We start from the raw sequence: 56,789 nt of genomic DNA, 5'->3' as shown, positions 1-56,789 counted from the left end.
CCGGATCGCTGCACCGGAGCCTGTTCGACGCGGCGGGCGGGCTGGACGCGGAGCTCGTCCTCGGCGGCGACACCGAGTTCGCCTACCGGGTGGCCCAGCGCGGCGCGGTGTTCGTCCCGGACCTGGACACCAGCAGCTGGCACCTGGGCCGCTCGCAGATGCAGACCCGGCGCGACGCGGGCACCCGCTACCGGATGCCCTACGTGGCCAACCGGGTCCCCGACTTCCACCTGCGCCGCAAGCAGCCCGAGCGCCAGTGGGAGGTCCCGCTGGTCGACGTCGTGCTCGACGCCGGGGGCCACACCCTGGAGGAGGTCGACGCCACCGTCTCCGCGCTGCTGTCCGGAACCACCCCGGACCTGCGCCTGTGGCTGGTCGGGGCCTGGGAGTCGCTGGACGGGGGCCGCCGCTCGCCCCTCGACGAGGACGCCCTGGACCTGCGCCTGGTCCGGGAGACCTTCCGGGGCGACCCGCGCGTGCGGTTGGTCGAGAGCGTCCCCGACCGCGATCCGTGCGTTCCCTTCCGCCTCACCGTGGGAGCCGGAGCCGTCCCGGCCGCCGACGCCCTGCGCGAACTGGTCAGGGAGATCGACCGGGAGGGTGCCGGACTGCTCTGCGCGCCCCTGCCCGGCGCCACGCGGGGCGACGGCGTCCTGCGGCTCGAACGGACCTCCGCCTACGCCCGCGCCCTGCACCTGGAGCCCCGGGCGACCGGCACGGACCTGGACCGGGTGGTGGAGCGCACCCACGGGACGCACTGGATCCCGGCGGAGGGGTTCGTGGTCGACCCCGAGTCGGCCGGGGCCGAGCCCACGGACAGCCCCGAGGTGATCCAGAAGCGGCTGGACCGCGCCCTGGCCGAGGCCGACCGCCTCCGTGCCCGGGCCGAGCGCGCCGAACGCAAGCTGCGCTGGTTCACCCCCGGGCTGACCAGGAGAGTGCTGCGCAAGCTGGCCCGCTAGGGAGTGGCGCGTGGACGCCTTCGCCGGTGTCGGCGGAGGAGTCCACGGATCGATTGGCCGTCACCCCGCCGCGTGCCGCCTCGTCGGGTCCGTGGCGTCGCGCGGCGGGCCCGGACCTCGCTCGCGGGCGTGGGTCGGGGGACGCCCCCGGGGTGGATCTGTCCAGGTGAGGGACACGCCGTGACGGTAAGTCACCATCTGTGACCGGAGTGGCTAGGGTGGGCGGCGTGACCGGTGAGGGCCGGTTCGTGCCTTCACTCACTCCGAACCCCGGGGTCGCCCGATGATCCACTCAGTCCTACGCCAGGCGTTGCGCACACGCGGTGACGAACCAGCGGTCCTCTGCCACACCGGGGACCACGAGTCGACCCTCAAGGCACTCTCCGGGTTGCGGCTGCGACCCGACGACCTCGTGGTCGACCTCGACGCCCACCCGCTCGGTGAACCGTTCGAGGTCGCCCGGGTGGGCGGGGAGGACGAGCCCGAGGCGGTCGGACTCGTCGCGGTGGTGGCCGCCAGCCTCACCGACCTGCGTCGCGTCCTCATCACCGTCAACGCCCTGCCCGCCACCGTCCACCTGGTCGTCGTGGTCGCCGACACCCCCGGGCACCACGGCCCGCTCGTCCCGTGCCCGCCGGGCATCGACGAGTGGAACGACCTCCTGGAGATGCGCGTCCGCCGCCTGGGCAAACGCGGCTGGATCTGCGAGCTGTACTTCCCGAACACCGTCGAGACCGGCCCGGCGCTCGACTGCGTCCTGCACGGGACCACCGGCGGGCGGCGCGGCCTCCGGCCCACACCCCTGGCGGGGGTGCACGGCGGGGGCGGGGCGCGCTGGCGGCCGGGCGACGTCGCCGCCACCGGGGTGAGCGCGACCGGCCCCGTACCGCTGCGCAGGGTCTCGCCCGTGGCCGACCTCGTGGTCCGCACCTCGGACCGGGAGCTCCCGCTGTGGGAGGACGCCGTCGTCCCGCACCTGGACCTCCCGCGCTCCGGGGCCGGAGTCGACGAACCCGACCCCGTCACCGCGCTGGCACCGGTCGACGAGCAGAGCGTGAACCCCATCGGCTTCACCAAGAAGGCCGGCGGTCCCCTGGGCGACCTGTCGGTCCGGGGCGGACGCACCGTCGTCCGCGAGGGGGAGAAGGTGCTGTTCGCCGTCCCCGGGGACGGCACGCTCACCGACCTGGACATCGGCCGCGCCCGCTACCTGCGCGGAGTACGCGTGGACTGGTCCGGGCACGCGAAGCCGGTCACCGTCGTCCGAGCGGTCGTCGCGCTGGCCGCCGGCGGGATACCCGTGGTCAGCGGGCCGGTCCCGGACTGGGCCGCGGGGCTCGGACCGGAACTCACCGCCGTGCTCACCAGCAGGGAGGCCACAGAGCTGGCCGATCCCCTGAGCAGGGAGGAGCACAGCGTTCGGCTGCGCCGCGCCGCTCTGGGCACCCACGGCCAGCTGGCCCGCTGGCGCACCCTGGCCGCTCGGGTGGGGGTCCCGGTGCCGCCGGAACCCCTGGTGTCGGTGATGCTGTGCACCCGGCGGCCCGAGCTCGTGGGGTTCGCGCTGGCCCAGGTGGCCCGGCAGCGCGGGGTGCGGTTCGAGCTGGTCCTGGCCCTGCACGGGTTCTCCGCCGATGTGCCCGAGGTCGGGTCGGCCGTCGCGGAGTTCGCCGCGACGGGTATCCCGGTCACGGTGTACGAGGCTCCGGCGGACCAGGTGTTCGGCTCGGTGCTCAACGACGCGGTGGACCGCACGTCCGGCAGCGTGATCGCCAAGTGGGACGACGACGACTGGTACGGCCCAGACCACCTCGCGGACATGCTCATGGCGCGCACCTACGCCTGCGCCGACCTGGTCGGCGTCACCCAGGACCTGGTGTACCTGGAAGAACTCGACCTCACCGTGTGGCGGAGCTACCAGACGGAGAAGCCCTCCCCGGACGTGGTGGGGAGCACTATCGTGGTCGACCGCTCCGTGCTGCGCGACGTCGGCGGGTTCCGGCCCCTGCCCAGGGCGATCGACAGCCAGCTGCTGCTGGCGGTCCGCCGGAACAGCGGGCGGATCTACCGGACCCACGGCCTCGGCTACCTGCTCCGGCGGGCCGGTCAGGGGCACACCTGGGGCGCCGACATGGGCTACTTCCTTCGCAGGAGCACCCGGCAGTGGTCCGGCTGGCGGCCGAGCGCCCTGCTGGAGGGCGCGCCCGCCCCGCTGGGCCAGCCGGTCCCGGGCCCCGCGCGGACCCTGCTCCGGACCACCGAGTACACGGGAGGACAGTCGTGACCAGTGCGGACAACGTCTCGGAACGTCAGGCGGGGGAACGTCCCGACACGCGGGTGCGGGTCGGGATCCCGGAACAGAGTCAGCCCCGGGGAGGGGAGCGCGAGGTGCCTCCGACAGTGACGCGGAGCCAGCCCCAGGTGTTCCGCAACGACTACGCACGGCTGGACCCGCCGTCGGTGGGCGAGTGGACGCCGACGCTGTCGGTGAGCGTGGTGATCCCGGCGCACGGTCAGCCCGAGAAGCTGGCACTGGTGCTGGCCTCGCTGGCGGGCCAGAGCTATCCGGCCGACCTCATGGAGGTGGTCGTGGTGGACGACGGGACGCCCGAGCCCCTCGTGCTGCCGCCCGTCCGCCCGGAGAACACCCGGCTGATCACCTCCGATCCCGGCGGTTGGGGTTCGGCGCACGCCGTCAACACGGGGGTCGCGGCTTCGACCGGCCAGGTGATCCTGCGTCTGGACGCCGACATGCTCGTCTACCGCGAGCACGTGGAGTCCCAGATGCGCTGGCACCACGTGGTGGACTACGCCGTGGTCATGGGCCACAAGATGTTCGTGGACTTCGACCCGGCGGCGATGACCCCGGAGCACGTCCGGGACGAGGTCGCCGCCGGACGCGCCGGGGAGCTCTTCGACCGGGACAGCGCGGACCCGCACTGGGTCGAGCGGTTCATCGACCGGCACGACGGGCTGCGCTCGGCCCACCACGAGGCCTTCAAGGTGTACGTGGGGGCGACGGGCTCGCTGCACCGGAGCCTGTTCGACGCGGCGGGCGGTCTGGACCCGGCCATGATCCTGGGCGGGGACAGCGAGTTCGGCCACCGGGTGGCCCAGCGCGGCGCGGTGTTCGTCCCGGACCTGGACACCAGCAGCTGGCACCTGGGGCGCTCCCAGATGCAGGAGAAGCGGAACGCGGGGACCCGCTATCGGATGCCGTACGTGGCCAACCGGGTCCCCGACTTCCACCTGCGCCGCAAGCAGCCCGAGCGGCAGTGGGAGGTCCCGCTGGTCGACGTCGTGCTGAACGCCGGGGGCCACACCCTGGAGGAGATCGACACCACCGCCAGGGCGCTGCTGGCCGGCTCCACCCCGGACCTGCGTCTGTGGATGGTGGGCCCGTGGAGCGAACTGCACGAGGAGCGTCGCTCTCCGCTGGAGGAGGACGCCCTCGACCTACGGCTGGCCCACGAGAGCTTCCGGGGCGACCCGCGCGTGCGGTTCGTCGAGAGCCAGCCGGGCACGGACCCGCGCGTGCCCTTCCGGCTGTACCTGGAGGCGGGGACGGAACCGTTCCCCAAGGCCCTGGCGGAGATGGTGCGGGCCTGCGACACCCACGCGGTTGGGCTGCTCTGCGCGCCCATGCCGGGCGCGCTCACGGCGGAGGAGGGGATGCTGCGCCTGGAGCGGACCGCCGCCTTCGCCCGCGCCCGCCACCTCGACCCCGAGGCGACCGGCCGGGACCTGGACCGCCTGGTGGAGGAGGTCCACGGCATCCACTGGATGCCCGCGACGGACCTGGTCCACGCCACGGATGAGGAGGAGGCCCGGCTGGAGGCCCCGTCGGCCGTGCGGCCGGAGGAGGACACCGAGCAGGACGTGGCCCGGCTCCTCGCCGAGCTGGAGCAGGCCAGGGCCCGGAGCGACCGCATGCGCCGGAGGGCGGAGCGGGCCGAACGCAAGCTGCGCTGGTTCACGCCCGGGCTGGTCCGCCGCGCCCTGCGACGCGTGGCCCGCTAGGTCGCCGTTGGAGGAGGCCTCGTCCGCTGGTCGGCACCGGACGGGGCCTCCTCCCGTGCCCTGACCCCTGGCTAGGGAACCCAGAGGCCCAGGGCCTCCGCGACCAGGGCCGGGCGCTCCTGCCCCTCGATCTCCACGGTGTGCCCGGTCGAGACCAGGTAGCCCTTCGGAGTCCGCCGCACCTCTCCGAGCGTCACCGCGTCCCGCACCCGCGAGCCCACCGTCACGGGTTGGAGGAAGCGCACCTTGTTGAGGCCGTAGTTGATGGACATCCGCGGCTTCTCGATGAGGGAGAGGATGCTCTGGGAGAAGTGCGCCAGCAGTGACAGCGACAGGTAGCCGTGCGCGATGGTGGCTCCGAAGGGGCCCTCGGCGGCGCGCTCGGCGTCCTGGTGGATCCACTGGTGGTCGTCGGTCGCGTCGGCGAAGAGGTCGACACGGTCCTGGGTGATGGTCAGCCAGTCGGTACGGCCCAGGTGCTCGCCCTGGGCGGCGGCGACCTCATGGACGTCGGCGAATACGCGCACCACGCCTCCACGTGCGTCGTGGTCCGGTGTCGGGGGCCGGACACGGAAGCGCCAGGATACCTAACGGCGTTCGGTTATGGGGTGGTGCCCGGCGTCCGATCCGAACGCGCGTCCAGCACCAGCGTCCTCGCCGTGTACCCGGCCAGTGCCACCCGGTCCACGTCGTGCCCCAGCCCGCTCTCCGTGAGCGGCACCGGCACCACGCCGTCGTGCGCGCGCACGGGGGGAACCACCAGGTCACGACCGCGCGGACCGGAACCGGGCATCTCCACCGGCAGGGTCGACCCGGACAGCGAACCCAGCGCGACCGTCGCCGCGCGGCCCACCCCGGTCACCGCCGAGGAACCGCACCACACCGCCCAGCCCGCGTCCACCGCCCGGTCCACGGCGCGGCGCGCCGCCGTCAACCCGCCCAGCCGGGCCGGGTCCACGTTCACCGCGCGCCCCGCCTCGGCCAGGACCGCCTCGCCCAGGTCCTCCACCGAGGACAGCGACCGGTACAGGGCCACGGGGGTGCGCAGCTCGGCCGACAGGCGGGCGTGCGCGCCGAGGTCCCCGGGGGCGAACGGATCCTCGATCGCCAGCAGCCCGAGGGTGTCCAACGACCGCAGCGCGTCCAGGTCGGCGGGGGACTCCGTGTAGCGTCCCCCCGCGTCCACCTGGAGGACCAGGAACGGGAAACTCGTCTGCACGGCCCGGATCACGTCGGTGTCCCAACCCGGTTCGACCTCCAGCCGGATCCGGCGGAACCCCGCCCCGACGCGCCGGTTCACCTCCGTGACCACCGACTCCAGGGTCGCCTGCCGGGGCAGGGTCGCCCCCGCCGTGAGGGCCGTACGCTCCCCGCCCAGGGCGTGCGCCAGCGGGGTGGAGCGCTGACGGCTCCACAGGTCCCAGCAGGCGGTGTCCAGGGCCCCGGTCAGCGCCGGGTCCCAGGGCAGGTCCGCGAAGGCGTCGGCCACCTCGGTCGGGCGCCGCCAGGGATGTTCGAGGAGAGCGGGCGCGAAGTCGCGCGCGAGCGCCTCCCACTGTTCCGGGGTGGCACGGGACACCTCGCCCCAGCCGCTCACCCGACCGTCCGACACCCGGACCAACACCGGAACGGAGCCGTCGGAGCCTCGCCCGGCCAGCGACGGCCGCAGCCGCACCAGTTCGAGCTCGACGATCCGGGTCACCGTTACCGCTCCGGTGTGTGTCACTGCAGTCCCACCTCATGTGTTCGGGCCCCGGTCACGGGCCCCGCCGTCGGAGGGGCCACCCCTCGACGGTACCCCCGCCCGACCGGCCCGACCACCCCGTTCGCGGGCGCGGGTTCGACCGTGGACCCAGGTCGCACGGGTGCGTCCAGCCCGGACACCGCTCCGACACCGAGGAGGGGGCCGCCCGTACGGACGACCCCCTCCCCACACGCGTGCCTAGGAGGCGAGCACCTCGGAGAGCTCGCGGTACTTCATCTCGTGCGCCTCGGCCACCGGGGCGTAGACCAGGTCGCCCTCGAAGGTGTTGAGGCCCTCGGCCAGGGCCGGGTCGTCGCGCAGGGCCTGCTTCCACCCCTTCTCCGCCAGGGCCACCGTGTACTTCAGGGTGTCCTTGGTCAGGGCGTGGGTCGAGGTGTTCGGCACCGCGCCCGGCATGTTGGCCACGCAGTAGAACACGGTGTCGTGCACGGCGAAGGTCGGGTCGTCGTGCGTGGTGGGCCGGGAGTCCTCGAAGCAGCCGCCCTGGTCGATGGCGATGTCGACCAGCACCGCGCCGGGACGCATCCGGGAGACGAGCTCGTTGGTGATGAGCTTGGGGGCCTTGGCGCCGGGCACCAGGACCGCGCCGATCACCATGTCGGACTCCAGGACGGACAGCTCCAGCTCGAAGGCGTTGGAGACCACCGTCTTGACCTGCCCCCGGTACAGCGAGTCCACGTGGCGCAGCTTGTCGACGTTCAGGTCCAGCACGGTCACGTTCGCGCCCATGCCGACCGCGATCTGGGTGGCGTTGAGCCCGGACACCCCGGCGCCGATCACGGTGACGTTGGCCGGGCGCACCCCCGGGACTCCGCCCATCAGCACGCCCCGGCCGCCGTTGGGCCGCTGGAGCGTCACCGAACCCACCTGCGAGGCGAGCCTTCCGGCCACCTCGGACATCGGGGCCAGCAGCGGAAGCGAACCGTCGGGCAGCTGCACCGTCTCGTAGGCGATACCGGTGACCCCGCGGTCCAGCAGCGCGTCCGTGCACTCACGGGAGGCGGCCAGGTGCAGGTACGTGAACAGGGTCTGGCCCGGGCGCATGCGGTGGTACTCGGCCGGGACGGGTTCCTTGACCTTGAGGATCAGGTCGCCCGCGGCCCACACCTCGTCGGCGGTGGGCAGGATGCTGGCGCCCGCCGCGAGGTACTCCTCGTTCGTGATGGAGGAACCGAACCCGGCGTCGTGTTCGACGAAGACCTCATGACCCCGACGGGTCAGCTCGTGGACACCCGCAGGGGTGATCGCCACCCGGTACTCGTGGTTCTTGATCTCGCGGGGCACGCCGATGCGCACGATTCCTCCAACTGGTATCGCCATTGATACCTCCCACTGTGACCTGCGAAGGCGCGTCCACGCTATCGCCAATGTGCATAGCCCTCCGTTGCCATGTTGACAGGCTGTAAGCCGGATGTGTGTGGTGTGACACGGGTCTAGCGCTGATGTACTTCGGAGCGGGTCGGGCGCCCCGCGACCCACGTGCGCCGCACTCTCCCGGTGAGGCGCATCCCGGCGTAGGGGCTCGGGTCGCTCCCCGGCACCGCGAGGGTCGTCTGGTCGTCGAAGGCCACCAGGTCGGCGTCGTACCCCTCCTGGACACGGCCCCGAGTGCCCAGCCCCAGCAGCTCCGCGGGAGCCGACGCGGTCCACCGCGCGAGGTCCGGCAGTGAGCGACCGCGTCGGCGCGCCGCCGTCCAGAGCGCGGACAGGCTCCACTCCAGGGTGAACAGCCCGATGGCGGGCAGGTGGCCCGAGCCGACGGTGCGGATCGGGGAGTCGGGCTCCAGCAGGGAGCTCCACAGCGCCTTGCGGTTGGCGTCCGAGCGCAACGGGGGACGGCAGGCGTGCGCGGGGGACTCCGGGCCGGGGAACTCCGAGGGCAGGCACAGGTAGTGCGGGCAGGTGTGCGCGGTCAGGCCGACCCCCACCGCGCCCGCGGCCGCCAGCAGGGCCGCGCACTCGGCGGCGGTGAAGGGGGCCACGTGCGTGCGCGCGCCCACCACGCGCGCCGCCGCGATCACCCGCTCCAGGCCCCGCCGCTCGGCCCGGGGAGGACGCTGTTCCGCCGACACCGGCGGGCTCCCGAGCTCGCGGGCGTCCTCGGCGTGCATGATCAGCAGACCGTTGAGGGTGGCGATCTCCGCCATGGCCTTGCGCAGCTGGGCGTCGCCCAGGGCGGCCATGTCCGGTGCGCCGCCGTCCGACAGCGACCCCTGGAAGGCCACCACCCCGCCGGCGTGCAGGTCCGCCAGGTCCAGTGGGCCGGTGCCCTGGGTGACCCCGCCCAGGAAGAGCACCGAGACGTCGGCCCCGGCCGCCGCCCGCTGGTGGACCTGGAGGGAGTCGGCGCAGGTGATCGCCGGGCGGGCCGGAGCGGGGGAGACCACCACACAGGTCACGCCGCCGCGCAGGGCGGCGTCGCTGACCCGCCGGTAGGAGTCCGGTAGCTCCTCGCCGGGGGCGTGCACACCGGTGCCGAGGTCGACGGCGCCGGGCAGCAGGGCGGTGTGGCCGAGCTCGACCACCTCGCGCGCCGACATCCTGGCCGTGTAGGGGCGGATCGCCTCGATACGGCCGTCCCGAACCCCCACACTGGCTGACCTGATCCCGCCGGGGACCACCGTCCGCATGGAACGGATGACACTGTCGAACTCGGGCATCGCCCTCCCCCTTCGTACGCTTCTCGGCGTTCGTGGAACTGGTGGCCGTGGAGGGGGCACGGCGGCGAGGGGCGACGGGCACGAGGGGGCGGTCCGCGACCTCCTGTAGGAGAACGAGCGTATCGCGAAGGCCCTCCGAGGAAGGGGGAAACGTCACTTCTGGTCCGGGCGCGCATGCGCGGCGAAAGGGATTTCCGGCGCAAGGGGGGTGGGCGAGCGGACCCAAGTCCGACACTGTGTAGTAAACGGACTAACCTGGGTCGAGGTGTCCCCTCCGCGCCAGGTCCCCGCCGGAGTCCGACGGACGGCGGTGCGGAGGCCATCGCGGCTGAGGGCGCTGACCTGCAAGTTGACCAACTCGACGACGGAGTGGCGCGTGGCTCCTCCCGCCCAGAACGACACATCCCCCAAGGATCTCCAGGACCAGGCCCCCGGCACCGAGAACGCCCCCGTCTACGCCCTGGCGGCCGTGCTCGTGTGCACGGTGGCGCTGGGCGCCACCCTCATCCTGGGCGGCGCGGTCTTCGCGCAGATCATCCCCGGCATGGAGAGGTTCGACTCCGGCGAGGTGGTCCGCTGGGGCATGCCCATCGCCAAGACGGTCATGGACACCGCCGCCGTCCTGACCATCGGCCTCATGCTCATGGCGGTCGTCCTCCTCGGGTCGGAGAAGGGCCAGCTCTCCCAGCAGGCCGTCGGCTACGTGCGTGCCGGAACCTGGACCGCCCTGGCGTGGGTCCTCGGTGCCGTGGGCACGCTGTACTTCCAGGCCGCCGAGTTCCTCGGCAGGCGCGCGGGCCAGGTGACCATCGACGAGGTCACCGCCTTCGCCGGGTCGGTCGGCTCGGGCGTCGCCCTCATGTTCGTGATCCTCATCGTCACCGGCATCGCGCTGTTCGGCCGCACCGTCACCACGGCCACCGGCGGCCTGTGGCTGCTGGTCGCGTCGCTGGCGGCGGTCACCCCGCCCGCGCTCACCGGCCACGCCGCCTCCTCCGGCGCCCACGAGCTCGCCGTCACCGGGCTGGCGCTGCATCTGATCTCCATCTGCGCGTGGGTCGGTGGGCTGGCCGTGGTCACGTACCACGCCATGCGCAAGGACGCCCAGGAACCGGCCGTCGCCGCGCACCGGTTCAGCCGGATGGCCCTGTGGGCCTACGTCGGCGTGGCGGTCAGCGGTGCCGCCAGCGCCATGGCCCGCCTGTACTCCCTGGACGACCTGTTCGGTACCGACTACGGCCGGATCATCCTCGTCAAGATCGTGCTGTTCGTCGTGCTGGGCTTCCTCGGCAACGCCCACCGCACCCGGGTGCTGACCCGGATCGACGCCGCCCCCGGTGGGAAGGCGGGCTACTCCTTCCGCCGCCGGAGCTTCCTGCGCCTGGCCGGGGCGGAGGTCATGATCATGGCCGCCGTCATCGGCGTGTCCGTGGGCCTGGGGCGCACGCCGCCGCCGTCACCGCCGATCGAGACCACCGTCGACCCGGCCGCCGCGATCCTGGGCTTCGCCATCCCGCCCGCGATGAGCCTGGAGAACGTCCTCACCCTCTGGCGGCCGGACCTGTTCTTCATCATGTTCGTCGTGGTCGCCGCGGTCCTGTACCTCGGGGGTGTGCGGCGCCTGGTCAAGCGCGGGGACAAGTGGCCGATCGGGCGCACCGCCGCCTTCCTCCTGGGGCTGCTGACCATCGTCGCGGTGCAGCTCAGCGGGTTCGCGACCTACGCGATGATCATGTTCTCCATGCACATGATCCAGCACATGGTGCTGGCCATGGTCACGCCGATCCTCCTGGTGCTGGGTGCGCCGGTCACCCTGGCGCTGCGCGCCCTCCGGCCCGTCGAGAAGCGTGGCGACCGGGGGCCGCGCGAGTGGCTCAACGCGTTCCTGAACAGCCGCTTCTCCAAGGCGGTGACCCATCCGGCCGTGGCCGCGCCGATCTTCGTGTTCAGCCCGTACGCGCTGTACTTCACGCCGCTGTTCCCGACCCTGATGAACGACCACCTGGGTCACCTGTTCATGGGTGTGCACTTCCTGGTGTCGGGCTTCCTGTTCTACTGGGTGATCGTCGGCATCGACCCGGCGCCCCGGAAGGTCCCGTTCCTGCTGCGGATCCTGCTCCTGCTCGTGGCGATGGGCTTCCACGCCTTCTTCGGCATCGCGATCATGGAGCAGGCCACGCCGATGGCCATGCAGTACTACGGGCAGTTCGACATCCCGTGGATGACCGACCAGGCCGCCGACCAGTACGCGGGTGGGGGCATCGCCTGGGCGCTGGGCGAGATTCCCACGGTCATGGTGATGCTGGCGCTGGTGGTGCAGTGGTCGCGTGACGACGAGCGCCAGGAGCGCCGCCGTGAGCGGCACAGCCGCCGTGGTGGTTCCGACGATGCTGACATGGACGACTACAACGCCTACCTGGCCGAGCTCGACCGCCGTTCGCGAGCGGCTGCGGGCGGGGGTTCGGCTGGTGGGGGCGGTACGGAGGAGGCCCCCGCTGGTGAGGCCCCGGAGAGTACCGCCAAGGACTGATCGGTAGCAGGTGGGGGAGAAGGTGGGAGGGGCGTGCCCGACTGGGTACGCCCCCTCCGTTCGGTCAATGGTGCTTGGTCCAGTTGGTCATTCGATGCGGAGACACATGGTTCCCTGCGCCGCTTGTGAAGGTGCTGACTGCGGAGCGGAGTAGTCGTGAGTGCCGGGTGGGCGGTAGAAAGAGCGGGAGAGGTCGCCACGAGAATGGGTGAAATGTCTGTTTCTCAACAACTTGCAGATTTGGCGACTTTCCGCTGACAAACGCGCAGGTCAAAGAGACTGCTCCCCGCGCACGCGGGGATGGACCCATGCGAGTGGTCAGGAGGGAGGCGATCAGCCGCTGCTCCCCGCGCACGCAGGGATGGACCCCTGACCGTGGAAGCCGGGGGCTACGCCGCTGACTGCTCCCCGCGCACGCGGGGATGGACCCAAGAAGGTCCCCCTGGAGGGCGAGCGCCTGGTCTGCTCCCCGCGCACGCGGGGATGGACCCCCGGACCAGTGCGCCACGCCAGCGTTCATCACCTGCTCCCCGCGCACGCGGGGATGGACCCACGCCAGAGGGGTATTGGATCGCAGGATCGAACTGCTCCCCGCGCACGCGGGGATGGACCCGCGGGACATGCATCGGGTATGCATGACGAAGACTGCTCCCCGCGCACGCGGGGATGGACCCCACAGAGGCATCGCGCGCCGATTCCGGCGGGCCTGCTCCCCGCGCACGCGGGGATGGACCCAGCGTGGGCACCACCGAGACGTCGTACCGACGGGCTGCTCCCCGCGCACGCGGGGATGGACCCCACTCGTCCGTGGCCTTGATGAACTCGGCCTCCTGCTCCCCGTGCACGCGGGGATGGACCCATTCCGGTCACCTGGACTTCCCACTTGGGGATCTGCTCCCCGCGCACGCGGGGATGGACCCGCCATCAAGCCTGCGGTCAACGGGATCGCAGGCTGCCTCCCGCGCACGCGGGGAGGGGCCAGGCGACGGCTTCGTCGCCCGACCCCGTCTTCTCACCGGTCAGGCCAGGATGCCGATGGCGTGGGTCAGGTTCCGACCCACGGTCTCTAGGGTGGTGAGTCCCAGGAAGAGGGTGGAGCTGATGGCGGTGGCGGGCCATCCCCACCACCGGCAGGGTGCGCGGTGGCGGCCCCTGGGAGGAACGGGTTCTGGTTCGGCTCGAGCGGAGGCATCGGCTTCCCGGGCCTCCCTCGCCCTCTGTTCACGCTGTTGGCGAGCCACGAGCATCCAGTGCGGCACCGGACCGTGTTCGAGCATGTGGGTCACCCGGGGGTTGCCCTGCATTTGGCGCAGCAGGCGTGCGTACCGGTCCTGGGGGGCTTCGACTCGGAGCGGCGGGGGCGCAGGTGACTCCGGTGACGCGGGTGGCCACGGGACGCCCCGCAGTGGATGCGCGGCGGTGCGGGGGAAGCGGTGGCCTCGCGCGGTCAGGACCGAGCGCACGCTGGGGTCGAGTTCGTGACCGGTCACAGGGCACCCCCACCAGCGGAGTCCCCGCCGCAGTTCAGCACGGGAAGGGTGAACTCGGCCCAGATGACGGTGCCCAGCCCCGCGCAGAACGGGAAGTCCAGCACCGGCCGGAATCCCCATCGGGTGGCGAGGTGGCCGAGCAGTAGCAGGCCCCGGCCGCGTTCGGCCTGATCCCACTCCTTCCGGGTACGCCTGTGCGGGACCTTCGGGGAGGAGTCCGAGGAGGCATCGGTGCGGGTGCCGTCGTCGATGACCGAGATCCGGACCGTCCTCGGGCGAGGCGTGTCCAGGGTGCGGACCACCCTCCCCTCGGGGTCCTGTCCGGAACGGGAGTGGTCGCAGGCGTTGGCGAACATCTCGCTCACGCACAACACCATGCTCTCCCTCGCTTCGACCGGCAGGGTGAGCAGACTGGCGAGGTCGGTGTGCAGGTCGGTGCGGACCTGACGGGCTTCGGAGAGCTGACCGGGGTAGACGCGACTCTGCCACCGGTGCTCGTTGTCGGGCCGGTTGATCGTGTGGTCCGGGGCGTGGGTGTGCGGCACAATGGCCATGTCGGCAATCTCTTTCTCTTCAAGGGGTTGAGCTGTCGGCCTGCTCTGGGGGTGTTGCTGCACCCGCCAGAGCTTTTTCGTGGAACGGCTTCGGGGCTCAGGCAGCGGGCGGAGGTTCCGGATCGCCCCTGTGGACTCCGAGGTGGCGGTGGGCGAGCAGCCGCAGGAGTTCGGTGCGGTTGGGTGCGGTGATGCGCTCGTAGGGGTCGCCGTCACCGGTCCAGCCCAGGGGTCGGCGGGCCACGAAGGTTTCGTTGGGAGCCTGGCCTTCGACGGTCATGTTCCAGTGCTTGTGCAGCAGAGCGCAGAGCACGTGTTCGGGGACCGGGAGCCCGGGATTGGAGTCCTTGTCTTTCGGAACCTTCCCTGCCACGGGCCTGTTGCCGGGTACCCGTGTGGGTGCGGGGTGGTCGTGGATGGCCTGGACGATCAACCGGACCGCTAGTTCCCCATCGCTGTCCTCCCGCGCGATCCGTAGGGCCTCCAGGATCACCGGGATGCGGTTGCGCAGGGTGTGGTTGTGCCACACATCCACCTGAGCGGGAGTCAGATGAGCGGGGGCGGCCAACGCGTCCTCGGCGGTTGCGAGCAGGTCCCGGGTGTCGATGTCCAACATCAGCACTCCACCTTGTCCTCTGCGGTGTTGGATTGCGTCCACGGGTTGTGGGTGAGGTCGTAGGAGAGGTGGAACCAGACCTGTCGGAACTTCGGGTTGCCGTTGTCGCCCCACCGGTCCGCCAACGCGTTGACCAGCCCCAGACCCCGGCCGCTGCCGGGACCCGCATCGGGGTCGAGAGTGTCCAGGTCAGCCGCGGTGAACGGCCCAGGCTCCATGGGGTACCGGGCGCCCTGATCCTGGCAGATCAACGTCATCCCGGTCGCACCTCGATCGACGATGAGCGTGAAGGTACTGCCGTGCTCACTCGACAGAGAGTGCGCGATGGAGTTGTTCGCCAACTCCGACCCCAGCAGCGTGAACACGAACCGGAAGTCGAGGGAGCGTTCAGCGGCACTGGTGTCCAGGAACGCCCGCACCAGGGGCATCAGGCTGGGGAGCCCGGCGAAGGAGTACCGGCGTTTGCGGAAGGGTGGGCCCTCGGCGCGGGAGAAGTAGTGAGCGTGGAACGGCTTGATGAAGCTCGCCAACGGGACCATGGCCTCGCGGTGGGCGAGTTCGGGGGAGAAAACGCCGCTCACGTGGCCACCGCCAACCGTCGCAGCCCGGCCAGGACGAACCCCAGGACCTGCATGGGGATGGAGTCGATCGGCCGCCGGGGCGAGGGGACCACCGGTTCCTGAGATGACTGAGGGGTGCTGCATCGGGCAGGGCTGTGAGTGTTCGTGGTGAAGGCGTGCACCTGGGTGCACGGATTTGCGGACGCTCGGGTGCGCCGCTCTGGTCGGGGCGACAAGTGGTCAGCGTTCATGTTCGACCGGCTCTCCTGAAGGTTGTCGTGGGTTGATGGCGTGAGCTGAGGGCACGGGCTTCGCGCAGGGTGCTCGGCCTTCGGTTCTGTTTCTGGGGGTGCTTCGAGCCAGAGGTGACTCGTGTGTCAGCTGAGGTCGAGGACGACCTCGACGGTGGTCTGCTGGATGCGGTGGCCGTCCCAGGTCCAAGAGGGGGTCCAGGAGAGGGCGAGGTGGTTGAGGACCGCCAGCCCGGACGTGCTTGCGCCGGGGTTCAACTGCGGGTACTCGGGCGAGGTCGCTTTTCGCGGTCCCTGGTCGGTGACGTACAGGCGGGGGAGCGGGAGGAGCGTCTGGTCCAGGATCACGCGGACGGTTCCACCAGGCAGCCCCGACCGGGAGTGCTGGTGGGCGTTGGAGACGAGGATGCGTGCGATCCGTGCCAGCCGGGTGCCCTGAACGGGAAGCATGTTCCGGCACCAGGAGGACAGGGGCCGGTACTCGCGGGTGGGTCCGAGCAGGATGCCGTGGCGGGCGGGTTCGGAGAACAGGAGCGCACGGGGATATCGCCCGAAATGGACGATTGGCGCCCTGGGATAATTATGGATAGATCGCATATGTCTCACCTCGGGGGCTTCGGGGTGGGCTCTAACTCCGGGTGGCCACTTTTGGCTTGGGCCGCCGGGGGTTTTGGGATTTCCGGACACCGATTGGCGTCTCGAACCCACCATGAAAGATCGAACACGCTCTGCGCTAGGGACATCACTGAGCGGTCACGATTACGTGAAGTGAGTGGACCTTGGTGAAGACTTCACGCAGAATTGGTGTACCGGGTAGACATCACGGTGAATCAGGAGTCCAATGTCTCGCTCCCTCAAGCCCGAACTGGTAGAGCTTGGAAGTGTGCTAAGGAAGGTCCGCGCTAATGCCGACGTCAAGCAGAAGGACCTGGCCAGCGCCCTGAACGTCGTCCCCTCCACACTCTCCTCGTGGGAGAAGGGGACGCGGGCAATGTCCGAATCGATGGCTCGAAATATAGACCAAGCCCTTGAGAGTCCGGGTGTAGTCCACCGCGCGTGGAAGGGGGCGCACGAAGCAGCAGCCGTTCCCTCGTGGTATCCAGAGGTAGAGCAGCTGGAACGGATGATGACCGAGCTTCGGGAATATCAGAGCCAGGTGGTGCCCGGCCTGATCCAGACCGAGGATTACGCGCGCGCTGCGAACCGTGACACGTCTCCTGGAGTCAGCGCAGCGGAGCTGGCGGAGATGGTCAAGGCTCGGATGAGGCGGCAGGTGATTCTGGAGAGCAACCCACCCTTGATCTACATGGTCTTGGAAGCGACTGCCGTTACGCGCGTGATCGGCAGCCGCAGGATCCTGTCCACACAGCTCGCTCGTGTGCTGATGCTCATGGAGAAGCGGGTAGTACGACTACAGGTGGTGCCACCCAATCCGGGGTCTCATCCGGGTGCTTCTGGCTCGTTCCGCGTATATTCCTTCGCGGATAAGCCGATGGTGGCGTCGGCTGAGCATCAGCAAGGTGAGCTTCTGATGGACGACAGTCGCAAGGTACAGGCCTGTCTGGCAGTGTTCAGCGCTGTCCAGGCTGAGGCCCTGTCGCCGGGGCAGTCCGCAGAGTTCATCAGGAAGGTCAAGGAAGAGCTTGATGAGTAGTTCAGAGCAACAGCAGCGTGCGTGGCACAAGAGCAGTTTCAGCACAGCCAACGGGAGTTGTGTTGAGGTGGCTGAGGGGAGAACCGTTCTCGTGCGAGACACGGAGAACCGCTCCCTGGGGCACCTCGACACTCCATCAGCAGAGTGGACGGCCTTCCTGAGGGCTGCGATCTCCTAGCTGGGCACATAGGCCGGACTTCGCCAGGGTCCGCCATTCCGGTGTCAGCGTCAGGACCATGGATGGAAGAGATTCGAGGCAGCTTCACATGATGACTGAAGAGTGGGCCAAGTCCTCCTACAGCAACGGCAGCGGTGGCCACTGCGTGGAGGCTCGTGCCAGCGAGCAGGGCGCTGCGGTGCGCGACACCCAGAACTGCAACCTGGGTCACCTGGAGGCGCCTGCTCCTGAGTGGAAGGCGTTCGTGGAGGCTGTGCGCCTCTGAGGCGAAGTGAACCGGACCTAGCCAGGGATATTGGCGAGGTCCGGTTCGTGTTGTGCCTGTTCAGGCTACCTGTAGAGAAAGTGCAACTCCAGGACCAAAGGGCCTGAAAGTATCGTGCACAACAATCACCCCATCTGCCTCATCGCCACGGTGCTCAATGGCCTCAGAACTCGCTCTTCCCCAAGTACCTGAGAGGGTGAGATCGTGGTCAAGGCGATCGAGAAGTCGCTGCTGGTCTACTGGGATCCAGGGAGCTCGCTCCCTGGATGCAACGCTGAACTTGATGGGACGAAAGCGGAGGAATTCCGATGACGGGCTGGCGCAAGTCGACTTACAGCTCAGGTTCCCAGAACTGCGTAGAAGCCCGGGAGTATCAGAGCGGAGCTGCCGTGCGTGACACACAGAATAGGGAACTCGGCCACCTCACCTTTGGTGCTGATGAGTGGTCCGCGCTCCTCGACACGGTGAGCGCCAACTAGAGCCCGCTCTCCGGGCCTGCTGAGGAAGAAGGAGGAGGAATTCCGATGGTCGAGTGGCAAAAGTCGAGCTACAGCGCCAACGGTGCCAACTGCGTGGAGGCCCGTGCCACCGAGGAGGGTGCAGCGGTGCGCGACACACAGAACCGCAACCTGTGTCATCTCGAAGTGTCCGCTGCTGAGTGGAAGGCGTTCGTGGCGGCCGTACGTCCCTGAACGAAGTGGCCTGGCCCAACACAGTGAGCAGTCGGGGCGGTGCCGAGCTTGCTGGACACAGGCATCACACTGTGGCGTCAGTGATCGTAGGTACGTGGCGTCACCGTTCCACTGCTACCGGGCGGGCGGAGGACGGCGACCTGAGCCGAAGCGCGAGGTCACTCCGCACCTGCTCCGGGCGCCCGTGAACGGGCCCGTTCGCTGGTGCGATCGTGGCCCCGATCTACTGCCCGGTCGGTGTCTGGCCCACGGCGGTCGACGGTGCGTGGCCCTCTCCCTCGAACGCTGCCAGCGAGGTGATGAAGCGTTCGGCCGCGGCGTCGACCTCGGAGGTCGGGCTCAGCAGCCTTTGCAGCAGCAGCCCTCGCAGGCACGCGGTCGCGATGATGCTCTGCTGTCTGGCATCGGTCTCCGTGGCTCCGTCGCGCAGCGCCGCCGCTTCGAGAAGACGCTCCAGGTGGTCGATGTCGACGACGAGCTCCTGGAACGCCTCCCGCTCGTAGACCGCGAGCCCCACCAGGTGGAAGAAGGCATGCGTGCGGTCCTCGTGCGCCGGGTCCGAGTAGAAGCTCCACACGGCCCTGCACAGGGCCACGAACCCGAGTTCGTCACCGGTCGCGGCGATGACCAGGTTGTCGCGGCGGCGCGCCTCCAGTAGCACGGCACGCAGCAGACCCGGCCGCGATCCGAAGTGGTACGTCAGCAACGTGTGGTGCACGCCGAGTCGCTCCGCCACCTGCCGCATCGACAGGTTCGGGCTGGGGCCGTTCTGGCCGAACTCCTCGAACAGCGCCTCCAGGAGACGCTGCTTCCCTTCCCCCACCGGCGCTCTCACGTTGCCTCCTTTGACAGTTTCACCACTGTTGAGTACGTTATCGCACATCCAATTCACCACTGTTGAGTTCGACGGTGCGGGTGTCCGCGACGGGACGTCCGGAGGCCGCCACGGGCGTCGTTCACCAGCGGCGACGCCGACATCCTCGGTCCGGGCGGGAGGGTCCGGGTCGGGGCCGCCCGACCGACGACGGGACTCGCTCCACGGCCCCGGGGTGTTCGCTGATCCAGACCTGGCCGACCTCGTCTTCGGGGCGGCCGCACGACGAAGGGAAGACCCGATGAGCGGGTTGCTGCACGGCTGTTTGCAGGACACGGAGTACCTGGAGGTGACCGCGAAGTCGGGACGCCACTACGCCGTCTGGGTGACCACACCCCCCGGCTACGCGGACTCCACGGAACCCCTGCCGCTCCTCTACGTGCTGGACGGCAACTGGACCGTCGGGTTCACCGCGCCGATCATCGCCGCCCAGGCGGACCCCTACCTGACGATCGCCCCGTACATCCAGGTGACCATCGGGTACGCGGGCGAGGAGGCCGAGAACTGGGCGCAGATCCGCAACCGCGACCTCGTGCCGCCCGGGGAACCCTCCGGGGACGCCATGCTGGCCACCCTTGAGTCGGCTCGTGAGTCGGGTGCGATGACCCAGGAGCAGGTGGACGCCTACCTCGCGGAGCTCGCGGAGTGCCGCGCCGACCTCTTCCTCGACTTCCTGACCGACGAACTCCACCCCCACCTGCGGTCGAGACTGCGGGTCAGCGACTCCGGGCACGGCCTCTTCGGTTACTCCTATGGGGGCCTCTTCGCGCTCTACGCATGGCTGCGGGACACGGGACTCTTCGCGAGCATCGGCGCGGGCAGCCCCGGTGTGGCCAGCACGGACAGCCAGATCCTCACCCTCCTCGACGCCCTGCCGGAGCCCACCGAGGAGGAAGCCGCGCCCCGGCTGCACATCACGCTGAACGAGGCCGAGCTCCTGGGCGAGATCCCGTTCTACCGAGGGATGGCCCGCAACGTCCTCGCGGTCGTGGAACAGCTGCACGCCAAGGGCCGGTCGGAGCAGGTCACCCATGCCCTGTTCCAGGAGACGCACGTCACCGGAGTGCAGGCGTCGTTCCTCAGCTACCTGAAGACCGCCCACGGTCGCTGATCGTTCGTGTCGGTCTCGCGCGGCCATGCGGAACGCGGTTCTCCACGGCGTTGTGCCGCACGGCGGGAGGTGAGACTCTGGCGCTCCGTGCCAGAAAGTCGCACCCCCGCCTGGCCGCACGAAGGAAGCCGCAACCGTGAACGATCAAGAGGCCGGCACCGACGGCGACGAGACCCCCGCACCGGCGACACCGGCCACGGAGAAGCGCGGCCTCGCGGGGTACGTGAGCGTTCTGCGCACACCCGGTCTGACCGTGTGGGCCGTGGTCCTGGTCCTCCAGCGTGTGCCCGTGGCCATGGCACCGCTCGCCCTGGTCTACCTCGGATACGCGGTGACCGGTTCCTTCCTGGTCGGCGGGCTCCTGGTCAGCGCGCACGCCCTGGCCGAGGCGGCCGCCGCCGGTTGGATGGGACGCAGGTTCGACCGTCGGCCGCCCCGTGGCGAGACGGCGCTCGTCCTGGGAGCCGAAGGCGTGTTCTTCCTGCTCCTGTTCGTCTTCGCCCACCAGCTCTCCGTAGCCCTGCTGGTTCTGCTGGCCGCCCTGGGCGGCGCCGTGTCCGCTGGCACCTACGGCGGGTTGCGTAGCCTCCTGCAACGCATGGTCCCCGCGCACACCCGACCTGCGGCACTGGGCCTGGAGGAAACGGTGAGCGCGACGATCTGGGCGGCGTCCCCCGCGCTGGTCGGGGTGCTCGTCGCCGCCGGGGCGGGCACCTGGCCGGTCGGTGCGATGGCCGTGGCCTCGTTCCTGGGAGGACTGGCCGCCCTGGGCCTGCCGCGTCAGTCCCTCTTCCTGGCCTCTGATCAGGCGGGGGGAGCCCCGAAGGAGCGGAGCGGCGGTCGCCTGTGGCAGTTCTGGCCCTCCCTGGCCCAGGACGGCGCCGCGATGTTCACCCTGGGAGCCGCCTCGGTCGCGCTACCGGCCCTGCTCATGGCGATGGGGTCCGGCGCGGCGCTGCCCGGCCTCATCCTGGGCGCGGCGTCGGCCGTCGGGGTCCTCGGCGGTCTCGTCTACGGTTCGCGCCGGTGGCCTCGCCAGCGGGCGCACGCCACCGGGCTGCTCCTGGTCTACTGCGTCCTCGTGGGTGGCGTGGGCCTCGTGAGCTTCCTGAACGAGGCGTACCTGGTGGGTGCGTTCTTCGTCGCCGCGGGCAGCATCCAGGTGCCCGTGCTCATGTCGCGCGCGCTCGTGGTCCAGGAGCAGGTGCCCCCGCAGGACTGGAGCTTCGCCTTCTCGTCGCTGTATGCCGCCAAGGGCATCGGCTACGGCGCCGCGGGGCTGGTCGCCGGAGCCGCGATCTCCGCCGTCGGCCCCACCTGGGCGATCATCGCGTGTGCGGCGGTCGCGCTTGTGGTCGCCCTCGTCGCCGGAGTGTGCGACCTCCTCCGGAGCCGCACACGTTCCCACCCCGCCCAGCCCCGGAATCCCTGAGTGAAACTCGTCCCGCCAGTGGTCCCTCTGGTCCGCTAGTGGTTGGTTCCCACCCGTGCACGGTCATTCCGAGCCGGTCACGCCCCTGGTCATGCACTCTTGAGGTGCTCGTACCAGTCCCTCGCTGCGTCCAGCATCGCCACCAACCACTCCTCGTCAGGCCGCAGCCGCGTGTAGTGCCGGTGCATGCGCACTTGGGCGCGTGCGAACACCACCAGCGCGTCCCGGTCCACGTGTGCCCAGGTGTCCGAGGAGGCGAACAGCTTCTCCACATCGGCGGGGTCCTGCCCCGCTGACACCAGTTGCACCGCCAACCCCGAAGGTGTCACGACCGCGGAAGCCCGCGTCGGCCACGCCCAGTCGACCACCACAACCTGTCGTCGGCGTCGATGAGGACGTTGTGAGGGTGCAGGTCCGCGTGGGTGAGGTGATCACCTCGGACTACGTTGACCTCCTCACCTGCCAGGGCCCTGTCCCACCGGTCTTCCACCCACGGCCGTGCCACGTCAGGGAGAGGGAGACCTACGATCCGGTCCATCGCCTCCACGAGTCGCGGAAGGTCCGGAGAACCAGGCGCGTAGTTGGTGGGACGCGCGTCGATGACCTCGAACCCGACCACGAACCACCCCGCGCCCCGAACCTGCCACAGCAGTCGGGGAGCCAGTCCGCCCAGATGGGAGTTGATCGCGCCCTCGCGCTCGACTTCTCCAAGGAGCCCTCCCGGCCGATCCGGGACAGCCTTCACGAAGAACCTGCCGTGCTCACCGGTGACCACGGCCGTGGTGGAGGCGCTGAACCCCCCGGTCGGCACCACCTCACGGATCCGCCCGGTGTGGGGGGGCGATGAGCTGTCGAACCTGCTCGTGCATCGAACGGCTCCGTCAGTTACGGGGAGGGCACTTGGACGGCGACACACCAGGTGAGCAGCCGTTGTCGTCCGGCGAGCACGGGACGAAGACGTGTCCGTCGTCCTCGTCGTCCTTCCTGCCAGCCGTGATCCTTGCTCCTGCCTGGGCGGTCTACGAGGAGTTCCCGGACAGCCCACGCGGCGACGGTCTCCGCTCGTCGTCTGGCGGGCACGGGGCCGTCCGTCCGGGCGGTAGGTGAGATCAGGGGGAGGGGCGCACGAGGATGTCGTAGGTGTCGGTGGTGCGCTCCAGATCCACGCCGAGATTGCGGGCCCAGGCATCGAGGTCGTCCTGGGCGGCCCGGCCGTCCCGGTCGTCATCGACCAGGATCTCCAGTTCCAGGAAGACCCCGGCCCCCTCCACCTCGTCCACACAGACGGAGACCTCCCCCGCTCTTCCGCCCCGGCGGGTCTTGGCGATGCGCACGTTGGGCACGTAGCCCAGGCTCGTGAGCACGCCGTGCATCGCCTCTCGGTCAGCGACTGTCGTCTCGTGCTCGACGCACTCCATCGCGGTGGCCGTGGGCGTCTTCGTGGTGACGACGTGTTCGCCGTCCTGGGTGCGCAGCCGGGCGAACGTGAATCCCAGCTTGCCCTGTGAGGGGTCCCAGCCCCGGGGAGCGTACGCCAGGTCATCCTGGTGAACGGGGTCGCTCACCTTCACACCGGCCTCCTTGAGCGCCACCAGCAGCGCCTCCAGGTCCCGCACCCGGTACTTCGTCTCGATCTCGCGCATCGGTGGGCCCCCGGATTCACACTGGTGTCACTGCTCACGAAAGACTATCGACAGCCCGAGTGCAATGGGGCGCATTCACGAATTCCAAGTACTCAAGGGGCGGCCCCGGCTCACTTCGCCGGACTAAAGCACGGGACGGTAGGATTCCAGAATCGCCGGTCCATTCCCGCGTGCGCTCGGCCTACTGCGCGCGCGGGGTCAGCCGGGAGTTCGATGACTTCCCCTGACCCTTGGCCAACGCGGCGCCGAGACAGGCCACCGGATGGGCGCCGCCCGTGGGGGCCGGGTGCCTCGGACTCCTCGAACACCGCGTTCCGCAGGGGTGGAAGCGATGGGTCACCGCCGCGCGCGGCGTCGCCGAGGTTGTGCCCAGATCATCATATTCGCCGCCTATTCACGCAAACCTCATATTCCCCCCGATATCAATCGTCTGTGTTTGTGTCCCGGTGAGGCGCGGGTATTTCCCTCAATGCCAGAATGGCGACCGAGCGAACAGGATGGCAATAATGGGTATCCGAACCTGGGACTCAGTCGGCGGCGGCCCCCACAACCGCCTGACGGACCTGGAGGAGCAGGAACTCCAGCAGGTCGAACAGACCCAGTCGACTCAGGAAACCGACGCGCAAGACTAGTCCACGTCCGGGGCGGCACCTTCCTTCGAGGGAACGCCCCGGACCCCGGTGCCCGACCCGACCTGAAAGGCACTGCCCCCATCGGGCCGCGCGATGACCACCACCTCCACCCCGGCACACCGCACCCCTCAGGCCGGAGAGCGCACCTTCTCCCTGGACCGGGCCCTTGAGCTCGCCGAGCAGACCCTGGCCCAGACCGGACTGCACGCCCGCTTGCGCGACCTGGACGGCGCCTGGCGCTGCCACCTGCACCGCAGCGACGACACCCTCGCCCCGGCCGGTGTCGGGGCGGGCAAGGGCGAGAGCGAGCAAGCCCGCGTGGGCGCGCTCTTCGAAGCCCTGGAACACCACCACAGCGACGCCCACGCCATCACCGCCGAACACCTGGTGCTGCGTTCCTCCGAGGAGCTCGCGTCCGAGGAACTGGCCACCGACCCCGCGATACGCCCCCTGGCCCTGGCTCCGCCCACACCCCTGGCCTGCCGCACCCACACCGCGCTGGACGGCTCCGGCGCCAGCGTGGACGTGCCGGTGTACCTGCACACCCCCTCCTACCTCTCCGCGACCCCCCACCAGCGCCGTGCCCTGGGCGACGCTTTCGACTACTCGACCGTGGCGCGCTACAGCACCAACAACGGGACCGCCATCGGTGCCACGGACACCGAGGCCTTCGTGCATGCCCTGGCCGAGACCGTCGAACGTGACGCCCTCTCGATGCTGCTCTCCTCCACCTTCCTGGACCCACATCCGGAGCCCCTGCGCGTGGTGGACCCGACGAGCCTGCCCGAGGGCCTGCGCCAGCTCCACACCCGAGCCCAGGACCGCTCCGGCACCCGGGTGTGGCTCTTGGAGATGACCACCGACCTCGGCATGCCGGCGTTCCACGCCTACGCTCCCGCCCGCCACGGCCACCCCATGGCCGGGTACGGCGCCTCCCTGTGCGCCGCGCACGCCGCCCGTCGTGCGTTGGAGGAGTTCGTGCAGGTCCTCGCGATCTTTGAAAACGAGGAGCACCCTCCCACCGACTTCGCCGCGCTGTCCCACCACCCTGCGCTCCTGCGCGCTGGCCGGGCCGATTTCACCCCCCACCTCGGCTCCGCGAGGGTGCTCGCCTTCACCGCCACCAACGCGCCCAAGACCCCCGCCGGGCACCTGGCCGAGTTGGTGCGCGTGCTCACCGCCCACGGGCACCGCCCCTACGGGCGGGTCCTCCACGAGGCGGCCAACGGCGTGAGCACGGTCTCGGTGTGCGTACCCGGCCTGGAACGCTTCTTCGCCGTCACCAGCGGCCAGTGTGTGGTTCCTGGTCCCCGTGCCCGCGCGCACATGACCCGGGCAGCGAACTGAGGCTCGCGTACCCGGGACCCCGACGACATCGTCGCGATCCGCCCCACCCCCACGACGTTCACCGGGGCAACCCCGCCAGCTCCAACAGCCACCTCGCACGCCTTGTCCGCGCTGGCCTGCAAGTAGAACGAGTGCTCATCGGAGATGGACACGGTCAGGTTGCACGAGTCGGGGAAGTCCATGGTCACGCCCGGGTACCCCTCGACACTGACGAACTCCTGGTCGTCGGCGCCGGAGAAGGCATCGACGACGGTCGTCTCGACGGCGTCCTTCTCCTCGTGGACTTCCACACGCAGGTCCACGCAGGCGTCAACCCGGTTCGTGCAGAAGCAGTGGCGTCGAACTGGGGCTGCCCTCGTTGTCCTGCTCAGGATGCCCAGGTCAACGGCGGTGGCGCGGGCACCAGGCCACAGGGCGCGTAGAATCACGCCAAGAGCACCAACTACGCCATGTTGGCGTCATAGGGCATGATGGGATGCATGAGTACCGACACCAGTGATGCGCACGAGCTGTCCGTGACCCAGGCCCGCGACCACTTCTCCGAGCGAGTCAACCGCGCGGTCTACGGGGGCGAGATCACCTTCGTCACCCGGGGCCGTCGCCACCAGCGGGCCGCGGCGATCGTGCCGGCCGAGATGGTCGAGCACTACGAGGAGCTGTTGGACGAACGAGACGCTCGGATCGCTGCCGAACGGCTGGCCGATATCGAGGCAGGGCGGTCCACGACCGTGCCCTTCGACGAGGTCATGCGCCGGATCGGTCTGAGCGCGGAAGAGCTGGGGCAGTGAGCGGGATCTACACGGTTTCCTTCGCTGAACAGGCGTACAAACAGCTCGACAAGCTTGACAAGCCGGTGCGGTTGCGGATCGCTCGCAAGGTGCAGGAGCTGACGGTTGATCCCCGCCCCGCTGGGAGTATCCCGCTCAAAGGCGAGCCCGATCTCTGGCGGGTCCGAGTGGGCGACTATCGGATCGTGTACGCGATCCGTGATGGGGAGCTGCTCGTGCTCGTGTTGAGCGTGGCGCACCGTCGTGAGGTCTACCGCGACCTGTGACGGTGTCTGCCTCGAAGTTCTCCCTGGCCAGAGAACACGTCATGGCCGTGGACACCACGGAGCCACGGGTGTCGCCCCACAGACCGTGGGCCCGTCGTCCCCCTCGCGTGCTTCGGTAACTCATGCTGGGACGGCCGCGCTGGCCGACATGATGAAGGGTCCATCCCCGCGTGTGCGGGGCCTACTCCCACTGCGGGACACCGATGGACTGGGACGTCGGTCCATCCCCGCGTGCGCGGGGCCTACCGCCCGTACCCTGTCCAGTCGTCCACCCACACCGGTCCATCCCCGCGTGTGCGGGGCTTACGGTTCACGACCTGCGAAAACGTGGTCCGTTGTCTCCGCTTGACCTTTGGGTCGATCCACTCCTGGGCACAGGATGACAGATACCGGGGCGCGACATCACGTCTCCCGGGCATTGTCGATCGCGGTACGTGCCACCCCAACAGCCAGCTCGCACGCCTCATCAGCACTGACCTGCACGTAGAACGAGTGCTCATCGGAGACAGCCACGGTGAGGTCGCAGGAGTCCGGGAACTCCAGGGTCACGCCCGGGTACCCCTCCACGCTGACGAACTCCTCGTCCTCGGGGCCAGAGAAAGCAGTGGCGACGGTCGACTCGACGGCGTCCCTCTCCTCGTGGACCTCCACGCGGAGGTCCACGCTGGCGTCGACCCGGTTCGTGTAGAAGCAGTTCGCGTCGGACTGGGGGCTGCCCTCACCCTCCTCGTCCAGGATGCCCAGATCGACGGCGGCGGGATCGGGGAGCAGATCACACGGATGCGCGGAGGTGGGATCCAGCGCGCTGACCTCGAACTGCCGGATGGAGTCGCGCTCCTCCAGCTCCACAGCGCACCCGGTGAGCAGGAACGCCGCCACCACGGCGGTCCGTGCACGCATACGCCGCTCCGTTCGCAGGGTGCCGGGACCCGGAAGGGCCCCGGCACGAAGCTACAGAGCGGCGTCTCGGAAGTGGCGCGCGTGGCCGGAAACGGTCAGACGACGAAGGCGGTCACGCCCGTGACGAGCAGACCCACACCCAGGCAGATCACCAGTCCACCGAGCAGCACCGAGGCCGACGGGCGCAGCTCGCCCAGCCCGGTGCGCCCGCTGACCATGGCCTGACGGCGCGCCAGAACGGGCAGGAGGGCGACGTTGACCGCGTACATCACGGCGGCCACGACGCTCGCGGAGGCGAAACCAACCCAGAACCCACCGCCGCCGGACATCACGTTGAACGCGGCCAGCGACGGAAGCATCACCAGGAGCAGCACCGACGCCGCACCGAAGGCGGTGAGCAACCGGGGCGAGGACCCGCGCGCGCTCCCTGAGACAACTAGGAGAAGACCGATCAGGGCCGCCACCATGATGGCGCCCCCGATTCCGAACACGGCGATGTTGACCAGCGAATTCACGCTGGTCATTGTCGCACCGCCCGGCACCGTCCCCAACCCGGGGTGCGCTCAGCCGTGGTGCTCCAGCCTGGAGCCACCGGCGGCCTTCACCACACGGAGACGGGTCGTGACGCGTTGGCGGAGGTCCGCGACGTGGCTCACCACCCCGACGGCACGGCCGCCGTCGCGGAGCCGGTCCAGCACGTCCAGGACCTCCTCCAGGGTGTCCTCGTCCAGCGTCCCGAAACCCTCGTCCACGAACAGGGTGTCGATCTCCGTGCCGCCCGCCTCGGCGGTGGCGACGTCACCCAGCCCCAGCGCCAGGGCCAGGGAGCTGAAGAAGGTCTCCCCGCCGGAGAGCGTCGCCGGGTCGCGTTCCACCCCCGTCCAGGCGTCGACCACGCGCATGCCCAGGCCCCCGGCGGAGCGGGCTCTGCCGTCGCCCGCCGCCTTGTCCACCGTGTACCGCAGCTCGTACCTGCCGTCCGACATGGTCAGCAGCCGGTGGTTGGCCGCCTCCACCACCTGTTCCAGACGGGCCGCCAGCACGTAGGCGGACAGCCGGACGCTGTCGGTGTTGTCCGGTGAGGTCCCCGCCGCGAGGGTGCTCAGCCCCTGGGCCACCGCGTAGCGGCGCAGGACGGGTTCCGATCCGGACAGCTGCCCGTCGAGCTCCACGCGCAGATCCGCCAGACGCCGGGCCCGGTCGGTGAGCATCCCCTGCCACGCCACCGCCTGGTCGGCCGCGCGGTCGGCGGTCCGGGCGGACTCCTCCAGGGCCACGGGATCCGGTGCGGGGGCGAGTTCGGCGGCGGTCAGGTCCGGGTCCGCCAGACGGGCTTCGACCGCCGCCCACTGGTCGTCGAAGTCGCGGGCCCGGGCCCTGAGATCGGCGCGGCCGCGCTCGTCCAGGGCGGCCGCCACCACCTCGGCCTCGTCTTCGAAGCGCGCCTCGGTCAGGGAGCGTGCGGCTTCGGTGACGGCGGTGCGCAGCTCCTCGGCGGCCCGGCCGCGCAGCTCGACGGCGTCCGCCGCGTCGCGCAGCACCTCGGCCTCGCCGCGCAGTCGGGCGATCCGCTCGGCCAGCCCGGCGTCCTCGCCGCGCGCCCGGTCCAGCAGCGCGGTCAGCCGCTCGTGCTCCCTCGCCCCCTCCTCGCGGCGGGCGGTCAGTTCGCTCTCCTCACGGACCAGCTCGCCCTCGCGTTGGCGGGCCCGCTCCAGGTCCGCCGTGGCCTGGGCCAGCTCCTCCTCCAGGCGGTGCAGCTCGCGGGCGGCGGCGCGGGCCTCGGTGAGCTCCTGCTCGCGGGCGGCCACCTCCTCGGCGGCGGCCTCCACGGTGCGGCCCTCGGCCCGCTCGGCGGCGGCCGTGTGCCGTTCCCGGAGCGCCACCAGGGTGTTCTCCGCCTCGGTGCGCCGGGCGGCGGCGGTGTCCGCCGCCTGCTGGGCGGCCCGCTCCTCCTCGGCCGAGACCAGCCCCCTCGCGCTCGGTGCGGCGGGGGAGGGGTGCTCGGTGGACCCGCACACCGCGCAGGGCGCGCCGTCGGCCAGGTCGGCGGCGAGTTCGGCGGCCATGTGCGCGATCCGCCGCTCGCGCAGGTCCTGGGACCGGTCGCGGGCGGTCTGGGCGGTGTCGACCGCGCGCCGCCGCTCCTCCTCGGCCCGCTCGACCTCCCCACCCAGGCGCCGGTGCTCCTGCGCGGCCGAGCGGCGCCGTTCGGCCAGGTCGAGGGCGGCCTTCGCGGGGTCGGTGAGTCCGGACTGCTCCTGGGCCCGGCGCAGCTCCTCGGTGATCGTCCCGACCCGGGCGGGCAGCGCCGTCACCCGTTCACGGGCCCGGTCCGCCTCGGTGCGCACGGCCGCGATCCGCCGGTCGAGCGCGGCGAGGTCGCGGTGGAGGGAACGACGGCGTTCGGCGTCCCCGCGCAGGTGGTCCAGGCGGGCGAGCTCGTCGTGGCGCGACCTCTCGGCGGAGCGCAGCGTCGCGGGGAGGTCGGGGTGGTCCCCCTGCTCCGTGAGTCCGGCGGCGTCCACGTTCGCGAGTCCGGTGGCGTCGACGTGCGTCAGCCCGGCGGCGTCCACGTCCGCGAGGCCGCTGGCCAGGGCCAGACGGTCGGTGACGGCGAGCTCGGCCTTGTCCAGTTCGGCGCGGCGGTGGTCGCGGGCGCGCAGGGACGGCAGCACCGTGTCGGCCCGCTCGGCGGCGGCCAGACGGGTGTCGATCCCGGTCCGCCACGCGCGCCGCTCGGCCAGCTGGGCGCGGCGCTCCCGGGCGGCGGCCAGCCGTTCCCTGCGGGAGAGCAGTTCACGCCCCGTGGCCAGCGCCTCCCTGGCCCGGTCCCGGGCCCGCGTGAACTCGGCGGTGACCTCCTCGGCGTCGCGGGCGGTGGCGGCCTGCACCGAGGCCAGTTCGGCGGCCCAGGCCGTGAGCTCCTCCGGGGCCTGCGGGGCCGTGGACCCGCCGACCTCCGCGATCCTTCCGGAGACCGCCCGCACGCGTTCGTCGGCGGCGCGTACCTCGCGCTCCAGCTTCCGGGCGTGCCCGCCGAACCACTCCTCCACGTCCCGGAACACCCGGGTGTTGAAGATGCGCTCCAGGGACTTGCGCCGGTCGTCGGACTTGGCCCGCAGGAACCGGGCGAAGTCGCCCTGGGGCAGCATGACGATCTGGCAGAACTGGGTGATGGTGAGCCCGACCAGGTCGCCCACGAACTGCCCGGCCTCGTCCGGGCGGGTCGTCACGCCCTCCCAGCGGTCGCCCCGCCAGTCGAACACGCGGACCTTCTGGTTCTCCGTGAGGGTGCCGCTTCCGCGCTTCTTGGGCCGCTCCCACCGCGGGTTGCGCTCGATCCGCACGCGGCGTCCCCGGACGGTGAACTCCAGGCTGACCTCGGGCCGGACGCCGGGTGCGGCGTGGTCGCTCCTGGGGGAGCGGTCCTTGCCGCGCGCACCGGGGACGTCGCCGTAGAGGGCGAAGCAGACCGCGTCCAGAACAGAGGTCTTGCCCGCGCCCGTGGGCCCGTGGATGAGGAACAGCCCGCCCCCGCCGAGCCGGTCGAAGTCGACCGTCTCGGTTCCGGCGAAGGGCCCGAAGGCGGTCATCGTGAGGGTGTGCAGCCGCATCTAGCGAGTCCCTTCCTGGACGCGGACCTCTTCGACGGCGCGGTCCACCAGCGCGCGTTCCTCCGGGGTCGCGGCGCTGCCCCGGGCCCACGCGACGAAGTCCGCGACCACCTCGCGTTCGGGCCGGTCCGCGACGGCCACGGTGACGGGCCGCCGCTCCACGTCGCCGTCGTCGGGGTCGAACTCCAGCATGAGGGTGTGCGGGAAGCGCTCGCGGAGGCGGTCCATGGGCTGGGCGGGACGCCGGGGGTCGGTGAGGGTGACGTGGAGCCAGTGCCCGGTGTGGGGCTCCCACCGGTCCTCGGTGAGCAGGTCGTCGAGGCGGCCCCGGACGCGGGAGAGCGGCCGGGGCACCGGGGCGTCGGCGAACTCCGCTCCGGCGAATCCGTCCGCGTCCAGGTCCACCAGCCAGAACCCCTTGCGGTGGTGCTCCTCGGAGAAGGAGTAGGCGAGCGGGCTGCCCGGGTAGCGCACCGACGGCGTGATGGTCTGGCGGCCGTGCAGGTGGCCCAGGGCCACGTAGTCCACGCCGTCGTAGACCGAGGCGGGCACGTGCGAGGCCCCGCCCACGGAGATGTCGCGCTCGCTGTCGGAGGGCTCCCCGCCGGTGACGAACGCGTGGGAGAGCACCACCGAGCGGGTGCCCGGCCGCTGGGCGAGGTCGGCCCGGACCAGGTCCATCGCGTGGCCGATCGCCGCCGGGTGGCCGCGTTCGGGCAGGTCCCAGTGGTGGCGGGCGATCTCCGGTTCCAGGTAGGGGATGCCGTAGAAGGCCACCGGGCCGTGCTCGTCCTCCATCAGCACGGGGGTGCCGATCCCCTCCAGGGAACTGCGCAGGTGCACCCCGGAGGCGTCGATCAGGCCGGTGGCGAAGGACATCCGGGCCATGGAGTCGTGGTTGCCGCTGATCAGCACCGACCTGGCCCCGGTCTCCCGGATGCGGCCGAGGGCGCGGTCGAACAGGCGCACGGCGTCGACCGGCGGCAGGGCGCGGTCGTAGAGGTCACCGGCGACCACCACGACGTCGATCCGCTCCGCGTGGATGGTGTCGACGAGGTGGTCGAGGAAGGCGGCCTGGGCCTCGATGAGGTTCTCCCGGTGGAAGGAGCGACCCAGGTGCCAGTCCGAAGTGTGCAGCAGGCGCATGGAACTGGACATTACCCAAGATCACCCCGTCCCCGCCGGGAGAACCGTCCGGCCTGTGGACAACCCGGGCGGACGGAGCCGGAGGGCTCAGAGCCTGCGGGCCAGCGTGAGGCCGTCTCCGATGGGGAGCAGGACCTGTTCGACGCGGTCGTCGGCGACGAGCCTGTCGTTGAAGTCACGGATGCCCTGGACGTGCGGCGCGGTCTGCTCGGGGTCCACCACCCGCCCGTGGGACAGCGTGTTGTCGGCCAACAGCAGCCCGCCGGGGCGCGTGCGGGGGACCAGTTCCTCCCAGTAGTCCACGTAGCCGGTCTTGTCCGCGTCCAGGAAGGCCAGGTCGAACTGGGGTTCCCTCGGCAGGGCGCGCAGCGAGTCCAGCGCCGGGCCGATCCGCAGGGTGATCTTCTGTGAGACCCCGGCCCGCTCCCAGTACCTCCGGGCCACCGACGTCCACTCCTCGCTGATGTCCAGCGCGAGCAGGGTGCCGTCCGCGGGCAGGCCGCGGGCGAAGCAGATCGAGGAGTATCCGGTGAAGGTGCCGATCTCCACGGCGTTCCGCGCCCCCGACAGCTGGGTGAGGAGCGTGGAGAAGGCGCCCTGTTCGGGACCGATCTGCATCCCCTGGGACTCGGGGAACAGTCGGGCGGTCTCCTCGGCCAGGTCCGACAGGACCGGGTCCACCGGCTGGCTGTGGGCGACGACGTAGGCGTGCAGTTCGGGGCTGATGCCCTCTGTGGTTCGAGTCACGCCGCCAGCCTAGGAGGCCCCACCGCTCCGGCCAAGCGTCCCGCGCTCGGAGCGGCCGGTGCGGACGGGCGCGCGTCCGTCCCTAGTGGTCGGGGAGCAGGGTGGGCCAGTCGAACAGGTACACGGAGCCGATGATGACGCCGATGGTGAGCAGCGGGGTGACCACCTTCTGCTCCACCGGGCCGTTGGTGACGAAGCCCTTGCCCTGGCCGATGCGCTTCTTCCAGAACGGCCAGAAGATCGGCACGCCCATCTTGGTGATCATGTCCCCGAAGAAGTGCAGGACGATGCCGAAGGCCACCGCCAGGCCCAGCCACGTGTAGTTCACGCCCACCGAGAACAGGGTGAGGGTGATCGCCGCCGTTCCCAGCGCGTTGATGATCCCCGAGGCCGTCCGGTTCTTGTCCATGCCGAAACCCAGCCCCTGGAGAGCGATTCCGACCAGCAGGAACACGAAGATCTGCACGGCCAGTTCCGACCACAGGGCCAGGGCCTGCACCAGCACGCCCATGAGGATCGCGAAGAAGAACGAGTGGGTCCCCATCCGGTGCCCCCCGAAGGCCCAGTTGAGAATGTCGCTCAGGATCTCGGTGGCCTTGCCGTAGGTCTTGGTCACCGTCGCGCTCTTGTGGTCCACGTCCGGCAGCAGGGCCGCGCCCGCGCACACCAGGGAACCGGCGATGATCTCACCGGGGCCCAGGTCGAAGCTGAGTCCAAGGAATTCCGTGCCCTGGACCAGCGGTACGACCGCCATCCAGCCGACCACGCCACTGAGTGCGTGCGAGTGCCCCATCATGGCGGGAACCGTAGCGGAGTCTGCCAATCGTCGCGAATCAGAGACCGGTTTCGGACAGGGAACAAAAGCCACTTCATCCTCAGGAAACACGAACGCTCCTGACACAGGAGTCGAATGTGTTGCGATATCCCGCCTCACCTCGAAGATCGTTGACGCTCGTCGTGACGAGTTGGTAGACAACCAACAACCCCCAGGTGGCAATGCCACCAACCCCACGAAACCTGACAGGGGCCGTTATGAAAACCCACCATCCTCCCTCCGGCACCCTTCTCCGGCGGACGGCGGCGTCCGGCAGCGCGCTCCTTCTCCTCGGAGGACTCACGGTGGCCCCCGCGGCCGCCGACGAGGCGAGCGGCACCACCCTCACCGTCGCCATCGCCCAGCAGGTGGACTCCTTCAACCCCTTCACCGCGCAGCTCGCGGTCACCACGAACATCCTCCGGCACGTCTACGACAGCCTCACCACCGTGGACCCGGAGACCGGAGAGCCCGCCCCCTCCCTCGCGGAGACATGGGAGACCTCCGACGACGGCCTCACCTGGACCTTCAACCTCCGTGACGACGCCCTCTTCAGCGACGGCGAGCAGCTCACCGCCGACGACGTGGCGTGGACGTTCACCACGATGATGGAGAACGAGGCCGCCGCCGTCGCCAACGGCAACTACGTCTCCGGGTTCGACACCGTCACCGCCGAGGACGACACGACCGTCGTCATCGAGCTGGACGAACCGCAGGCGACCATGGAGTCCCTGCGCGTGCCGATCGTCCCCAGACACGTCTGGGAACCGATCATCGAGGAACAGGGCGAGGCCTTCGCCGACTACACCGGCGACGACCTCCCCACGGTCGGCACCGGCCCCTTCGTCCTCACCGAGCACGCGCGCGGCGAACACATCCGTCTGGAGGCCAACCCCGACCACTGGCGGGGCGCACCCGGCTTCGACGAGCTCTACTTCCGCTACTACTCGGAGAAGGACGCCGCCGTCGAGGCGCTGCGCAGCGGCGAGGTCTCCTTCGTCTACGAGCTCACCGACGCCCAGATCACCTCCCTGGAGACCCTGGACAACGTCGCCGTCAACATCGCGGACGGCAAGCGGTTCCAGGCCTTCACCATCAACCCCGGCGCCGTCACGCAGGACGGCGAGGAGTTCGGTGACGGGCACCCGGCGCTGGCCGACCGCACCCTGCGCCAGGCCATCGTCATGGGCATCGACAACGAGGAGATCGTCCAACAGGGCGCCAACGGCCAGGCCGTCGCGGCGGGCGGCTACGTCCCGCCCCGCTACACCGACTTCCACTGGGCGCCCGAGGGAGACGAGGCCATCCTCGACTTCGACCCCGACGCCGCCAACGCGATGCTCGACGAGGCCGGGTACGAGAGGGGCGAGGACGGCGTGCGCGTCTCGCCCGACGGCGACCGGCTCGAACTGCGCATGCACGTCCACGCCGACCGGCCGGACAACGTCCAGGCCGGACAGGTCATCGACGAGCGCCTCGCGGACCTCGGCATCGAGATCGACAACCAGACCGTCGACCCGGGCATCCTGAGCGACGCCCTCTACGACGCCGAGTACGACCTCATCTTCACCGGGTGGACGGTCAACCCCGACCCGGACTACGTGTTCAGCATCCACACCTGTGACGCGCTGCCCACCGAACCCGGCACCATGCAGGGCGACGCCTACTTCTGTGACGAGGAGTACGACGAGCTCTACGCCGCGCAGCTGGCGGAGTACGACCGCGCGGCCCGCGCCGAGATCATCCACCAGCTCCAGGAGGTCCTGTACCGGGAGGCCGTGGTCAACGTCCTGACCTACCCGAACATCATGGAGGCCTACCGGACCGACCACGTCGCCAGCCTCCAGCTGGAGCCCGCCGAGGGCGGGAACATCTGGGGGCAGGACGGCTACTGGGCCTGGTGGTCGGCCGAGCCCGCCGAGGGCGCCGGCAGCGGCGGCTCGGGTGTGTCCACCGGGGCGCTCATCGGCATCGGCGCCGGCGTGCTGGTGCTGGTGGTCGCGGGTGCCTTCGTCTTCTTCCGTCGACGCTCCACCGTGGAGGACCGCGAGTGACCATGACGCCCACCGAGGCGGACGAACCGACCGGGGCGGGGACCACCGACGTCCCCGCCCCGGCGGGCCCCACGGGGCTCGGCCGCGTGGCCCCCGTGGCCACCTACGTGCTCGGCCGCCTGACCACCGCCGTGGTCTCCCTGTTCGCCGTGATCGTCGCCGGGTTCTTCCTCTTCAGGATCCTGCCCGGCGACCCCGTCCGCGCCATGACCGAGGGCCGAGAGGTCTCCGCCGAACAGCGCGAGGAACTGCGCCGCCAGTTCGGCCTCGACCAGCCCCTCTGGCAGCAGTTCCTCGACTACGCCGCCGGACTGCTCCGGCTGGACCTGGGGATCTCCTTCCAGTACCGGGAACCCGTGGTCGACCTCATCCTCGAACGCCTGGGCCCGACGATCCTGCTCGCCGGGACCGGCACGGTCATCGCCGCGCTGCTCGGGCTGTTCCTCGGCGCCCGCGCCGGGTGGCGGCCGGGCGGGCGCGGGGACCGGATCAACACGGCGGTGGCACTGTTCTTCTGGTCGGTGCCCACGTTCTGGCTCGGCCTGCTGCTGATCGTGCTGCTCGCCTCGGGGCGCGGGTTCATGCCCGGTCTGTTCCCGACCGGCGGCATGGTCTCGCCCAGCGCCACCGGACCGCTGGAGACCGCGCTGAGCACCGCCCGGCACATGGTGCTGCCGGTCGTGACCATGGTCGCGGTGATCTACGCGCAGTACCTCATGATCATGCGCTCCTCGCTGATGGACGAGAAGGGCGCCGACTACCTGGTCACCGCCCGCGCCAAGGGGCTGCGCGACGCGCTGGTGCGCCGCAGGCACGCCGTGCCCAACGCGCTGCTGCCCACAGTGACGCTCATCTTCCTCAACCTCGGGCAGGTCGTCTCCGGGGTCATCCTCGTGGAGACGGTCTTCTCCTGGCCCGGCCTCGGCCAGCTCTTCTACTCCGGCCTGCGCGTACCCGACCTCGGCCTCGTCCAGGGGCTGTTCGTGGTGTTCGCGGCCTCGGTGATCCTCATGAACCTCCTGGCCGACCTGGTGTATCCGCTGCTCGACCCGAGGGTGCGCCCATGAACACACCCACCGGACCCGCCACGGCCGGACCCTCGGCGGACGGCACGCCGCCGGTCCCGACGCTCTCCGCGAGTGCCCTGGCCCGCAGGCGCCGCCGCGAGGCCCTGGTCGGCTTCGCCCGCGAGTACGCGCGCAACCGGGCCGGGCTCCTCGGCCTGGGTCTGCTCCTCACCATCGGCGTGCTCGCCGTGACGGCCCCGCTGTTCATCGACCAGACCCACCTGACCATCACCGGAGCGCCCGGCGCCTCCCACGAACCGCCGAGCTGGCGGTTCCCCCTGGGAACCGACAACTTCGGCCGCTCCATCCTCGACCTCGTGATCTGGGGCGCGCGGGTCTCGCTGACGGTCGGCCTGCTGGCCACGTTCGTCTCGGTCACCCTCGGCACCCTCGTGGGCGTCACCGCCGGGCACTTCGGCTCGTCCGGCGGCGTCGGCGGCCGGATCGTGTCCACGGTGCTCATGCGCGTCACCGACTGGTTCCTGGTCCTGCCCACCCTGGTCCTCGCCGTGGCGCTGGCCGCCGTCCTGCCGCGCGGCACCGGCACCATCATCATCGCGATCGGCCTCACCGTCTGGCCGCCCACCGCACGCCTGGTGCGCGCGCAGACCCTGGCCGTGGAGGCCCGACCGTTCGTGGAGCGCGCCCGCGCCCTCGGCGGCGGCCACGCGCACGTGATGGGCTGGCACGTGCTGCCCAACGTCATGCCGGTGGTGCTCGCCCAGACCACGCTGCTGGTCGCCACCTCCATCATCGCGGAGTCCACCCTGGCCTTCCTCGGAATGGGCGACCCCACCACCATCTCCTGGGGCGGGATCCTGGAGGCGGCCCGCACCGCCGGGGCGATCAGCGCCGGGATCTGGTGGTACATCGTCCCGCCCGGCCTGGCCATCGCCGTGGTCGCGCTCTCCTTCACCCTGTGCGGGCGCGCGGTCGAGTCCGTCATCAACCCACGGCTCCGGGGGCAGAGTTGACCAGCCTTCTCGACGTCAGCGACCTGCGCGTCACCTACTCCGGCAGCGGCGGGGACGTCCCCGCCGTACGCGGCGTGAGCCTCTCCCTGAACCCCGGCGACACCCTCGGGGTGGCGGGGGAGTCCGGCAGCGGGAAGTCCACGGTCGCCCTGGCTCTGCTGCGGCTGCTGCCCGCGAGCGCGAAGGTCACCGGAAGCATCCTGCTGGAGGGCGAGGACGTCCTCCAGATGAAGTGGGGCCGTCTGCGCGCCGTGCGCTGGGTGGGCGCCTCGGTGGTCTTCCAGGGCGCCATGCACTCGCTCAACCCGGTGAAGCGGATCGGTGAGCAGATCGCGGAGCCGCTGCTCATCCACGAACTGGTCCGACCGGCCCGGGTGGACGCGCGGGTGTCCGAGCTCCTCGAACAGGTGGGGCTGCCCGCCTCCCGCCGACGCGACTACCCCCACCAGCTGTCCGGCGGCCAGCGCCAGCGGGTCATGATCGCGATGGCGCTGGCCTGCGAACCGCGCCTGATCATCGCGGACGAGGCGACCACCGCCCTGGACGTGATGATCCAGGCGCAGATCCTCGGCCTGCTGGAACGGCTCGTGGACGAGACCGGGATCGGCATGCTGATGATCAGCCACGACCTCTCCGTCCTCGCGGCCACCTGCGACCGGGTCGCGGTGATGTACGCGGGGCGGATCGTCGAGCAGGGGCCCGCGCGCGAGGTCGTGCACGCCCCTGCGCACCCCTACGCGAGCGCGCTCAGCGCGGCCTTCCCGAAGATCGGTGACCCGGCCTCGCGCCTGGCCCCCCGGGGGCTGCCGGGCGACCCGCCCGATCCCTCGGACCCGCCCTCGGGCTGTGTGTTCCGGCCGCGCTGTGCCGTCGCGGAGACGGTGTGCGCCACCGTCGACCCGCCGCTGTGGCCGGTCCGCCCCGACCGCGACGGCCACGCCGACCGGCACGCGGCCTGCGTGCACGTGGGGCACGGGCCGGGCCTGCCGGACCGGAGCGGGGCCCCGGGGGACGGCGGCGCACGCGGTTCTCACGACACGAGCGGTTCCCACGACACCGAGGAGACGAGCCGTTGAGCGCCGACACCGACTCACGACAGCCCTCCTCCCTCTCCGTTCCGAGGGAGGACACCGGACCGATCCTGCGCGCCGACGACGTGCGGGTGGCCTTCGCCGCAGGGGCCGCCCCGGGCGGTGGCCGGGGGACCGCCCGTGCGGTCGACGGCGTCAACCTCGACGTGGCGGCGGGGGAGATCGTCGCCCTGGTGGGGGAGTCCGGCTGCGGCAAGACCACCCTGGCCCGGGCCCTGCTCGGGCTGGAGCGTCCCACCGGCGGCCGCGTCCTGTTCGAGGGCGCCCCGCTGGGCTACCGCTCGCGCGACCTGCGTGCCTACCGGCGCCGCGTTCAGCTCGTGCAGCAGGACCCGATGGGCTCGCTCAACCCCCGCCGCACCGTCTACGAGTCCGTCGTGGAGGGCCTGCGCATCCACGAGGGCACGACCGCGGACGAGACCGAACGGGTCTCCCGGGCCCTGTCCCAGGCCGGGCTGCGCCCGCCCGAGCGGTTCTTCACCCGTTACCCCCACGAGCTCTCCGGCGGCCAGCGGCAGCGCGTGGTGATTGCCGGGGCGCTGGTCCTGGACCCCGAGGTGCTGGTGGCTGACGAACCGGTGGCGTCCCTGGACGCGTCGGTGCGCGGCGAGATCCTGCGGCTGCTGCTGGAGCTGCGCGACGAACTGGGCCTGTCCGCACTGGTGGCCACGCACGACCTCGGGCTGGCGTGGAACATCGCGGACCGGGTCGCCGTGATGTACCTGGGGCGCGTGGTGGAGCTCGGCACCGTGGAGGAGGTCCTGTCCGCGCCCGCCCACCCGTACACGCGGGCGCTGCTGTCGGTCCTGCCCGACGCCGGGGCGGAGGAGGAACCGGTGGTGCTCTCCGGAGAGCCGCCGGACCCCAAGCAGGTGCCCGCGGGCTGCCGGTTCCATCCGCGCTGTCCCGTGCTGGCCTCGGGGGAGGCCGAGCGGGCCGGGGTGGCCCACCTGTGCACCACCGTGGACCCGGCGGTGCTGGGCGGCGGCGCCGAGCGGCGGGTGGCCTGCCACTGGGCGGCCGAGGACGAGACCGGGCGCCTGCGCGCGGACGGTCCGCCCGGTCCCGTCACCGTGTAGGGGAGTCCTGGCCGACGCCCGGTCACGGCACGCGTGCTCCTCGGTGGCCGAGGGGGAGGGTGTCGGCCCGGGGCCGCGCGCGCAGTACGTGGGGCCCTGGGAGACAGGAGTGTCCCGAGTGGACAGGGGCGTGAGCGCTACGCGTGGGTGCAGTGACGGTGCCAGTGCGGTTCGCTGTCTCGCCCTGGGGTCGCGTGTGTGCCTCCGGGAGAGGTCGGGAGGGGCGTGCGCGCGGGTGGCCAGAGGGCCGCGTGTGTCCGCGCGGTGTGGGGGAGGCGGGCGTGCGGGTGCCGGAACAGCTCCGGAGCGGGTGCCGTTAGCCAGGACATGGGGACCAACGAGCAGCATGGGCGACCCGTACCCGCGACGCCGCCGGGTCCGGCGCCGGTACCCGAACCGGCCCTCACCGACCGTGACTTCTGGCACGGCGCGGCCCTCGACCTGGACGCCTATCTGGCGCGCCTGGGCCTGTCCGGGTCACCGCCACCCACCCTGGACACCCTCACCGCTGTGCACCGCGCCCACCTGGCGGCCATCCCCTTCGAGAACCTCCAGCTGCTCCTGGGACGCCCGGTCCCGCTGGACGTCCCCTCGCTGACGGACAAGATGGTCCACCACCGCCGGGGAGGCTACTGCTACGAGCAGAACCTGCTCCTCGCCGCCGCCCTGGACCGGCTCGGGTTCACCCTGACCGCCTTCACCGCCCGGGTGCTGCTGGGCGGGGACGGCCGCCCCCGGCCCTCCACCCACGCCCTCCTGCGGGTGCGGGTGAAGGGAGAGCCCTGGTTGGCCGACGTCGGCTTCGGCGGCGGTGGCCTCGTGGAACCCCTCCGTTTCGCGGACGGCCAGCAGGTCTCGCAGGGCGGCTGGAACCTGCGGCTGGACCGGGTGTCGGAGATCGGTGACGAAGAGTGGCTGTTGCGCGGCTTCGAGGGTCGGCAGTGGCGGAACCTGTACTCCTTCGCCGCCTCGGGGGTGCTCCCCCAGGACTACGCGGTGTTCAGCCACTACCTCACCACCCACCCGCGGTCACCCTTCCGCCACCGACTGATGGTCGCGCGGACGGTCGGCGGGACCCGGTACGCGCTCGACGACACGACCCTGTCGGTCGAGCGGGTCGACGGCACCGGCGAGGTGCGGGAGTTGGCTCTGGGGGAGGTGGGAACGGTGTTGCGCGAGGTGTTTGACATCGCCCTTGACCAGGAGGAACGCCGGATCATCGAGGCTCGGGTGCGGGAGTTCCTGGATGCCTGACCCGAGCCCGCGCTATGTGATCGTCGTCACGTTAGAGGGCGCCCGCCGGACGGCTCCGTCACGAAGCCCGACGCCAACGGGTGTGTCGTGCACCTGATGACGCACCCGCTGAACGGGCCCGTGCGGCTTGCCACGATTTGGGGTGATCGCACACGTTCGTGACCGTGCGTGTCGGGGCAGGACCTGTGGGGCGCGACCCACAGGGAGCTGCTCATGGCGCACATGACCACGGAAGACGTCCACGACTACATCAACGGTGTCTGCTTCAAGACCGGCCCGCCCGGAAAGGTCGGGGCCGAGACCGAATGGCTCGTCACCGACCCCGAGGACCCCACCGCACCCGTCACCATCGACCGCCTCGCGGAGCTGCTGGAGGCCTGTGGCCCCCCGCCCGCGGGAAGCCGGATCACCTTCGAGCCCGGCGGCCAGATCGAGCTCAGCTCGGCGGCCCTGCCCGGCCCGGCGCCCGCCCACGAGGCACTCGCCCGGGACCTCGACCACCTACGCAAGACCCTCGCGGACGACGGACTGCACCTGGCCGAGACCGCACTCGACCCGGTTCGGCCCCCCGTCCGCCAGCTCCGCCTGCCCCGCTACACGGCCATGGAACGGTTCTTCGCCAACCGCCGCCAGCCCAGCGGACACACCATGATGTGCAGCACCGCGTCACTCCAGGTCTGCCTGGACACCGGCGCCGACCCTGCCGACGCGTGCGCCCGCTGGGAACTCGCGCACCGGCTCGGTCCCGTCCTGGTGTCGGCCTTCGCCAACTCCGCCGTGTGGCGCGGACGCCCCACCGGCTGGAAGTCCACCCGCTGGGCGATCTGGGCGGCCACCGATGGCACCCGCACCCGCCCGGCCCTGGAGTCCCACACCCACCCGGACCCCGCCACCGCCTGGGCCGAGTACGCCCTCGCCGCCCACCTCCTGGCCGTGTCGGAGGTCCCCGGCGGCGGAGGGGAGTGGACGGCCGACCCCGGCATCACCCTGGCGGACTGGATCGGCGGGCGCGGAGCCCGGCCCATCACCCTGGCCGACCTGGAGTTCCACCTGTCCACGCTCTTCCCGCCCGTACGCCCGCGCGGCTGGTGGGAACTGCGGATGATCGACGCCCTGCCGCTGGACTGGTGGCCGGTTCCGATGGCACTGGCCGCCGCGCTGTTCGACGAGCCCCGCGCCCGCGCCGTCGCGGAGGAGGCCACCGAACGCCTGTGCCGGGGCCGCTTCCCCGACCCCGCGCTGTGGCGGCGCTCGGCCAGCCTGGGACCGGCCGATCCCGAGATCGACGCCTGCACGCGGATCTGCTTCGACGCCGCGGTGGAGGCACTGCCGAGGATGGGCGCCGCCGGGCTCGCCCACCTGGTGGACGCCTACGCGGACCACTACGTCCGACGCGGACGGTGCCCGGCCGACGGCGCGCTCGGGCGACTGGTGCCCGAGCCGCGCGCGGAGACCGGCACCCGGGACGAGGACCACGGCGGCGTCCACGCCGTGCGAGGGGGAGACACGCCATGAGTCGGGAACAGGAACGCGCCAAGGAGCGCATCGCCGCCGAACTGGACCGGAGCAGACGCCGCAGCAACGGGCTGACGCTCGACTCCCTTGACGAGGCGGACCTGCTCGCCCAGCACTCCCCGCTGATGTCCCCGCTGGTCTGGGACCTGGCGCACATCGGCAACTACGAGGAGCAGTGGCTGCTGAGGGCCGCCGGGGGACGTGAGGCGCTGCGCCCCGACATCGACGGCCTGTACGACGCCTTCGAGAACCCCCGGGCCGACCGGGTCGCCCTGCCCCTGCTGCGGCCGGAGGAGGCCCGCGAGTACAACGACCGGGTGCGCAGGGAGGTCCTGGACACCCTCGACGCGGCGGACCTGGAGACGGTCCCCGCACCCCGGAGCGCGGGGGAGCGGTCTCTGCTGGAGGCCGGGTTCGTCTTCCACATGGTGATCCAGCACGAGCACATGCACGACGAGACCATGCTCGCCACCCACCAGCTCCGCCGGGGCGCCCCCGTGCTGCTGGAGGAGGAGAGCGCGCCACCGGAGCCGAGCCCGCCACCGGCCGAGGAGGTCCTGGTCCCCGCAGGGCCCTTCACCATGGGCACCGACGACGACCCCTGGTCCTACGACAACGAGCGCTCCGCACACACAGTGGACCTGGACGCCTACTGGATCGACACCGACCCGGTCACCAACCGCGCCTACCTGCGGTTCGTCGAGGACGGCGGCTACCAGGACCCGCGCTGGTGGTCCGACGAGGGCTGGGAGTGGAAGCGGCGCCGCGACGCCGTGGCCCCCGCCTTCTGGTCGCGGGACGGCGACGGCTGGGTCCGGCGCCGCTTCGGCCGGGTCGAGGAGGTGCCGCCGGACCAGCCCGTCCAGCACGTGTCCTTCCACGAGGCCGAGGCCTACGCCCGGTGGGCGGGCAGGCGACTGCCCACCGAGGCCGAGTGGGAGAAGGCCGCCCGCTTCGACCCCGCCAGCGGACGCTCACGCCGCTTCCCCTGGGGCGACGAGGAGCCCACCGGCGGCCACGCCAACCTCGGCCAGCGGGCGCTCGGCCCGCACCCGGTCGGCAGTCACCCCGAGGGGGACTCACCCCTGGGAGTACGGCACCTGATCGGTGACGTGTGGGAGTGGACCTCCACCACCTTCCACGGCTACCCCGGGTTCTCCGCGTTCCCCTACCGCGAGTACTCGGAGGTCTTCTTCGGCGGCGGGTACAAGGTCCTGCGCGGCGGCTCCTGGGCCACCCACCCCACGGCGGTGCGCTCCACCTTCCGCAACTGGGACCACCCGATCCGACGGCAGATCTTCAGCGGGTTCCGCTGCGCACGCGACGCGGACCGCGCCTGATGTGCCGACACCTCGCCTACCTGGGGCCGCCGCGTACCGTGCACGAACTCCTGTACGCGGCGCCCCACTCGCTGCACGTCCAGTCCTGGGCCCCGCGACAGCAGCGGTACGGGACGGTCAACGCGGACGGCTTCGGCGTCGGCTGGTACCCGGAGGGGGCCGAGACCGCGCCGCTCCGCTACCGGCGCGCCATGCCGATCTGGGGTGACTCCTCCTTCGCGGACGCCGCCCGGTCCATCAGCTCCGGGTGCGTGGTCGCCGCGGTGCGTGACGCCACCGTCGGCTTCGGCTCCGAGGAGTCCGGGGCCCAGCCCTTCCGGGCCGACCGCCTGCTGTTCAGCCACAACGGGGCCGCCCGGGACGACCAGGCGCTCCTGGACGGCCTCGCGGCGCCCTCCCCGCCGGGCGCCCTGGACGCCCGCGCTCCGGTCGACTCCGCGCCGCTGTTCGCGCAGACCCTCCGGGCCTGGCGGACGTCCAGGGACCTCGCCGGGGCGCTGGTCTCGGCGGTGCACCGCGCGCGGGAACTCTCCCAGGGCCGGTACAACCTGCTGGCCAGCGACGGCGAGGTGATCGTCGGGACCACGGCGGGCGACACCCTCTACACCCTGCGCCGTGAGGGGGCCTGGCTGGCCTCCGAGCCCTTCGACGACGGCCGCGGCTGGCGGCAGGTCCCGGAGAACTCCGTGGTCGTGGCCACCCGCGAGCGCACCGACATCCACCCGCTCGGCTGACCCCGGTCGCGCACCCCACTGGTTTCACCCCGCCCCGGGTACATCCGTAAGGGACACAGGAGGCACCATGTTCCGGATTGACCGCAACCTGACCGCTGACGAGCTCGACAAGGCGTTGCGCACCGACGTCGCGGAAGGACTCACCGCGCGGCCCAAACAACTGCCGCCCAAGTGGTTCTACGACGAACGCGGCAGCGCGCTCTTCGAGGACATCACGCGGCTTCCGGAGTACTACCCGACCTGGGCCGAGCGCTCCATCCTGGAGACGCGCGCCGACGAGATCGCGGAGGCCGCCGGAGCGGTCGCCCTGATCGAGCTCGGGTCCGGTTCCGGGGTCAAGACCAGGCTGCTCCTGGACGCCATGCGCCGCCACGGAGGCCTGTCCCGGTTCGTGCCCGTGGACGTCAGCGGGGAGTTCCTCGCCGCCTCGGCACGCCCGGTCGCGGACGACTACCCGGGCCTGGACGTACACGCCGTGGTCGGGGACTTCGAGCAGCACCTGGGCCTGTTGCCGGTCAGTGAGGGCGGCCGCCAGCTCCTGGCAGTGCTCGGATCGACCATCGGCAACCAGGAACCCGGACCGCGCGCCTCCTTCCTGCGCGACATCCACAGCGTGCTGCACTCGGGGGACTCCCTGCTGCTCGGCGCCGACCTCGTGAAGGACCCGGCCCGCCTCGTGGCCGCCTACGACGACTCCCAGGGGGTGACCGCCGCGTTCAACCGCAACGTGCTCTCGGTGATCAACCAGCGGCTCGGCGGCGACTTCGACCCCACCGCCTTCGAACACGTCGTGGTGTGGAACGCCGAGTGCGAGTGGATCGAGATGCGCCTGCGGGCCCGCGCCCCGCAGCACGTGCGCGTCGCCGACCTCGACCTGACAGTGGACTTCTTCGAGGGCGAGGAGATGCGCACGGAGATCTCCGCCAAGTTCCGCCGCGAAGGACTGACCGCCGAACTCGCCGCCGCGGGGTTCGACCTCACCCACTGGTGGACCGACGAACCGGGCGACTTCGCCCTCACCCTGGCCACCGTGCGCTGAGCTCAGCCCGCCGCCACGCCGATCAGCGTGCCCACCGTGTACGTCACCAGCATGGCGAACGACCCGCCGAGCACGCACCGCACCGCCGCGCGCATCGGCAGGGCGCCGCCCATCCGCGCGCTGACCGCGCCCAGCAGACCCGTGGCCACCAGCACCGCGACCACCGTCACGGCCAGGCGCCAGGCGTCGGGGCTCAACAGCATGGCCGACAGCGGGATCATCGCGCCCAGCAGGAAGGAGAACATGCTCGCGAAGGCGGCCTGCCACGGATTGGCCCGGTAGCGGTTCAGGCCCAGCTCGACCTCCACGTGGGCGCTCAGCGCGTCGTGGTCGGTGAGCTCCCTGGCGACCTCGCGGGAGAGCCTCTCGCTGAGTCCGCGCTCCCGGTACATCCCGGCCAGCTCCTCCAACTCGCCGTCCGGGTCCTCGGTGAGCTCCCGCCGCTCCCGGGCGATCGCCGCCCGCTCGGTGTCGCGCTGGGTGCTCACCGAGACGTACTCGCCCGCCGCCATCGACAGCGCGCCCGCCAGGGTCCCGGCCACACCCGCGACCAGCAGGGCCTCCCGGTGCGGGGTGGCGCCCGCCACGCCGACCACGAGACCCGCCGTGGAGACGATGCCGTCGTTGGCGCCCAGGACCGCCGCCCGGAGCCCGTTCAACAGCGATCCCAGCCGCCTCTGCGAGTGCTCCGAGTTCGGTTCCATGGGGTCAGAGTGACACGTGTGACGCGCCCCGACCCGTCCCACCACGCCGAACTCCGCTACGCTCGTGCCGTGTTCAAGGTAGGAGTTTTCGGCGCCGATGGGCGCATGGGGTCAGAGGTCGTCAAGGCGGTTCAGGCCGCCGACGACATGGAACTCGTCGCCGGCGTGGACAGCGCCGCCGACCGTGACGCGGTGCTGGGGGCCGACTACGTTGTCGACTTCACGCACCCCGACGTGGTGATGGACAACCTCGCGTGGTTGATCGACCACGGGATCCACGCCGTCGTCGGGACGAGCGGCTTCGACGAGGCCCGCCTGGCGAAGGTGCGCGCCCTCCAGGAGGCCAGGCCGGGGGCGAAGGTGCTCATCGCGCCCAACTTCGGCATCGCCGCCGTCCTGATGATGCACTTCGCGAAGAAGGCCGCGCCCTACTTCGACTCCACGGAGATCATCGAGCTGCACCACCCGAACAAGGCCGACGCCCCGAGCGGTACCGCCTACCGGACCGCCGAGCTGGTGGCCGAGGCCCGCCGCGAGGCCGGGACCCGGCCGATGCCCGACGCGACCACCTCGGAGATCCCCGGGGCCCGTGGCGCGGACGTCGAGGGCGTCCGCGTGCACGCGCTGCGCATCCAGGGCCTCATCGCCCACCAGGAAGTGGTGTTCGGTACCGACGGCGAGACCCTGAAGATCCGCCACGACTCCATGAACCGCACCTCGTTCATGCCGGGTGTCCTTCTCGGTGTTCGCAGGACCGCTGAGCTCCCGGACTCCCTCACCCTGGGCCTGGAGCCGCTGCTCGGCCTGGACTAGCCATCAGAGCAATGAGGGGGATCGCCACGAAGGCGGTCCCCCTCAGTCATGTTCCATCCCCGCGTGCGCGGGGAGCACCCTTCTCCACCTGGGGACTTACCAGTGGCAAGGGTCGAATTCTCCAACTTCCCGAGAAACGGACATGTCCGGCTAGGCGCCTCGGCGGCAGGTCAGGAAGATCTGCACCTCGGGGTGGGCGCCCTCCGGGTTGTAGGCGACCACGCGCTCGTCCTCGACGATGAGCCCGGCCCTCTCCACCACCTCCCGCAGTTCGTCGCGGGGGTAACCGGACACGCGGATCTCGTTCCCCAGGAAGGAGATGGGCTGGTCGTCCAGGTCGGCCTCGACCATCGACAGGCACACCAGGCCGCCGGGCACCAGGGAGGCCCGCACGCGGCCCAGGGCCTGGGGGATGCGGTCCTTGGGCAGGCAGAGCAGCGAGAAGAAGGCCACGATGGCGTCGTACGAGCACTCCACCGGGTCGAGGTCGACGATGTCGGCCTGACGGAACGTCGCCTCGGGGACGTTCTCGCGGGCGAGCGCGATCATCTGCTCGGAGATCTCGAAGCCGGTCACCTGGGCGCCAGAGCTGACCAGCTGACGGGCGGTGGGCAGGCCGGTTCCCGAACCGAGGTCGAGCACCTGCGCGCTCGGTGGCAGCAGACTCAGCAGCCTGCGCACGCAGTCCTCCTGGCCTTCCTTGTTGGGAAAGGCCTCGTCGTAGCGGTCTCCGATCGTGTCGAACGCGTTCGCCTGGCGGGCGTTGCGTTCGGCCCAGGCCACCGGGTCGGGGGCGAGCTCGAGGGGATCGGTGGGGTGGTCGCTCGGCACGGTTCTCCAAGGGGGTACGTAGGCGGGGCAGGCATCGTAACCGGACCGGGGTCCGGTGGTGGGTCCGCTCAGGTCCGCGCAGGCAGGACGGCGTGTCCGTCCTCCAGGTAGACCAGGCCGAGCCCCTGGTCGTCCACCGACACCGCCGCCTCCAGGCGTCGGGCCGTCCCGGCGGCGAGGTGCTCGGACAGCCGCGAGGGCGGGACCCACTCCCAACCGGACAGTTCGTCGGGCTGGAGACGGAAGTCGGTGTGCGGGACCTCCACGCGGAACAGCCACTGGTAGGCGGCCGTGCGGGGTGGTCGGGACGGCACCCAGTCGATGACGAGCGGGGCCAGCACACGGGCGGTCACACCCAGCTCCTCGGCGATCTCACGGCGGCAGGCGGCCACGGGGGACTCGTCGGCCTCCATGATCCCGCCGGGGATGCCCCAGGGCCGCTCCGGGTCGTACACGCGCCGCACCAGGAGCACGTCGCCCGAGGTCGAACGGATGAGTCCGCCCGCCGCACCCCGGGTCGCGGGCAGGTTCGCGAAGAAGTCGTCGTCGCTCTGATCCACCCGACGACCCTAACCCGCCTAGCCCAGGGCGAGCGCCACCGAGAACAGCACGCCGAAGGCCATCTGGAGTTTCCCGGTCTCACCCAGTCCCAGGACCAGGTCGCGGCCGACCTGCCCGCCGAGCACCCGGCGCAGCGGGGGCACCGCCAGCGGCGCGGCCAGCAGGACCAGCGGTACCCACCACGACACCGTGGTCAGCAGCAGGGCGACCAGGAAGGAAGCCACGATCATGCCCGCGTAGAGGCGCCGGGTGCCGGTCTCGCCCAGGCGGACGGCCAGGGTGATCTTCCCGGTCTCCCGGTCCGTGGGGATGTCCCGCAGGTTGTTGATCACCAGCACCGCGCAGGAGAGCAGACCGACCGGCACCGAGGCCACCCAGGCCTGCCAGGGCAGCGACTCCATCTGCACGAACACCGTGCCCACCACGGCCACCACGCCGAAGAACACGAACACCGAGACCTCGCCCAGGCCCCGGTAGCCGTACGGGGTGTTCCCACCGGTGTAGTACCAGGCGGCGGCGATCGCGGCGGCGCCGATCAGCAGCAGCCACCACGAACTGGTCGCCACCAGGACCAGGCCGACGACACCGGCGAAGGCGAAGCTCCCCAGCGCGGCGGCCAGCACCTGCCTGGGCGCCGCCAGCCCGCTCGCGGTCAACCGTGTGGGCCCGGTGCGCTCCTCGGTGTCGGTGCCCTTGACCCCGTCGCTGTAGTCGTTCGCGAAGTTCACGCCCACCTGGAGCGCCATGGACACCACCAGGGCGAGCAGCGCCTTCCACCACACGAACCCGTCCAGGGAGAAGGTGAGCGCGGTACCCACCGCCACCGGGACGATCGAGTTCGGAAGCGTGCGGGGGCGCAGCCCCGAGACCCATTCACTGACCGTGGCCACGCGCCGGTCCTCCAGATTCGAGACGGTGGCGCGCCGTGGGGCGCGCCGGACAACTACCCAACGGTAGTGCCTGGCCGACGCGCCACCGCACTACTCGGACACGGCCGCGTGCAACCTCACCATCGGCAGCAGACGACCCATGTCGATCTCCCGCCGGGCCCCGTCCGCGCGCCACCCCGAGGCCTCGAAGAACGACCGCAGCGCGTTCTCCTCCTCGGGAACCCACACGTGCGCCGTGCCGAACCCGCCCTCCACCAGGTGGTCCACGCAGGCGTTCACCAGACGGCTGCCGTGCCCCTCGCGCACCCGCTCCGGATCCACGTGCAGCGCGAACACCTCGGCGTCCCTGGCGGGCCACAGGTCCGGGTCCCCGCCCGGGCCGAACGCCGCGAACCCGACCACCGTGCGCACCCCGCCGTCCTCGTCGGTGGCCACCACCAGCCGGTGCTTGGAGGTGGGCGGCGACTCCAGGGCCGCCGTCCACTGCTCACGGAAGCTCTCCCGGGCCTGGTCTCCGGAGAGCTCCTCCGCCACCTCGGCGGGCAACAGGTCCTTGTACACCGACCGCCATGACGCGACCTGGAGGTCCACCACCCTGTCCACGTCGGCGGCACGGGCGGGACGGACGAACTGCGCACTGGACACGAGGGGCCTCTCGGTTGGTTCCGCACCCGGCGTGGCGCGGGTGTGCGACACGCCGGAAGAAAAGATCACCCACGCCGGAGTTTCCGGACCTTGCACCGGCATGGGAACATCTACGTTGTGAGCCTCATTATCAGAGTTATCGCGAACGCGCTGGCCCTTTGGGCCGCTGTCCTCCTTGTCGACGGGATCGACGTCACGGCGCAGGACACCGCCGGTCAGATCTTCGTCTATCTCGTGGTCGGCGCGATCTTCGGTGTGGTCAACGCGGTCATCAAACCGATCGTCAAGACGGTCGGCTGCCTGTTCTACGCCCTCACCCTCGGGCTGATCGGGCTCGTGGTGAACGCGTTGCTGTTCATGCTCACCGAGTGGATCGCCGGGCTGTTCAACATCCCGTTCCACGTGGACGGATTCTGGCCCGCCTTCTGGGGCGCCATCATCGTCACCATCGTGAGCTGGATCGTCAGCATGTTCCTGCCCGACGGCAAGGACGACTGAGACACGCCCGAACGCCACCCGCGCGCCGTCCTCCGACCACGGTGACACCGGGCCCCGTCCGCGTGACGAGGGCCCGGTGCGGGTAGGTTCACACTTCCGGGCACCGGTCGAGCGCGTAGGCTCCAGGTGACCTGGTCGGTCACACCCGTGACGGTCCCTCACCTCAACCCACGAGGACGGGGGCCGAACCGGACCCGCTCCCGCGCACTCCCACGTGCGAGGGACACACAGACTTTCCCGCTTCCGGTGGCCCGCGTTCACCGGTCGCGGCGACGGACGTTCAACGCCGTCTTCACCCGTTGCACGGAGGAAAGCACCCGGCTCGGGACACGCACCCGTTTCACGCACATGGAGAGGAGGAAGGGCAACCCAGGGCCCCGACGCCTTCCGGCTGGGGCCCGAGAGCCTTTCACACACGATGGTGGAACCCAAGAACCGCCCATTCGGCAAGATGCTGACCGCGATGGTCACCCCGATGCTCGAGGACGGGGAACTCGACTACGACGGTGCCGCCCGCCTCGCCACCTACCTGGTGGACGAGCAGCACAACGACGGTCTGGTGATCAGCGGCACGACCGGTGAGTCGCCCACGACCAGCGACGACGAGAAGGACCGTCTGCTGCGCTCCGTGGTCGAGGCCGTCGGAGACCGCGCCCAGATCATCGCGGGGGTCGGCACCAACGACACCCGCCACAGCGTCAAGCTGGCCCGGGCCGCCGAGAAGGCGGGCGCGCACGGCCTGCTGGCTGTCACGCCCTACTACAACAAGCCCCCACAGGAGGGGCTGATCCGGCACTTCACCGAGATCGCCGACACCACCGACCTGCCGGTCATGCTCTACGACATCCCGCACCGCACCGGGACGCCGATCGCCTCCGAGACCCTGGTCCGGCTGGCCGAGCACCCGCGCATCGTCGCCAACAAGGACGCCAAGGACAACGTCGGCGCCAGCTCCTGGGTCATGGAGCGCACCGACCTCGCCTACTACTGCGGCACGGACATCCTGAACCTGCCGCTGCTGTCGGTCGGCGCGGCCGGATTCGTGAGCGTCGTCGGCCACATCGTCGGCAGCGACCTCAAGGACATGATCGACGCCTTCGAGGAGGGCGAGGTCGGCCAGGCGCTGGCCATCCACCGCCGCCTCACCCCGGTCTACACCGGCATGTTCCGCACCCAGGGCGTCATCACGACCAAGGCGATCCTGAACCTGTTCGGGCTCCCCTCCGGTCCGGTCCGCACTCCGCTCGCGGACGCCTCCTCGGAGCTCCAGGCCCTCCTGCGCGAGGACCTGGCCGCCGCCGGGGTCAAGGGCCCGATCGGGCTCGCCCCGCACCAGGCCGTGCCCGCCAGCGCCGTGCGCGTCGAACGTCTGACGGAGGGTTCCGTATGAGTCACCCGCACCCCGAACTCGGCCCGCCCCCGCCCCAGGGCAAGGGTGTCCTGCGCATCGTCCCGCTCGGCGGTCTCGGTGAGATCGGCCGCAACATGACCGTCTTCGAGTACGACGGCCGTCTGCTCATCGTCGACTGCGGTGTGCTCTTCCCGGAGGAGGAGCAGCCCGGCGTCGACCTGATCCTGCCGGACTTCGACTACATCCGGGACCGTCTCGACGACATCGAGGCGATCGTGCTCACCCACGGGCACGAGGACCACATCGGCGGCGTGCCGTTCCTGCTGCGCGAGCGGGCCGACATCCCGATCGTGGGTTCCAAGCTCACCCTGGCGCTGATCAGCGCCAAGCTCGGCGAGCACCGGATCAAGCCGGAGACCGTCCTGGTGGAGGAGGGGGAGCGCCACGACTTCGGCCCCTTCGACCTGGAGTTCTTCGCGGTCAACCACTCGATTCCGGACGCACTCGCCGTGGGCATCCGCACGCCCGGCGGCACGGTACTCCACACGGGCGACTTCAAGATGGACCAGCTGCCGCTGGACAGCCGCCTCACCGACCTGGCCGGGTTCGCCCGCTTCGGTGACGAGGGCGTGGACATCCTGCTGTCGGACTCCACCAACGCCGAGCAGCCCGGGTTCGTGGTCAACGAGCGCAACCTCACCGAGGCCATCGACAAGGTGTTCCGGCAGGCGAAGAAGCGCATCGTCGTGGCCTGCTTCGCCTCGCACGTGCACCGCGTCCAGCAGGTCATCGACTCCGCGACCGCGCACGGCCGCAAGATCGCGTTCGTGGGCCGCTCCATGGTCCGCAACATGAACATCGCACGCGACCTGGGCTACCTGAGCATCCCCGGCGACACCATCGTCGACGTCAAGCAGCTCGACAAGATGCCCGCCGACGAGGTCGTGCTGATCTGCACCGGTTCCCAGGGCGAGCCCATGGCGGCGCTGAGCCGTATGGCCAACCGGGACCACCAGATCCGCATCGAGGAGGGCGACACCATCCTGCTCGCCTCGTCGCTCATCCCGGGCAACGAGAACTCGGTCAACCGGGTCATCAACGGCCTGACCCGCTGGGGTGCCAAGGTCGTGCACAAGGGCAACGCGCTCGTGCACGTGTCCGGCCACGCCTCCGCCGGTGAGCTGCTGTACGTGCTCAACATGGTGCGTCCGCGCAACTTCATGCCGGTGCACGGCGAGTGGCGGCACATGCGCGCCCACGCCGACCTGGCCAAGCTCACGGGCGTGCCGAGCGACCGCGTCGTCATCGCCGAGGACGGCGTGGTCGTGGACGTGTACAAGAACCGCGCCAAGATCGTCGGCGCGGTGCAGGCCGGGTACGTCTACGTGGACGGCTCCTCGGTCGGGGACGTCACCGACGCCGCCCTGAAGGACCGCCGCATCCTGGGCGAGGAGGGCTTCATCTCCGTCGTCGTCGCGGTGGACTCCAACTCCGGGAAGATCCTCGGGGACCCCGAGATCCACACCCGGGGCGCGGGCATGGGCGCCGCGGCCTACGACGACGTGATCGACAAGATCCAGGACGCCCTGGACAAGGCGGCCGCCGACGGGGTCAACGACCCGCACCAGCTGCGTCAGCTCATCCGCCGCAGCACGGGACGCTGGGTCAACGAGACCTACCGTCGACGTCCCATGATCATCCCCGTCCTGGTCGAGGTCTGACCGTAGGGGAAGCAGGGACACGGCCCGGGAACGTCCGCGTTCCCGGGCCGTTTCTTATCTCTTTGCATCTCCGCTTCGCTTCGATGCGTGTTCGGGCGCCTGGAAAGGCAGGAACCTTCGGCGCCTGCGGTGTGATGGCTCGTTCCTCGCGATCCCACCTGCGGCACCTCCAGAACCCTGCCGGCGCCCGAACGAAAGCACCCCCCGTGGCCTTGGGCCCTGAGCGGGACTCACGACTGTGGGTGGGCGTGAGTCCCGCCTGTCCGCCTTGGCCACCGGGGGGTGCCCGTTCGAGCGCCGGAGAGGGTTCTGCAAGACGAGTCAAGCCGCCAGCGAGGAACGAGCCAGGCGTAGACGAGGATGAAGAATCCCTCTGCAAAGGCGCCGAACACGGGCCGAAGCGAAGCGGAGGCCCAAAGAAAACAGAGAACACGCCGTGCCCCCTGGGTGCTCCGGGCTGGACGGCTTAGTAGGCTTCCCGCCGTGCCGGGTCGCTGTGCCCGCACCTCGGAATCGACCCCGTCCCCGGTGGAGGTGACCCCCGATGGCCACGCGTGCCTCCTCAGGCGGTGCTGGGCGCAAGAAGCCCGCAGCGCGCAGACCGGCGGCGAAGAAGCGCATGCCCGACGGGCCCATCGCGTACGTGGTCACGCTCTTCGGTCAGTTCCTGCTGGTGATGTGGAAGCTCGTCGCGCACACGGTGGGCGGGGCGGCCCGCGCGGTCGGACGCAGCGCCCGCGGCCTCGACCCCGACCTGCGGCGCGACGGGGCGGGGCTGATCCTGCTGGCCCTGGGCATCCTGGTCGCCTCCGCCGTGTGGTGGCAGAGCGACGGCCCGCTGCTGGAGGCCACCCGCTTCGTGGTGGTCGGGGGCTTCGGCACCTTCTCGCCGATCCTTCCCCTCCTCTTCCTGCCCATCGCGGTCAAGCTGATGCGCACCCCGAGCACGAGCAAGGAGGGCGACGCGGGGCGGTTGTTCATCGGGGTCACCTCGATCATGCTCGGCCTCCTCGGGCTCATCCACATCGCCCACGGCATCCCGCAGCCCGCCGACGGTATCGAGGGGCTCCAGGAGGCGGGCGGCGTCATCGGCTTCGTCGCCTCCGGCCCGCTCAGCGCCGTGGTCACCCCCTGGCTCACCGGGCTCCTGCTGGCCCTGATCCTGATCTTCGGCATCCTCGTGGTGACCGCCACCCCCATCCGCCGCATCCCGGACCGGCTCCAGACCCTCTTCGGCGCCCTGATGGAGCGCGACACCGGCCCCGACTCCGGGATCGGCCTCCTCGGCGCGGACCCGGAGAAGCCCGCCAAGCCGCGCAAGCGCAAGCCGAAGGCGCAGACCGCCGAGGCCCAGACCGTCGCCGGGGACCACGAGCGCCCCTACGACAGCCCGGTCCTGCCCAGTGAGCCCGAGGCCGCGTCGATCGCCCCCGCTCTCACCGACGAGGAGGAGGCGAAGGCCTCGGCGGCGAAGAAGCCCGCCCGCAAGAAGGCCAAGGCCCCGACCCCCGACCCCACGCCGCCGCCGGTCACCACCGAGCAGCTCTCCATCCCCTCCCGCGTGGTCGAGGGCGACTACGAGCTTCCCGCGCCGACCATGCTCAAGCCGGGCACGCCGGTCAAGCCCCGCACACAGGCCAACGACGACGTCGTCGCGGCCCTGAGCGGGGTCCTGGACCAGTTCAAGATCGACGCCGAGGTCACCGGGTTCACCCGGGGCCCGACGGTCACCCGCTACGAGATCGAGCTCGGCCCCGCGGTGAAGGTCGAGAAGGTCACGGCGCTCTCCAAGAACATCTCGCTCGCGGTGAAGAGCGCCGACGTACGTATCCAGTCGCCGATCCCCGGCAAGTCCGCGATCGGCGTGGAGATCCCCAACACGGACAAGGACATAGTGAGCCTGGGCGACGTCCTGCGCTCCTCGGCCGCCACCTCGGACGACCACCCCATGCTGGTGGGTCTGGGCAAGGACGTCGAGGGCAGCAACGTCGTCGCCAACCTCGCCAAGATGCCGCACGTGCTGGTCGCCGGTGCCACCGGCGCCGGTAAGTCCACCTGCATCAACGGACTCATCACCTCGTTGATGATGCGCGCCACCCCCGACGAGGTGCGCATGATCCTGGTCGACCCCAAGCGGGTCGAGCTGACCATGTACGAGGGCATCCCGCACCTGATCACGCCCATCATCACCAACCCCAAGAAGGCCGCCGAGGCCCTCCAGTGGGTGGTGGGGGAGATGGACCGGCGGTACGACGACCTCGCGGCCTCCGGATACCGGCACGTCGACGACTTCAACGCCGCCGTGCGCACCGGGGAGCTCACGGCCCCGCTGGGCAGCGAACGGGTCTACGAGCCCTACCCCTACCTGCTGGTGATCGTCGACGAGCTGGCCGACCTCATGATGGTCGCCCCCCGCGACGTCGAGGACGCGGTCGTGCGCATCACCCAGCTGGCCCGCGCCGCGGGCATCCACCTGGTCCTGGCCACCCAGCGCCCCAGCGTCGACGTCGTCACCGGCCTGATCAAGGCCAACGTCCCCTCGCGGCTGGCCTTCGCCACCTCCAGCCTCGCCGACAGCCGCGTCATCCTCGACCAGCCCGGCGCGGAGAAGCTGGTCGGCAAGGGCGACTCGCTCTTCCTCCCGATGGGCGCGGGCAAGCCCATCCGCCTCCAGAACGCCTGGGTCGCGGAGAAGGAGATCCGGGGGATCGTCGACCACTGCAAGAAGCAGTCCGAGCCCAGCTACCGCGAGGACGTCGCGGTCGTCGACACCAAGAAGAAGGAGATCGACGAGGACATCGGCGACGACATGGACCTGCTGCTCCAGGCGGTCGAGCTGGTCGTCACCACCCAGTTCGGATCCACGTCGATGCTCCAGCGCAAGCTCAGGGTCGGGTTCGCCAAGGCCGGCCGCCTGATGGACCTCATGGAGAGCCGCGACGTCGTCGGCCCCAGCGAGGGTTCCAAGGCGCGCGACGTGCTCGTGCAGCCCGACGAACTCGCGGCCGTGCTCACCGACATCCGGGGCGGATGAGACCGAAACCACGTCCGTGACGCCCGATTTGGCGCGATCTTGAGGCCTTCATGGGGCGTGGTGACCTGCGTTGTCCGTGTCCG

Annotated in this window: 52 protein-coding genes and 1 CRISPR repeat array (1 of these 53 cut by a window edge); of the genes, 29 read left to right on the top strand and 23 right to left on the bottom strand. The window is 70.8% G+C overall.

The genetic code is table 11. The annotated features are described in order from the left end of the window. The 3 genes from ACFW3L_RS06690 to ACFW3L_RS06680 form a co-directional block, all read left to right on the top strand. Positions 1-962: the 3' portion of a glycosyltransferase gene (locus ACFW3L_RS06690; protein WP_378737164.1), read on the top strand. It extends 718 nt beyond the left edge of the window; the window shows 962 of its 1,680 coding nt (coding positions 719-1,680); its start codon lies beyond the left edge, outside the window; it ends in the stop codon at positions 960-962. 283 nt (positions 963-1,245) lie between these two features. Then, positions 1,246-3,246, top strand: coding sequence for a glycosyltransferase (locus ACFW3L_RS06685; RefSeq protein WP_378737162.1), 2,001 nt, complete (start codon positions 1,246-1,248; stop codon positions 3,244-3,246). Positions 3,247-3,350: 104 nt separating this feature from the next. Beyond that, positions 3,351-4,982 carry a glycosyltransferase gene (locus ACFW3L_RS06680; protein WP_378737159.1) on the top strand — a complete coding sequence of 544 codons (1,632 nt, stop codon included), beginning with the start codon at positions 3,351-3,353 and terminating at the stop codon, positions 4,980-4,982. 71 nt (positions 4,983-5,053) lie between these two features. On the opposite strand, the gene ACFW3L_RS06675 is transcribed toward ACFW3L_RS06680, so the two are convergent. From ACFW3L_RS06675 to ACFW3L_RS06660, 4 genes are all read right to left on the bottom strand, one after another. Beyond that, on the bottom strand, positions 5,054-5,509 hold the full coding sequence (locus tag ACFW3L_RS06675; RefSeq protein ID WP_378737613.1) for a MaoC family dehydratase: 456 nt from the start codon (positions 5,507-5,509) through the stop codon (positions 5,054-5,056). A gap of 74 nt (positions 5,510-5,583) precedes the next feature. Then, on the bottom strand, positions 5,584-6,708 hold the full coding sequence (locus ACFW3L_RS06670; protein ID WP_378737157.1) for an enolase C-terminal domain-like protein: 1,125 nt from the start codon (positions 6,706-6,708) through the stop codon (positions 5,584-5,586). 216 nt (positions 6,709-6,924) lie between these two features. Then, complete coding sequence (gene ald, locus ACFW3L_RS06665) at positions 6,925-8,043, bottom strand: alanine dehydrogenase (RefSeq protein WP_378737611.1); 1,119 nt, start codon at positions 8,041-8,043, stop codon at positions 6,925-6,927. Positions 8,044-8,180: 137 nt separating this feature from the next. Next, on the bottom strand, positions 8,181-9,407 hold the full coding sequence (locus ACFW3L_RS06660; RefSeq protein ID WP_378737155.1) for a dihydroorotase family protein: 1,227 nt from the start codon (positions 9,405-9,407) through the stop codon (positions 8,181-8,183). Positions 9,408-9,783: 376 nt separating this feature from the next. Here ACFW3L_RS06660 and ACFW3L_RS06655 point away from each other — a divergent pair, with 376 nt between their 5' ends. Then, complete coding sequence (locus ACFW3L_RS06655; protein ID WP_378737153.1) at positions 9,784-11,937, top strand: cytochrome c oxidase assembly protein; 2,154 nt, start codon at positions 9,784-9,786, stop codon at positions 11,935-11,937. 279 nt (positions 11,938-12,216) lie between these two features. Next, a CRISPR array of direct repeats spans positions 12,217-12,918; the repeat unit is 29 nt; unit sequence CTGCTCCCCGCGCACGCGGGGATGGACCC. Between the two features lie 505 nt (positions 12,919-13,423). On the opposite strand, the gene ACFW3L_RS06650 is transcribed toward ACFW3L_RS06655, so the two are convergent. The 4 genes from ACFW3L_RS06650 to ACFW3L_RS06635 form a co-directional block, all read right to left on the bottom strand. Next, complete coding sequence (locus ACFW3L_RS06650; RefSeq protein ID WP_378737151.1) at positions 13,424-13,981, bottom strand: ATP-binding protein; 558 nt, start codon at positions 13,979-13,981, stop codon at positions 13,424-13,426. Positions 13,982-14,078: 97 nt separating this feature from the next. Then, complete coding sequence (locus ACFW3L_RS06645) at positions 14,079-14,597, bottom strand: hypothetical protein (RefSeq protein ID WP_378737149.1); 519 nt, start codon at positions 14,595-14,597, stop codon at positions 14,079-14,081. After that, positions 14,597-15,136, bottom strand: coding sequence for an ATP-binding protein (locus ACFW3L_RS06640; protein ID WP_378737609.1), 540 nt, complete (start codon positions 15,134-15,136; stop codon positions 14,597-14,599). Before ACFW3L_RS06640 ends, ACFW3L_RS06645 begins: the two co-directional genes overlap by 1 nt. Before the next feature lie 398 nt (positions 15,137-15,534). Then, positions 15,535-15,858 (bottom strand): hypothetical protein, encoded by a 324-nt coding sequence (locus ACFW3L_RS06635; protein WP_378737148.1) that lies wholly within the window; start codon positions 15,856-15,858, stop codon positions 15,535-15,537. A gap of 391 nt (positions 15,859-16,249) precedes the next feature. Between ACFW3L_RS06635 and ACFW3L_RS06630 the strand changes: the two genes are divergently transcribed. The 5 genes from ACFW3L_RS06630 (at position 16,250) to ACFW3L_RS06610 (ending at position 18,197) form a co-directional block, all read left to right on the top strand. After that, positions 16,250-17,062 carry a helix-turn-helix domain-containing protein gene (locus tag ACFW3L_RS06630; RefSeq protein WP_378737146.1) on the top strand — a complete coding sequence of 271 codons (813 nt, stop codon included), beginning with the start codon at positions 16,250-16,252 and terminating at the stop codon, positions 17,060-17,062. Further along, on the top strand, positions 17,055-17,240 hold the full coding sequence (locus ACFW3L_RS06625) for a DUF397 domain-containing protein (protein WP_378737144.1): 186 nt from the start codon (positions 17,055-17,057) through the stop codon (positions 17,238-17,240). Before ACFW3L_RS06630 ends, ACFW3L_RS06625 begins: the two co-directional genes overlap by 8 nt. Positions 17,241-17,328: 88 nt before the next feature. Continuing rightward, positions 17,329-17,505, top strand: a complete 177-nt coding sequence (locus tag ACFW3L_RS06620; protein ID WP_378737142.1) for a DUF397 domain-containing protein — start codon at positions 17,329-17,331, stop codon at positions 17,503-17,505. Positions 17,506-17,813: 308 nt separating this feature from the next. Next, a complete protein-coding gene (locus tag ACFW3L_RS06615) occupies positions 17,814-17,984 on the top strand; it encodes a DUF397 domain-containing protein (RefSeq protein WP_378737140.1) in 171 nt (56 codons plus the stop codon). A gap of 45 nt (positions 17,985-18,029) precedes the next feature. Beyond that, positions 18,030-18,197 (top strand): DUF397 domain-containing protein, encoded by a 168-nt coding sequence (locus ACFW3L_RS06610; RefSeq protein WP_378737138.1) that lies wholly within the window; start codon positions 18,030-18,032, stop codon positions 18,195-18,197. A 223-nt stretch (positions 18,198-18,420) separates the two neighbouring features. Here the strand turns inward: ACFW3L_RS06610 and ACFW3L_RS06605 are convergent, their stop codons facing one another. Beyond that, on the bottom strand, positions 18,421-19,032 hold the full coding sequence (locus ACFW3L_RS06605; protein ID WP_378737136.1) for a TetR/AcrR family transcriptional regulator: 612 nt from the start codon (positions 19,030-19,032) through the stop codon (positions 18,421-18,423). A gap of 280 nt (positions 19,033-19,312) precedes the next feature. On the opposite strand from ACFW3L_RS06605, the gene ACFW3L_RS06600 reads away from it, so the two are divergent. Next, the gene (locus ACFW3L_RS06600) at positions 19,313-20,182 is read left to right on the top strand and encodes an alpha/beta hydrolase (RefSeq protein WP_378737134.1); all 870 of its coding nucleotides are present in this window, start codon (positions 19,313-19,315) and stop codon (positions 20,180-20,182) included. Between the two features lie 136 nt (positions 20,183-20,318). Continuing rightward, complete coding sequence (locus ACFW3L_RS06595) at positions 20,319-21,614, top strand: MFS transporter (protein WP_378737132.1); 1,296 nt, start codon at positions 20,319-20,321, stop codon at positions 21,612-21,614. 89 nt (positions 21,615-21,703) lie between these two features. Here ACFW3L_RS06595 and ACFW3L_RS06590 read toward each other — a convergent pair whose 3' ends face one another. The 3 genes from ACFW3L_RS06590 to cyaB all read right to left on the bottom strand — a co-directional run bounded on the left by ACFW3L_RS06590 (position 21,704) and on the right by cyaB (position 23,257). Beyond that, positions 21,704-21,913, bottom strand: a complete 210-nt coding sequence (locus tag ACFW3L_RS06590; protein WP_378737130.1) for a hypothetical protein — start codon at positions 21,911-21,913, stop codon at positions 21,704-21,706. A gap of 26 nt (positions 21,914-21,939) precedes the next feature. Beyond that, positions 21,940-22,389: a hypothetical protein gene (locus ACFW3L_RS06585; protein ID WP_378737128.1), complete on the bottom strand. Its 450-nt coding sequence runs from the start codon at positions 22,387-22,389 to the stop codon at positions 21,940-21,942. 334 nt (positions 22,390-22,723) lie between these two features. Then, complete coding sequence (gene cyaB, locus ACFW3L_RS06580) at positions 22,724-23,257, bottom strand: class IV adenylate cyclase (RefSeq protein ID WP_378737126.1); 534 nt, start codon at positions 23,255-23,257, stop codon at positions 22,724-22,726. A gap of 725 nt (positions 23,258-23,982) precedes the next feature. Here cyaB and ACFW3L_RS06575 point away from each other — a divergent pair. The 3 genes from ACFW3L_RS06575 (at position 23,983) to ACFW3L_RS06565 (ending at position 26,290) form a co-directional block, all read left to right on the top strand. Next, a complete protein-coding gene (locus ACFW3L_RS06575) occupies positions 23,983-25,236 on the top strand; it encodes a YcaO-like family protein (RefSeq protein WP_378737124.1) in 1,254 nt (417 codons plus the stop codon). Positions 25,237-25,715: 479 nt separating this feature from the next. Then, positions 25,716-26,024: a type II toxin-antitoxin system prevent-host-death family antitoxin gene (locus tag ACFW3L_RS06570; RefSeq protein ID WP_378737122.1), complete on the top strand. Its 309-nt coding sequence runs from the start codon at positions 25,716-25,718 to the stop codon at positions 26,022-26,024. Beyond that, positions 26,021-26,290: a type II toxin-antitoxin system RelE/ParE family toxin gene (locus ACFW3L_RS06565; RefSeq protein WP_378737121.1), complete on the top strand. Its 270-nt coding sequence runs from the start codon at positions 26,021-26,023 to the stop codon at positions 26,288-26,290. The genes ACFW3L_RS06570 and ACFW3L_RS06565 overlap by 4 nt, the downstream gene beginning before the upstream one ends. A gap of 402 nt (positions 26,291-26,692) precedes the next feature. Here the strand turns inward: ACFW3L_RS06565 and ACFW3L_RS06560 are convergent, their stop codons facing one another. The 6 genes from ACFW3L_RS06560 to ACFW3L_RS06535 all read right to left on the bottom strand — a co-directional run bounded on the left by ACFW3L_RS06560 (position 26,693) and on the right by ACFW3L_RS06535 (position 33,493). Beyond that, the gene (locus tag ACFW3L_RS06560; RefSeq protein WP_378737119.1) at positions 26,693-27,190 is read right to left on the bottom strand and encodes a DUF3558 family protein; all 498 of its coding nucleotides are present in this window, start codon (positions 27,188-27,190) and stop codon (positions 26,693-26,695) included. Between the two features lie 95 nt (positions 27,191-27,285). Beyond that, complete coding sequence (locus tag ACFW3L_RS06555; protein ID WP_378737117.1) at positions 27,286-27,714, bottom strand: hypothetical protein; 429 nt, start codon at positions 27,712-27,714, stop codon at positions 27,286-27,288. Between the two features lie 39 nt (positions 27,715-27,753). Then, positions 27,754-30,804: an AAA family ATPase gene (locus tag ACFW3L_RS06550; RefSeq protein WP_378737115.1), complete on the bottom strand. Its 3,051-nt coding sequence runs from the start codon at positions 30,802-30,804 to the stop codon at positions 27,754-27,756. Next, positions 30,805-31,962: an exonuclease SbcCD subunit D gene (locus tag ACFW3L_RS06545; RefSeq protein WP_378737113.1), complete on the bottom strand. Its 1,158-nt coding sequence runs from the start codon at positions 31,960-31,962 to the stop codon at positions 30,805-30,807. A 75-nt stretch (positions 31,963-32,037) separates the two neighbouring features. After that, the gene (locus tag ACFW3L_RS06540; protein WP_352387876.1) at positions 32,038-32,697 is read right to left on the bottom strand and encodes an O-methyltransferase; all 660 of its coding nucleotides are present in this window, start codon (positions 32,695-32,697) and stop codon (positions 32,038-32,040) included. Between the two features lie 82 nt (positions 32,698-32,779). After that, a complete protein-coding gene (locus ACFW3L_RS06535; protein WP_352387874.1) occupies positions 32,780-33,493 on the bottom strand; it encodes a metal-dependent hydrolase in 714 nt (237 codons plus the stop codon). A gap of 236 nt (positions 33,494-33,729) precedes the next feature. Between ACFW3L_RS06535 and ACFW3L_RS06530 the strand changes: the two genes are divergently transcribed. The 10 genes from ACFW3L_RS06530 (at position 33,730) to egtD (ending at position 45,658) form a co-directional block, all read left to right on the top strand. Further along, positions 33,730-35,565, top strand: coding sequence for an ABC transporter substrate-binding protein (locus ACFW3L_RS06530; protein WP_378737110.1), 1,836 nt, complete (start codon positions 33,730-33,732; stop codon positions 35,563-35,565). Beyond that, a complete protein-coding gene (locus ACFW3L_RS06525) occupies positions 35,562-36,632 on the top strand; it encodes an ABC transporter permease (protein WP_378737108.1) in 1,071 nt (356 codons plus the stop codon). The genes ACFW3L_RS06530 and ACFW3L_RS06525 overlap by 4 nt, the downstream gene beginning before the upstream one ends. Next, positions 36,629-37,606, top strand: coding sequence for an ABC transporter permease (locus ACFW3L_RS06520; RefSeq protein ID WP_378737106.1), 978 nt, complete (start codon positions 36,629-36,631; stop codon positions 37,604-37,606). Before ACFW3L_RS06525 ends, ACFW3L_RS06520 begins: the two co-directional genes overlap by 4 nt. Next, positions 37,603-38,682 carry an ABC transporter ATP-binding protein gene (locus ACFW3L_RS06515; RefSeq protein ID WP_378737104.1) on the top strand — a complete coding sequence of 360 codons (1,080 nt, stop codon included), beginning with the start codon at positions 37,603-37,605 and terminating at the stop codon, positions 38,680-38,682. Before ACFW3L_RS06520 ends, ACFW3L_RS06515 begins: the two co-directional genes overlap by 4 nt. Next, on the top strand, positions 38,679-39,776 hold the full coding sequence (locus tag ACFW3L_RS06510; protein WP_378737102.1) for an ABC transporter ATP-binding protein: 1,098 nt from the start codon (positions 38,679-38,681) through the stop codon (positions 39,774-39,776). Before ACFW3L_RS06515 ends, ACFW3L_RS06510 begins: the two co-directional genes overlap by 4 nt. 327 nt (positions 39,777-40,103) lie before the next feature. Next, the gene (locus ACFW3L_RS06505) at positions 40,104-41,030 is read left to right on the top strand and encodes an arylamine N-acetyltransferase (protein ID WP_378737100.1); all 927 of its coding nucleotides are present in this window, start codon (positions 40,104-40,106) and stop codon (positions 41,028-41,030) included. A gap of 213 nt (positions 41,031-41,243) precedes the next feature. After that, entirely contained in the window at positions 41,244-42,545 is a 1,302-nt protein-coding gene (gene egtA, locus ACFW3L_RS06500) for an ergothioneine biosynthesis glutamate--cysteine ligase EgtA (protein ID WP_378737607.1), read from the top strand. Further along, positions 42,542-43,885, top strand: coding sequence for an ergothioneine biosynthesis protein EgtB (gene egtB, locus ACFW3L_RS06495; protein WP_378737098.1), 1,344 nt, complete (start codon positions 42,542-42,544; stop codon positions 43,883-43,885). The genes egtA and egtB overlap by 4 nt, the downstream gene beginning before the upstream one ends. Further along, on the top strand, positions 43,885-44,619 hold the full coding sequence (gene egtC, locus ACFW3L_RS06490) for an ergothioneine biosynthesis protein EgtC (protein WP_378737096.1): 735 nt from the start codon (positions 43,885-43,887) through the stop codon (positions 44,617-44,619). Before egtB ends, egtC begins: the two co-directional genes overlap by 1 nt. A gap of 67 nt (positions 44,620-44,686) precedes the next feature. After that, a complete protein-coding gene (egtD, locus tag ACFW3L_RS06485) occupies positions 44,687-45,658 on the top strand; it encodes an L-histidine N(alpha)-methyltransferase (RefSeq protein WP_378737094.1) in 972 nt (323 codons plus the stop codon). A 2-nt stretch (positions 45,659-45,660) separates the two neighbouring features. Here the strand turns inward: egtD and ACFW3L_RS06480 are convergent, their stop codons facing one another. Beyond that, positions 45,661-46,362, bottom strand: coding sequence for a VIT family protein (locus ACFW3L_RS06480; protein WP_378737092.1), 702 nt, complete (start codon positions 46,360-46,362; stop codon positions 45,661-45,663). Positions 46,363-46,431: 69 nt separating this feature from the next. Between ACFW3L_RS06480 and dapB the strand changes: the two genes are divergently transcribed. Continuing rightward, on the top strand, positions 46,432-47,175 hold the full coding sequence (gene dapB, locus ACFW3L_RS06475; RefSeq protein ID WP_378737090.1) for a 4-hydroxy-tetrahydrodipicolinate reductase: 744 nt from the start codon (positions 46,432-46,434) through the stop codon (positions 47,173-47,175). A 150-nt stretch (positions 47,176-47,325) separates the two neighbouring features. On the opposite strand, the gene ACFW3L_RS06470 is transcribed toward dapB, so the two are convergent. From ACFW3L_RS06470 to ACFW3L_RS06455, 4 genes are all read right to left on the bottom strand, one after another. Further along, complete coding sequence (locus ACFW3L_RS06470) at positions 47,326-48,006, bottom strand: class I SAM-dependent DNA methyltransferase (protein WP_378737088.1); 681 nt, start codon at positions 48,004-48,006, stop codon at positions 47,326-47,328. 68 nt (positions 48,007-48,074) lie between these two features. Continuing rightward, positions 48,075-48,566 (bottom strand): NUDIX hydrolase, encoded by a 492-nt coding sequence (locus ACFW3L_RS06465; protein ID WP_352388758.1) that lies wholly within the window; start codon positions 48,564-48,566, stop codon positions 48,075-48,077. A gap of 18 nt (positions 48,567-48,584) precedes the next feature. After that, positions 48,585-49,457 (bottom strand): 1,4-dihydroxy-2-naphthoate polyprenyltransferase, encoded by an 873-nt coding sequence (locus ACFW3L_RS06460; protein ID WP_378737085.1) that lies wholly within the window; start codon positions 49,455-49,457, stop codon positions 48,585-48,587. A gap of 90 nt (positions 49,458-49,547) precedes the next feature. Continuing rightward, positions 49,548-50,102 carry a GNAT family N-acetyltransferase gene (locus ACFW3L_RS06455; RefSeq protein WP_378737083.1) on the bottom strand — a complete coding sequence of 185 codons (555 nt, stop codon included), beginning with the start codon at positions 50,100-50,102 and terminating at the stop codon, positions 49,548-49,550. A gap of 117 nt (positions 50,103-50,219) precedes the next feature. Here ACFW3L_RS06455 and ACFW3L_RS06450 point away from each other — a divergent pair, with 117 nt between their 5' ends. The 4 genes from ACFW3L_RS06450 to ACFW3L_RS06435 all read left to right on the top strand — a co-directional run bounded on the left by ACFW3L_RS06450 (position 50,220) and on the right by ACFW3L_RS06435 (position 56,706). After that, entirely contained in the window at positions 50,220-50,600 is a 381-nt protein-coding gene (locus ACFW3L_RS06450) for a phage holin family protein (RefSeq protein ID WP_378737081.1), read from the top strand. A gap of 418 nt (positions 50,601-51,018) precedes the next feature. Further along, positions 51,019-51,990, top strand: a complete 972-nt coding sequence (gene dapA / locus ACFW3L_RS06445) for a 4-hydroxy-tetrahydrodipicolinate synthase (RefSeq protein WP_017546364.1) — start codon at positions 51,019-51,021, stop codon at positions 51,988-51,990. Then, the gene (locus tag ACFW3L_RS06440; RefSeq protein ID WP_378737077.1) at positions 51,987-53,672 is read left to right on the top strand and encodes a ribonuclease J; all 1,686 of its coding nucleotides are present in this window, start codon (positions 51,987-51,989) and stop codon (positions 53,670-53,672) included. The genes dapA and ACFW3L_RS06440 overlap by 4 nt, the downstream gene beginning before the upstream one ends. A gap of 544 nt (positions 53,673-54,216) precedes the next feature. Continuing rightward, a complete protein-coding gene (locus ACFW3L_RS06435) occupies positions 54,217-56,706 on the top strand; it encodes a DNA translocase FtsK (protein ID WP_378737075.1) in 2,490 nt (829 codons plus the stop codon). Positions 56,707-56,789 lie beyond the last annotated feature (83 nt).

It is taken from the genome of Nocardiopsis sp. NPDC058789, from assembly GCF_042745575.1.
Lineage (GTDB): Bacteria > Actinomycetota > Actinomycetes > Streptosporangiales > Streptosporangiaceae > Nocardiopsis > Nocardiopsis eucommiae.
The sequence above is the reverse complement of the archived record's forward strand: the minus strand, read 5'-3'. Positions and strand labels throughout refer to the sequence as shown.

Excerpts from the sequence above, each read along its gene's own strand:
- ACFW3L_RS06625 (WP_378737144.1), top strand. The coding sequence starts at position 17,055 with ATGAGTAGTTCAGAGCAACAGCAGCGTGCGTGGCACAAGAGCAGTTTC.
- egtB (WP_378737098.1), top strand. The coding sequence starts at position 42,542 with ATGAGTCGGGAACAGGAACGCGCCAAGGAGCGCATCGCCGCCGAACTG.
- ACFW3L_RS06520 (WP_378737106.1), top strand. The coding sequence starts at position 36,629 with ATGAACACACCCACCGGACCCGCCACGGCCGGACCCTCGGCGGACGGC.
- ACFW3L_RS06610 (WP_378737138.1), top strand. The coding sequence starts at position 18,030 with ATGGTCGAGTGGCAAAAGTCGAGCTACAGCGCCAACGGTGCCAACTGC.
- ACFW3L_RS06635 (WP_378737148.1), bottom strand. The coding sequence starts at position 15,858 with ATGCTTCCCGTTCAGGGCACCCGGCTGGCACGGATCGCACGCATCCTC.
- ACFW3L_RS06505 (WP_378737100.1), top strand. The coding sequence starts at position 40,104 with ATGGGGACCAACGAGCAGCATGGGCGACCCGTACCCGCGACGCCGCCG.
- ACFW3L_RS06435 (WP_378737075.1), top strand. The coding sequence starts at position 54,217 with ATGGCCACGCGTGCCTCCTCAGGCGGTGCTGGGCGCAAGAAGCCCGCA.
- ACFW3L_RS06570 (WP_378737122.1), top strand. The coding sequence starts at position 25,716 with ATGAGTACCGACACCAGTGATGCGCACGAGCTGTCCGTGACCCAGGCC.
- ACFW3L_RS06560 (WP_378737119.1), bottom strand. The coding sequence starts at position 27,190 with ATGCGTGCACGGACCGCCGTGGTGGCGGCGTTCCTGCTCACCGGGTGC.
- ACFW3L_RS06660 (WP_378737155.1), bottom strand. The coding sequence starts at position 9,407 with ATGCCCGAGTTCGACAGTGTCATCCGTTCCATGCGGACGGTGGTCCCC.
- ACFW3L_RS06630 (WP_378737146.1), top strand. The coding sequence starts at position 16,250 with ATGTCTCGCTCCCTCAAGCCCGAACTGGTAGAGCTTGGAAGTGTGCTA.
- ACFW3L_RS06545 (WP_378737113.1), bottom strand. The coding sequence starts at position 31,962 with ATGTCCAGTTCCATGCGCCTGCTGCACACTTCGGACTGGCACCTGGGT.
- egtC (WP_378737096.1), top strand. The coding sequence starts at position 43,885 with ATGTGCCGACACCTCGCCTACCTGGGGCCGCCGCGTACCGTGCACGAA.
- ACFW3L_RS06640 (WP_378737609.1), bottom strand. The coding sequence starts at position 15,136 with ATGGTCCCGTTGGCGAGCTTCATCAAGCCGTTCCACGCTCACTACTTC.
- ACFW3L_RS06535 (WP_352387874.1), bottom strand. The coding sequence starts at position 33,493 with ATGATGGGGCACTCGCACGCACTCAGTGGCGTGGTCGGCTGGATGGCG.
- ACFW3L_RS06575 (WP_378737124.1), top strand. The coding sequence starts at position 23,983 with ATGACCACCACCTCCACCCCGGCACACCGCACCCCTCAGGCCGGAGAG.
- ACFW3L_RS06550 (WP_378737115.1), bottom strand. The coding sequence starts at position 30,804 with ATGCGGCTGCACACCCTCACGATGACCGCCTTCGGGCCCTTCGCCGGA.
- ACFW3L_RS06650 (WP_378737151.1), bottom strand. The coding sequence starts at position 13,981 with ATGGCCATTGTGCCGCACACCCACGCCCCGGACCACACGATCAACCGG.
- ACFW3L_RS06530 (WP_378737110.1), top strand. The coding sequence starts at position 33,730 with ATGAAAACCCACCATCCTCCCTCCGGCACCCTTCTCCGGCGGACGGCG.
- egtD (WP_378737094.1), top strand. The coding sequence starts at position 44,687 with ATGTTCCGGATTGACCGCAACCTGACCGCTGACGAGCTCGACAAGGCG.
- ACFW3L_RS06555 (WP_378737117.1), bottom strand. The coding sequence starts at position 27,714 with ATGACCAGCGTGAATTCGCTGGTCAACATCGCCGTGTTCGGAATCGGG.
- ACFW3L_RS06600 (WP_378737134.1), top strand. The coding sequence starts at position 19,313 with ATGAGCGGGTTGCTGCACGGCTGTTTGCAGGACACGGAGTACCTGGAG.
- ACFW3L_RS06615 (WP_378737140.1), top strand. The coding sequence starts at position 17,814 with ATGACGGGCTGGCGCAAGTCGACTTACAGCTCAGGTTCCCAGAACTGC.
- ACFW3L_RS06645 (WP_378737149.1), bottom strand. The coding sequence starts at position 14,597 with ATGTTGGACATCGACACCCGGGACCTGCTCGCAACCGCCGAGGACGCG.
- dapA (WP_017546364.1), top strand. The coding sequence starts at position 51,019 with ATGGTGGAACCCAAGAACCGCCCATTCGGCAAGATGCTGACCGCGATG.
- ACFW3L_RS06620 (WP_378737142.1), top strand. The coding sequence starts at position 17,329 with ATGATGACTGAAGAGTGGGCCAAGTCCTCCTACAGCAACGGCAGCGGT.
- ACFW3L_RS06685 (WP_378737162.1), top strand. The coding sequence starts at position 1,246 with ATGATCCACTCAGTCCTACGCCAGGCGTTGCGCACACGCGGTGACGAA.
- egtA (WP_378737607.1), top strand. The coding sequence starts at position 41,244 with ATGGCGCACATGACCACGGAAGACGTCCACGACTACATCAACGGTGTC.
- ACFW3L_RS06480 (WP_378737092.1), bottom strand. The coding sequence starts at position 46,362 with ATGGAACCGAACTCGGAGCACTCGCAGAGGCGGCTGGGATCGCTGTTG.
- cyaB (WP_378737126.1), bottom strand. The coding sequence starts at position 23,257 with ATGCGCGAGATCGAGACGAAGTACCGGGTGCGGGACCTGGAGGCGCTG.
- ACFW3L_RS06440 (WP_378737077.1), top strand. The coding sequence starts at position 51,987 with ATGAGTCACCCGCACCCCGAACTCGGCCCGCCCCCGCCCCAGGGCAAG.